Source organism: Paenibacillus jiangxiensis (genome assembly GCF_046098255.1).
Taxonomy (GTDB): domain Bacteria; phylum Bacillota; class Bacilli; order Paenibacillales; family Paenibacillaceae; genus Paenibacillus; species Paenibacillus jiagnxiensis.
The window spans coordinates 1-57,671 of the sequence record NZ_JBJURI010000010.1 but is presented as its reverse complement, the minus strand read 5'-3'; the positions used below and the strand labels follow the sequence as shown (position 1 = coordinate 57,671).

The window sequence follows — 57,671 nt, the reverse complement described above, 5'->3', positions numbered from 1 at the left end:
CCATTTCTTCAAGCACATAATCCAGTGTTTTAATCGCCCGCTTCAAATATGAGGTGTAGGCGACATCAAATACGAACTGTTCTTCCTTGAGCAGCCTGCCGGCGTGCAAAGCCTCTTGAATACCTTTATCCGACAACTCTACATCCATCCAGCCTGTAAATAAATTGGCTTTGTTCCACTCACTTTCTCCGTGTCTAATCAGGACCAACTTATACATCTCTCTACCGTCCCTTGCTGCGGAATTTTTCCCATTTAAAATGTCCAAAAAACTCATCATCTGCTTTTGTATCGAAATACCGATCGGATTCCGAGCATTAACGAATTGTCAGTTGCCGTAATATCTAATCTACCCGCTGCGTCTTTCTGCTAAACCCTGAAGAAACTATCCTATACTGCCTTCCATCTCCAGTTTGATGAGTCGGTTCATCTCAACCGCATATTCCATGGGCAGTTCTTTCGTGAACGGCTCGATGAAGCCCATCACGATCATCTGCGTCGCTTCGTCTTCGGACAGGCCGCGGCTCATCAAGTAGAAGAGCTGGTCCTCGGATACCTTGGAGACGGTCGCTTCGTGCTCGAGCGTGACATTGTCGTTCATGATCTCGTTATAGGGAATCGTATCAGACGTGGACTCATTATCGAGAATGAGCGTATCGCATTTGATGTTCGACTTGGCGCCAAAAGCTTTGCGTCCGAAGGAAGCCAGACCACGGTATGTGACTTTACCCCCGTGCTTGCTGATCGATTTCGATATGATGGTCGAAGTCGTATCCGGAGCCAGATGAATCATTTTAGCCCCGGCATCCTGGTGCTGCCCTTTGCCGGCAACCGCAATCGAGAGCACCGAGCCCTTGGCTCCACGGCCTTTTAACACTACGGAAGGGTATTTCATCGTCAGTTTGGAGCCAATATTGCCGTCCACCCATTCCATCGTTGCGTTTTCTTCCGCTATCGCCCGTTTTGTCACCATATTATAAATGTTGGGAGCCCAGTTTTGAATGGTTGTATATCGCGCTCGTGAATTTTTCTTACAGATGATTTCCACAACAGCGCTATGAAGCGAGTTCGTGCTGTATATCGGTGCCGTGCAGCCTTCTACATAATGCACAAAGCTGTCTTCTTCCGTAATAATGAGCGTCCTTTCGAATTGTCCCATGTTCTCGGAATTGATACGGAAGTAAGCCTGCAAAGGCACCTCGCATTTTATCCCCTTCGGAACGTAGACAAAGCTTCCTCCTGACCATACCGCGCTGTTAAGTGCGGCAAATTTGTTGTCACTCGGCGGAATAATGGTTCCAAAATATTGGCGCAGCAGCTCCGGATGCTCTCGCAGCGCCGTATCCGTGTCTGTGAAGATGACCCCTTGTTCTTCCAACTCTTTTTGAATACTGTGATAGACAACTTCGGACTCATACTGGGCCGACACACCGGCAAGAAACTTCTGTTCCGCTTCCGGTATGCCAAGCTTGTCAAAGGTTTGCTTAATCTCAATCGGCACTTCCTCCCAGGTTTTCCCCTGTTTCTCGGAAGGCTTGACATAATATTGGATATCATTGAAATCCAGTGCTTGCAGATCGCCTCCCCATGCGGGCATCGACATACTTTGGAACAACTCCAGCGACTTCAGACGAAAGTCGAGCATCCAGGCGGGTTCACCCTTCATCTCCGATATGGTGGCAACAATCTCACGAGTCAGCCCCTTGCCGGACTGAAACACTGCTTGATGCGCATCTCTGAAGCCATACTGATATTCTCCCAGCTCTACTAATTCCTTAGCCATATGTTGTCAGCCTCCTAATTCAGATATGCTTGCTTGATCTATTTCTTTGACTTGCCCCAGCTTTTGTTCCACGAGCGTTTGCATCTGCACAGCTGCTCCTTCCAGCGGCACCTCAGCTATGACGGGAGCGAGGAAACCATACACGATCAACCGCTCGGCCTCTGTGCGGCTAATACCTCTGGACATCATGTAGTATAGCTGCTCCGGGTTGACTTGTCCGACGCTGGCGGCGTGTCCGGCTTTCACATCGTCTTCATCGATCAACAGGATCGGATTCGCATCGCCCCGCGCCTTGGGATGCAGCATCAATATTTTCTCCGTCTGCTGACCGTTCGTCCCGCTTGCTCCCTTCTCGATTTTGGTGATTCCATTCAATATGGCGGTTGACTGCTCTCTCATCACCGCTCTGATCACCATATCGCTTGACGAGTTCTTGCCAAGATGCACCGTCCGGGCTGTAATATTCATCGTCTGACTGCCGGATCCCACCAAGATTGTCTTTATATCCGAACCGGCCCCTTCCTCCTTGAGAATGGATGCCGTATCACTCATCGTCTCGCCCTGATTCATTTCGCCAATCAACCAGTTCACCGTTCCGTCGTGTTCAACGATGGCGCGCCGATAAGTCAGGTCGATCAATTCTCTATCCAGTTGGTGCAATGACACGACATTGATTTTTGCACCTTTGCCTACGAATACTTCCATGATGGCTTGATTCATCCCCGCACTCTTTTGCAATGAGGACATTGTATTCTCCACCAGTGTTACGGAGCTACGCTCCTCGGCTACCACTAAAACATGCGGCATAAAGAGCGTATTGGATTCGTCTACAAAGAATAGCGTCTGCAGCGGGGTTTCAACATGAACCCCCTCAGGGATGTAAATAAAGGCTCCGCCGCTCCAGTATGCGGCATGCTGCGCGGTCAGCAAATTCTCTTCTGGCTGCACAGCTTGCATGAAATAAGGCTTTACAAGCTCCGGGTACAACCGTGCTGCTGTTTCCAAATCAGTGAGAATAACCCCTTGCTGCTGCAGCGCTTCTGTCAGATGGCCGATTAATGGACCCGAATTCCGCTGCACCAGCACATTGTCAGCGTGCACCCCTCCCCTGATCGAATCCGGCAATTCATCGAGAGAAGACACCGGCTCAGGCTTACGGCAAACACCTTGCTGCCGTAAAGGCCAGCGCCGCAGATTCGTCTTTTCCAGCTTGGGCAGCTGCAGGGTGCCTGCGGCGTCCAAGCCTCTCTTCCTCAATACGGTCAGCCAATCCGGTTCCGCACCTCTAAGCTGCTCCGATCCCCGGTTCTCTGCACTGTTCATTGTCATGTTATGGTTCCCCCTTCAGCTACGCGGTGCCTTGGTTTGCATCGGAATTTGAAACGACTCTTCTTCCTCTGGCATCACAGCTTCCTCTGTAATACCCAGTTCCTCTTTAATCCACTCATAGCCGTCTGCTTCCAACCGCTCTGCTAATTCTGGCCCCCCAGACTTTACGATTGTGCCTTGCATCATCACATGTACAAAGTCCGGCTTAATATAATTAAGCAGTCTCTGATAGTGCGTAATAATCAAAAATCCACGGTCTGCACTGCGCAAAGCGTTGACCCCTTCAGCAACGATGCGCAGCGCATCAATATCCAGACCGGAATCGATTTCATCCAGAATGACCATCGAAGGCTGGAGCATCATCATTTGCAAAATTTCATTCCGCTTTTTCTCCCCTCCGGAAAAACCCTCATTCAAGTAACGATGCATAAACTCCGGGTTCATCTCCAGCGTCTGCATGCTTGCTTCCATCATCCGCACAAACTTCATCAACGAGATTTCCTCGCCTTCTTCACGTCTGGCATTGATCGCACTTCGCATAAAATCGGCATTCGTGACCCCAGCGATCTCACTCGGATATTGCATGGCCAGAAACAAGCCCGCCCGTGCCCGTTCATCCACATCCATTTCCAGCAGGTCCTCTCCGTTCAGCGTTACAACTCCCTCCGTCACTTCATACTTCGGATGCCCCATTAAAGCTGAAGCCAACGTACTCTTCCCTGTTCCGTTCGGCCCCATAACCACATGGATTTCTCCGCCATTTACCGCAAGGCTCAGACCTTTCAGGATTTCTTTCCCTTCTACGGCTGCCTTCAATTGTTGAATACGCAGGCTCACTGTCATCTCATCGCCACTCCTTTTCATATGCGCTGTTCTAATTTCTTTTTTTGTTAACTAGTAAACATTTTATTTGATAATGATTCTCATTGTCAATAAATTTAGAGAAAATGCCATAAATACTCCGGTAATGGAAAGCAAATGTCCGAAAAATGCGCTTGCTTATCTTGCCTACAGCTGAAAAAGCTCCTGAATTGCCGCAAGGACAAACTCAGGAGCTCAATCATGGTTAAGTTGATGCGATACCGCAGCATCAGAATGTTATTTTTTCAACAGCAGATAAATATAATAAGGCACTCCGATCAGTGACACCATAATTCCTGCGGGAATTCCGTCCGGGTCCGCCAGGTTGCGTCCCAGCGTATCAGCAGTTAATAGCAGCCAACCGCCGATCAGAACAGCGAGCGGGATGAACAGCTGATTACGCGGTCCAACCAGCGCCTTCGCGATATGCGGGGCCATAAGTCCGATAAAAGCAATGCCGCCCGTCACGGATACGGCCGAAGCGGCGGCGGCCACTGCTATCAAGATCAATATTAGCCGTTCCCGCTCAATCCTCAGCCCTACACCTGTCGCTGTCTCTTCGTTGAGCCCCAGCAGATTTAGGGACCCTGCCTTCATTAAGGTCAGGGGCGCCAAGACAAGCAGCCACGGAAGCAGCGCCCAGATGAACGGCCAATCAGCCCCCCATATGGTCCCGGCAAGCCATTTGGCGATAAAATCCACCTTGGACCGGTCCGCCGAAGAAATAATCACCATCATCATTCCTGACAGCGCCAATGAAAAGCCAACTCCGACCAGCACCATACGGATCGGATCCAGTCCCCGCCTCCGGCTGAAGGCAAAACCGTAAATAAGGGCTGCTGTTACCAAAGCACCGAGAAACGCCGCCACAGGCAATATGTAGACAAACGAACCCACGTCAATGGGAAAGTACAAAAAATACACAGCAACCGCAACGCCGGCTCCCGAATTGATGCCAATGATGCCCGGATCAGCCAAATCATTACGGGTAATGCTCTGCAGAATAGAGCCGGACAAGGCCAGGCACATGCCGGACAAAATCGTAATGACTACCCTCGGCAGCCTCACAGAGAACAGAACAAACTCCTCCTTGAAGCTGCCATCCCCCAGCAATACCGGAACAAGCCTGTCCAGCGACAGGGAGGAATAACCCCAGCTCATGCCGGCAACCGCCGTAACCACCATAAGAATCAGACAACCCAGCAATAACAGCCGCTGTTTGCGGACAAGGGCGGAACCGATCATGAGAAGCTTCGACCTCCCTTATGCACAACGAACAGAAAGAAAGGCAGGCCCAGCATGGCCGTAATCGCTACAACCGGTGTCTCGTAAGGCGCGTTGATGGTTCGTCCCAAGGTCTCGGCAAGCAGCATAAAGGACGCGCCAAGAACAATGGACATCGGAATAATATGCCGGTAGTCTGTTCCGACAAATGTCCGCACCATATGGGGTACCATTAACCCGACAAAAGCCAGATTGCCCACAAGCGCTACGGATGCGCCGGTCAGCATAATGACCAGAACATACAGTATCGCTTTCATCCATACAAGTCGCTGCCCTAACCCGGCCGCCACTTCCTCGCCAAGACCCAGGATGTTCAAATGGTTCGACAGCAGCGGAACGGCGACAAGGCCGACCGCGATGAACGGAGCGATCGTTTGGAGCTGCACCCAGTTCGTTCCGATGAATCCGCCCGCAGTCCACATGGACACATCCTTGGATATTTTGAACATGATGCTGACCCCTTCCGCGATGGCGTACATAAATGCCGAAGCGGCGGCACCGGCCAGCACAATACGAAGAGGCGACAGTCCGCCTCCGTGTACAGACCCAAGCCCAATGACGAGAGCCGCACCCAGCGCGGCGCCCACAAAGCAGGCGGTCATAATGCCAAGCACGCTGGGCGAAGGCATGAACACAAAGGCCAGCGCAAGCATCATATTGGCTCCTGAAGTCAGGCCAAGCAACCCCGGATCGGCCAGCGGATTGCGTGTAATCCCCTGCATAACCGCTCCGGATACGGACAGGGCCGCACCGATCAGCATCGCAGCCAGCTCCCGGGGAAGCCGAAGCTCCCGCAAAATCAGGGTTTGGTCATTCTGTGCGCCCGCAGTCAGCGCAAGCCACACATTGCGGAATGTCGCCGCCTCCGCCCCCAGCTTCATTGAGGCGATAAAGCATAATACGAGCAGCAGCATGCCGCCAACGAGCTTCCAGACAAACGGGAGCCTGCGGCGTCCACTTTGATTATTATTCATCAGGCATCAACCCTTACTTGCCAAGAAAGCTGTTGATGAAAAATTGGAGCTGGTATTCCATGCTGAGCGGGTCATTAAAATAAAAGGCTTTGGCATTGGCTTCATATACATGATGATTCTTGACGGCAGGCAAATTTTTGTACGTTTCGGTATCCTGGAATGAATTGTCCTCGTCCGCATTTTTGCTGAAAATGACATAATCTCCGGCGTAGTCCTTCAGCACCTCTGTTGACAAGGCAAGGTAACCGTCCTTCTGCGTTGCTTCCTTGACTTTCTCCGGCATCTTGAGGCCGAATTGCTGATAAAGGATTTCCGTCCCACGGCCAAAGTTGTCCCCATAAACATACAGCTGTTTATTAAAAGTTTCGATCACCGATACCGTTGCATTCGCACCGATCTTGGCTTTGATCTCTTCCCCAGCCTTCTTGCTTCTTGCATCAAAATCATCAATCCAGGCCTGCGCTTCCTTTTCTTTGTTCAGCAGCTTGCCGATCTCCAATTGCTGCTCAAAGAAACCAACCTTGCCGTAGGTATATATAACTGTCGGCGCGATTTGCTTCAGCTTGTCGATATTTTTGACACCATCCGTCCCAATGATGAGATCCGGATTCAGCTCGATGATCTTTTCGAGGCTTTCGTCCGTCACCGCCTCAGCCCCAGCCAGCTTGTCCGCAAAATTCGGATTCTCCTTGGCCATCTCATCCACGCCAACCAGCGGTACGCCCAGCGCCATCACATTGCCAGTCAGAAAACGGGTGAGCACCACGACACGCTGCGGATGGCTGGGCACCTCCACCGGGCCATTCTCGGATTGATATATGAAGGTGCCTGAACCGGAGTCCGCCGAGGATGCGCCTTTATCCTGCGCGGCGGAAGAAGATTCGGCAGAGGACCCGCCCGTTGTGCCGGCCGAGTTTGTACCCCCTCCTGCTCCACAGGCGCTTAATATTAAAATGGCAATACATATCACGGGCAAAAACAGTTTTCTCATCTGGTGACTCTCTCCCCTTTTGGCTATGTTTCAACTGTACAGAAATGAGAATAATCTTTAATCCCGAATTGAAAATCATTCTCATTTACATCCTAATTATATGGACCCCTTCGTCGTTGAACCATGCCTATTTGTTCGAGAATCAGCTTGGACTATTGTTATCCGCCAATAATTCCGTGGCCCGCTGAAGCTGCAGACGAATCGAGACCGGATTATACGGAATCCATTCATCCACGTTCAGCATGTGCACGTTATTACGCTTTACCGCCTCAAGCCTGTTCCAGTACACCGATCTGAAAATGGATTCGGCGTGCAGTGATGCCCCTTTCTCATCCGGAAATATAATAACGAGCAGCCTGTCACATTCGTATTCCTCCAGTTCGCTTGCATCGATGGCAATGGAATGAAACCGGTCGCCAGACTGCTGAATTTCCCGTTCGATCCTGGCAGGGGCTTTCAGACCCAGCGAGCGGTAAATGACATATCCCGCGTTTCTGGTACCGTATACCTGCAGCATGTCGGGCTTGATGACCAGTATCGTTATGACTTCGGAAGCGGCCCGGCTTTTTTGAATCCGCAGACGCGCCTGTTCCTCTTCCTGCTCGAACCCGGCCAGCCACCGCTCCGCCTGCTCTCTCCTCCGTACGGCTTGTGCAACAAGCCGCAGATGCTCCTTCCACCCCAGCTCCATCCACGGAATCTCAATCACCGGCGCCACGGAGCGCAGCCGCTCAGAGCTCAAACCCATCTGATGCAAATGCTGACCGGCTGCGATGATCAATTCGATATCGGCATCCAGAAATGCGGATTTTACCTGTTCGAGAGACCTATCCGCATCAATGAATCGGGTATTCTGCGGCAGCGGCACTTCTTCGCTGCGGATGTATTCGCTGCTGTCCGATACCATCGCTGCAGGTTCAAGACCAAGCAGCAGCAAATGACTGGCGTACGGCGCAAGCCATACGGCAACCCGCTGAACGGGTCTTCGGTTATAAGCGGAGGGCGTTTCCCCTGTCTCCTGCTTGAAGCGCCGGCTTAAATAAAACTCATCTTTATACCCCACCTTCAGCGCAATCTCCCTGAGCGAGAAGACTCCTTCCATCATCATCTCCTTGGAGCGGTGGACGCGCAGACGGGACAGGTACTTATTGGGCGAGAATCCGGTTAACTGCTTGAACAAGATTGAATAATGAGAACGGCTCACGCCTGCGATCACGGACAATTTTTCAGACGTCAATTTTTCATGGAAATGATCTTCAAGATAGATGATGCTGCGCTCGATGGAAGGCTGCTCGTTTCCCCCGTATCTGGCCTCTATCCGCTCCAGCAGGTACAACAGTATTTGGTGAAAAAGGATCTGGTTTTGGATATGACGGGATTCGCTGTTCGGCAGGCGGTGGATATACAGCTCTTCCAGCTGCAGTGCAATCAGTGATGCTTCCGCAAAAAAATGAACTGCCGCGCCGGATGCCAGCCCACTTTCCCGTATGACGGTCCCAGAGGGCAACCCTGCTGCGGGCTCCCGAATACCGATCACTGCTATGTATGCATGGACCTGGCGCAACGGTTCGGCCGACAGTATAGCCTGATGACTCGCAGGTATAAGAAATACACTGCCCGCGTCAAATGTATAGCTGTTCCCCCCGGTTTCAAGAATCCCTTGGCCGCTGGAAATGGCAATCAGAACGGGACGATGCTCATTTATCGCAAGTGTAGGCATGTTTGAAGTGGTATATAGCGATTGAACGGCCTCGACAGAGTATAACTGGAAATAGGACTCTGCCCACTCCGATCCGAAATGATGGATCATGTGTCCCCTCCGTAAGTATCAGAATCATTGCATAGCTTATTTTATGGGAACGCGTCTATTGGCTGCAGCAAAATACATAGGCAGGAGGTATATTCCTTAATTCTTTTTTAATATTGACTTTATTAAAATAATGCCCAATGAAATCTTTCTTTAATAAAGTGTACTGAAAAGTTATAAACCTGCCTCCTTGTCTCAAATGCATTTGTGTCAGCCGTAGAATGTTTGTGGATACACTAAGCGGTAAACTTGCAAAGGGAAGTCCTGAAACAAAATAATCCACCCATGGAATCTCATATTTAATCATATATTTCTCTAGATGCTCTGCAGAATCATTAATAATATGAAGGTTAGGTTCATGTTCAAATTTCTCTGTTAAAAGGTTGCAAAACACTTTGTTACTTTCGAAAAGCAATACTATGGTGCTTTCTTTTCTGTTTTTTATTATTTTTTCCGTAAATATCCCCGTACCCGGACCGTACTCCACAATGTAGCTTGCTTGGTTAAAATCGATATTGTCAATCATCTTGCTTGCAAGATATTTCGAGCTTGGAAGCAGTGCTCCTACCGTTCTTGGCTTTGTGATATATTGTTTCAGAAATGATAATCCTCCCATTTCAATCCCTCCCTTTTTTAGCCTCATGGATTATATTTTTTTGAAATGAAACTTCGACACCATTAAAATGGAAAGTATCAGTAGTAAAACAACTGATACAAGCTCTGAAATTCTATTACTTGGTATAATCAAAGAGTATATGGAAAGAACAAAACCTGCAACTGTTATCGGTATTCCACGAAAAGTACCCTCAAATTTGCTGATGTTATACTTCGCCAATCTATAAGAACCACTAATGATATATAACAATAGTAAACCTGCACCCGCAAATTTGAGCAGGCCAGAGTCAAGAAAATTGAACTTATTGAATATCAACAAAGCTGGCGCAACTCCGAATGAGACTATATCGGCAAAGGAATCCAATTCTTTTCCGAATTCACTAGAAACATTTAAACTTCTGGCAATTTTCCCATCATATCTGTCTATAATAGCTGCAATAATGATATATACAGCACTTGTAGTGTAATTTAGTTTTATAATTTCGAGTATGGAAAGCACTCCAAATGACAAGTTCGCAAATGTAAGCAGATTGGGTATAAACTTTATAAACATAAACATCAACTCTCCCCTACCTTAAATAAAGCTCATGATGATTCATCCGTGCTTTTATTAAACTTAGTAAGCTTGTTGATAAGCTTATCTTTATATATCAATCCCAAAATAAAAGCCAGCACTGACACTCCTGATATGATTATGGTGGATACATAATTTTTTTGATAAATATTGGATCCAATACTCACGGATGCCAATAGCCACGGAAATCTGGCGACAAGTAAAATCATAAAAAACCTTAAAGGTTTTATAGGCGACAGTCCTGCGGCATATACGAATAAATCCTTGGGAAGTCCAGGAATAATGAACATAATGAATAAGAAGATAGAAAACTTTTTATTGTCCACCATGCCTGCCATCCATTGAGACCTTTTCTTTTTTAATAAATTCTCAATTAATGTACCGCCCAAAAACCTGGCAAAATAGAAAGCTATCACCGCGCCCAATAACATCCCTGCTGTTGTATAAAACGTTCCTAAAAGTACGCCATAAATATATCCTCCGGCTATTTGAATCACTTCACCCGGAATCGGCGCAATTACGGTTTGAAGTATCTGGAAAAGAATGAATATAATAGGTCCTAAATTCCCCGTTGAAAGGATATAATCTCGAAATCTATCAACGGATATTGTCAATTTAAGGATTTCAGGTAAGTATTGTATGGCTAAGATCATGACTAAAAGCCCTATGAAAGCAAGAAATATTTTACCGACTAATGGTTTCTTTGATTTTCCCATACATATCTATCCTCTCTCACTTGCTTTTCAATCGATATAAGCAGTTTAGGAGAAGGATCTTAAGATCGGGCTTCAAGAAATCTTAAGAATTCTTAAGTCGTGTAAAGATTGTAGTTTCAGGCCAAACTGCAATATATACTGATCACATGATGAAGGGAGCGGAGATTGTTGAACAATGCAAAGAATATATTAATAGCCGACGATAATGACGAGATTAGAGAGATTGTCCGTGTTTTATTGGAGAGCGAGCAATATAACGTGATAGAAGCGATAGACGGTGATGATGCTGTAAACAAAGTGAATGAACATATAGATTTAATCATCCTTGACATTATGATGCCTGGAAAATCCGGATTTAAGGCATGTGTGGAAATTCGTGAAAAAACGAGTGCTCCTATTTTATTTTTGACTGCCAAAACTCAAGACTCGGATAAATACATGGCATTTTCGGCAGGAAGTGATGATTATCTGTCAAAACCGTTTTCATATACAGAATTGGTCTCAAGAGTAAAAGCCTTGCTTAGAAGGTATTATGTTTATAAAGGAAAAGAGAATGCTGAGCCTCTCGATACGATCCATATCCATGAACTGACCATTAAAACCAATACAAATGAAGTTTATATGGATGAGAAAGAAATTACGCTGACTGAAATCGAGTATAAGATTCTGTTGTTGCTGGCACAGCACAGAAAAAAAATATTTTCAGCCCAAAATTTATATGAAAGTGTCTGGGAAGAACCTTATTTTTATACCTGTAATAATACAGTTATGGTTCATATCAGAAATTTAAGAAGCAAATTAGAGAAAGATCCGCAAAACCCCAAGTACATCAAAACCGTATGGGGAAAGGGGTATCGGATTGAGTAAAAACCTTTTATGGGGCAAACTGAAAATAAAATTAATACTGTGTCTGATCTTTTCATTTGCTCTTTCCGTAGGTTTGTTTTTGTTATTGCAAACAACAGGTGAGGACCTATTAGAAAACCATTTAAATAAAACCTCATTTATCGAAAATCAAGAGAAGCAAGCCATTTCTGAATTTAGAAGCTATGTATCCGCAAACGGTTTAACAATAAATGACCAGGATAAAATAACAGGATGGGTTCGTGAAGCGAAATATGTGAATATTTACATTTATAAAAACAATAAACTGGTGTACGCTACCGATGGCTATACATCCACTACCGAAAATAGAGAATTTCTCTTAAGTGCAATTTTAAAAGATAAACCATTTTATGATATTGAATTTTCCGATACAAGTGCCCAAATCTATATGGAGTGCTTCTTTGAATACAAGTATTTTTACATTGTCACCATTTTGGGTGTTGCAATTTCTTTTTTATTTTTTATCATCATTATGTTATTTTTTATCAACAGAAAAACATCTTATATTGGCATACTTGAGAATGAAATCAAAATATTAGAAGGAGGTAACTTAAACTATCCAATCACATTAAAAGGGAAAGATGAGCTTTCTTCATTGGCTCAAAGCATAAATGAAATGAGAAAATCATTTATTGAAAGATTGGAAAGTGAAGATAAGGCCAGAATTGCAAATAGCGAACTGGTCACAGCCATGTCCCATGATTTAAGAACACCTCTCACCGCATTGATCGGATATCTGGATATTATCGAATATAAGAAATATAAGACGGATGAAGCCTTTGTAAAGTATATCCATAACAGCAGAGAAAAGGCTTACCAAATTAAACATCTTTCTGACAAACTATTTGAGTACTTTACTGTGTTTAATACTGAGGATGACGATCTGGAGCTTGATCTGTTCGACGGAATTCAACTGATAGATCAGCTAATAGATGAGCAGCTAACCATCTTACAAAATAATGGGTTTCATTTTCAATTCAACTCATGTGACACCCCTTTTCAAATTGAAGTACATCTAATTTCTGTACGCAGAGTTTTTGATAATCTTTTTTCTAACATTACCAAGTATGCGGATAAATCCCGGCCAGTTAAAATTAATTGTTATCTTAAACATCAGTTGTTATTTATTGATATCGAAAACCATATAAATACTGAATTAGACAAAGTAAATAGTACGGGGATCGGTATGAAAACATGTGAAAAAATTATTGAAAGACATAAAGGGAAAATTGCAGTTACAAGAACCGAAGAAATTTATTCTGTCCACATTAGTCTTCCTGCCAAAACTTAGTGTGCAACATGCATCAGCCGTGAAGGGGCCGCCTCACGGTGAAGCGGCGCCTAGCTAAAATAGTATTCTATCGGATTACAATCACAGGCGGCTTCAAGAACCCGAAGGGAACGATCGAGTAGTCTTCCCGCCATAACCTTGCTTTACCGCTTTATCGCTTAACCGCAGATCATACCAATCATGCTGTCCATTTTCGTTGAGCCAACCGGCATCCCCCGTGAAACTGCTTGGTCCTACTCTCGTAAGCTCGCCTAGAGCATGGTGATGCGGGCCAAGTAAATTGCGCAGGGTGTTCACCAGTGTCAAACGGATCGTATTGGGACCTTCCTGTAATGCATTTTTCAGGTCCATCTCCCATGGATTCCAAGCGACGGTACCCAGTGGATGACCGTTCAGCTCACCAGTAATTACGGTTGCTTGAACCTCTGGAAAACTCAATATCACTTGACGCGCGTTCTCATGATCGCGATTGATGACGTATGAACCGCATCACGAATGCCTCAGCTTCAAATCCCTGTGTCCTTGACAGTTGGATGATCCACTTGCGCACTTTCCTGAAAATCCCTCCGATAGAACCACCCGATCAAGACAGCAATTGTCGTCATAGCCGCAGCCAGCAGATACACCTGTACCATTCCAAAGTGGTCTGCATACCAGCCTAGGAACAACAAAGATAAGCCAAAGCCAAGGTTCGTAAGCACGTCAATCCCTGCCATCACTTTTGGGAGTTGAGCCGCCGGAGCACTTGTTTGCAGCAAGGTACGGCGAATAATTCCAGCCATTTGCACCGGTAATCCTGAGACAGCAAAAAGAACAAGCGCAGCGACCGGGATCGTATTGAGGGCAAACACTACCGTAATCAGCACATACACGAACAATGCTCCCAGCATGTACAAATAACTGTTCTTTTGCAACCGTTTGACCAAACCAACAACAACCAGCCCGCCCAGAATCATACCGGAGAAAAAAGAGGCATTCATAAACCCCCACCAGCTTGTATCCTTATGCAGCACCTGAGTTACATATGCCAGAATAAATACACCAAGCCAGGAGGTTCCCCCAATGGTGTCTATACTGTCCACGATCATCAGGGAACGAATGCGGCGGTTATGCCAAATAATCCGCCACCCTTCCCCAAGTTCTTTCCAATGAGAGCCCTTTGATTCGGCTGCTGCTGCCGGTTGAGTAGCGGGTATTGGAGATTCGGAGCCTGATTCCTGATAAACCAGCGGATCACGAACGAACGAAGTGACAGTTGCAGCCAACAAATAACAGCAGGATGCGATCAAAAGCGTATTCAGTGAACCTAGCCAGGCTACAACAATCCCGCTGAGCGCCCATCCTGCACATTTAACTACTTGATCACTGACTGCTACCAATCCGTTTGCGCGCATGAGTCCCTTACCGATTGCCAAGCGGGGGACAAGCGCATTTCGTGCCGGGTTGGTCCAGCCGTCCAGAAATGACATGCCAAACACCATCACAAAAATGAACAGAAACGACCCTTGCCCAGGCACGGTCCGCAAGTAAAGAAGCAGCAGTGTAAAAATGAAAAACTGCCCAAGTTGGGAGAACAGCAAAATCCGCGTGAGCCTGAATCGACTGAGAATGATAGGTGCAACCAGACCGCTAACCACTTGGGCAGACAAACGGAACAACGGAATCAAAGTGGTCTGCATTAAAGAATTGCTTGAGCTGAACACCAATACCGTTATACTCAACATGTAGATAATATCTGCAACATTGGAGATCGTTTGAGACCCCCACAGATAATAAAAAGACCGCTTAATCAAAAAAATTCCCCTTTTCTTTTGCATAGCCTTGCCGATTTTTCAATTCCTTTATATGTAAAGTTTAATGTATTCTATTCTATACAAACCCTTAAATTCCCTTCTTTTATTTATAAAGGGAATCTTTTGACCGAACTACCAGAAATAACTGTGTAAGATAGAGCAATTAAGTTGTAAATCGAAAAGAGAATTGACAATCCTTGAATGAAGGAGTAAGATCAAATCAAAAATGTTAGTTATCTATAACTAACTATAAGGATGATTCGTTTGAGCGTTAAAACAGAAAACACTGCTGATAAAATACTCCTGTCTACTCTAGATCTAATGGCCGAGAAAGGATATAAGACCGTAACAATAAAGGAAATCGCCGCGGCTGCTTCCATCAGCGAGATGACCGTGTTTCGGACATTTGGCTCAAAAAAAGCGATATTGGACGCCATTGTCGATCACTATCTCTCCTCTGCGCCGATCGAACAGATCAATCCGAAGAACCTCACCTACGAGTTGGAACAAGATTTGAACATGATCAGCGAGCTGTACCATAATGTGTTGAACAGAAATAAAAAAATTTACTTAATTTCCATTATGGAACGTAAAACGATGCCCGAAATCCATCTGAGGTTGCACAATACTTCGACCAAGTTTCTTGCAATGGTCACCGAATATTTCCGTGTTATGCAGCAAAAAGGCAAAGTGATCAAAGGCAATCCTGAATCCCAAGCTTTGACGCTCATGCGATTTAATTACGGGAAATTTATTTCCGGCTTGCTTATGGAAGATATCGCGCCCCCTTTCCCTGACGATAACCTTCAGGTTTCGATATCCATTATTGCCAAGGGTTTAAAACCCTAATTTTTTTCTTCTAAATGTTAGTTATCGATAACTATCATAATCATTTAAGAGGAAGTGAATCGATGATACGCATATGGACCAAATCTTTTACGGGTTTAACGTTGACGATGTTCTTCTTGTGCTTCGGGTTTTATTTGCTTCTCCCGACACTGCCGCTGTACATCCAACAATTGGGCATCGGTGAATCGCAGCTTGGATTCATCATTGGTGGATTTACTTTGTCCGCAGTCGTTATTCGTCCGGTCATCGGCGGTCTTCTAGACCGATTCGGCAGGCGCTTCTTTATTCTTGCAGGTCTGATTCTCTTCGCAATGACTATGTTTCTGTACAACTGGGCAAGCAGTCTCCTCTTTTTGATTCTTTTGCGAATCTTCCATGGCTGTGGTTGGGCCGTTTCCACCACCTCCATCGGAACTTCCATTACCGATGTAATCCCTGCTCAGCGCCAAAGCGAAGGAATGGGATGGTACGGCATGTCCATGAGCGTATCCATGGCCATTGGCCCCATCATCGGGATGTGGATGGTCCAAAGCTACTCTTTCCACAGTTTATTTTTCCTAGCCGCCGGCTTGTCTGTCGTATCCGTCCTGATCGCCCTGGGAACCAAGGTGCCCGTCTTGCGACCGGACAACAAACGGAGAACGGTATTTTTCGACAGATCCGTTCTGACGATATCCGCAGCGATATTTTTCTTAGCCCTAACGTACGGGGGGATTACCACCTTCCTGCCGCTGTTCTCCAGAACCATCCAAGTTAACGCAGGTGCTTTCTTTCTGGTCTACGCCATTGCTTTAACGCTATCCCGTCCTGTCGCCGGGAAACTTGCAGATCGTTATAACAAAGCTTCCATCATTATTCTGTCTTTAATAATTACGATCATCGCGCTGCTTGTCTTGAGTTTCTCCAATGGATTGCCAGGAGTCATGGCATCTGCCGTTCTGTACGGAATCGGTTTCGGATCGGCGCAGCCCACGCTTCAAGCGGCAACGCTAAGCCTCGTTTCTTCTGACAAAAAAGGCGTGGCCACGGCTTCCTTCTTCACGGCCATGGATTTGGGGATCGGGCTCGGCTCCATCATACTTGGTTTGATTTCCCAATTCCTGGGCTACTCCTTCCTGTTTGTTTCATGTGCCATTTCCGGGTCGATTGCATTACTGATCTTCACTGTTTTTGTCAGGAAGACCTTACTACGCGGAAAGGAGGATAAAACAGGAATAGCCGTTTGATATCTTAGAGGGGAGGAACCCACAATGACAACCGCTCAACTGAACATCGGTATTATTTTGGGCAGCACGCGCCCAGCAAGAGTAAGCCCGCAGGTGGGAAAATGGATCAAGGAACTTGCAGACAAGCGCGGCGACGCCACCTACGAAATCGTGGATCTCGCTGACTACAATCTGCCGTTTCTCGGAGACCCTTCCGGCGAGCAGCAGGTTGCGGCATGGGCCAAGAAAATAGCCAGTCTGGATGGCTTCGTATTTGTTACTGCGGAATATAACCACAGCATTACCGGAGTATTGAAAAATGCACTGGATTCCGCACGTGCGGAATGGTACAACAAAGCTGCCGGTATCGTCAGCTACGGCTCTTCGGGAGGGACGCGCGCCGCCGAGCATTTGCGCGGAATTCTGGGGGAGCTGCAAGCCGAATTGCACATTGCACATGTGAACGATATGTTGAATCAGGTCATTCGTTGGTCTACCGCACTTCATTCCGTTCGCAGCTGATAAGAATTCAAATTCGTGACGAACAAGCTCATCCTTCAAGGGAAGAGCTTGTTCGCATTTTCTCCCGCGGTTGTTACTTACGTTTTCCCCAATTCCAGCTGCACCATCCCCCCTATCTTGGCCGATTCACTCGGGTTAAGGCTCGATCCCCCACACCAGAGCTCCGTCTTGGTACAGCGTCACTTTTTCCCAGTCGGCGAAGGAGGTTTTGGTCGCGTCGTACGAGTAATCGTCGGTCTCGTCAAAATTGCTCCAATCCGACTTGGCCATTCGCGTTTGGATTTCGCCGGTTTGACCGCCCGGAGCGAGCGTCCCCGCACCGCTGGTGAAACCGACCTCCATATAACTGTCCGTGAACGTGACCGTCACGTTAGAAGAGCCGATTTGCGCCCAGTCGACCCAAGATTGCATCGCTTCACTGCCGTCTTTGGTGAAATAGTAGCGCAGCTTCAAACCGCTTAGCTGGACGGCGTCCTGGCCGTTGTTCTTAATATTGAAGTGCGGCCGGATTTGGTTGTCGGTTGCGCTGGAATCGCCGTTGCGGTACTGCACCGCCAGATCGCCCTTAGGCGCTTCCTGCGGAGCCGCGCTGACGACGCCAGAGTCCGCGCTTTCGCCCGACGAATTGACGGCGCTGACGACATAGTAATACGTCGTGCCGTTCTCTACGGCGTTATCCGTATAAGCCGTTTCCGCGACGGATTCCGCGATCGTCTCAAACGGGCCGGACGCGCTCAGCGCGCGCTTGACGTTGTAGCTGTCCGCGCCGGACTCCGCGTTCCAGGTCAGTTTCACCTGCGCGTCCCCGGCCTCCGCCGCGAGGCCCACAGGCGCCGCCGGAGCCGGCAGGACGGCGGGAGTCGCGCTGGCGACGGCCGAATCCGGGCCTGTCCCAACAGCGTTGACGGCACTGATCACGTAAAAATAGGCCGTACCGTTCATGACGTTCGTATCCGTATAGGTGGTCGCAATCCCCGTCTCGGCAATAGCCACAAACGGGCCGGACGCACTTGCCGCGCGTTTGACGATATAGTTCTCCGCACCGCGGACCGCGTTCCAGTCCAGCTTCACTTGCTGGTCGCCCGCCGTTGCGGTCACCCGCGCCGGAGCAGCCGGAGGCGTGTTCCCACCGCCGTTATCGGTTAGCGGAATGGCCGGATAGGCGTTCTTCACGAGCTCGACAAACTGATCGTGGAACCAGTGACCTGAAATTGGGGCGTTCGGTAAAGCCCCGGTCAGCGTGCCATTGGACGTTGTGTAGGTCGGATCGCACATCCGGTCGAAGCCTTTGCCTTCGTTATTCGGAATTTGCGTGCTTGATCCGTCCGATTCTCCAGGCGGCTTCACCCAGACGAAAGCATCGACATGCGTATAACCCTGCGGATCCGCCTCAGGTCGCACACCCATCCCCGCGCCCGCAGCGTTGCACCAGTTGCCCCGATGCAGACGCTTGTCGATACGGCCGGAATTCACATAGGTATTGATATCCGAGCCGGACGCGCCGGTCGGCCGGTCGGGCCCGCCCCATCCGTTGCGCGAAGTGTCAATCAGGAAGCCGATGTCGGATGGCCAACCTTTGGCCACAAAGCCGGAGTAGAGCGCCGCCGTAAAGTCGGCCTCATCGAAATACGGGTTCCATTCATAGAACTTTGCCGAACGGATCGGCTGGCCGTTGATCGTCAGATTCGAATCCGGCAAATTTGGTTCAACGAGCGGCGTCGTATTGGCCGTATTGGTAATGAAGCCGTCAACGCTGTCCAACCCCGCCTCCGTTCCTTGAACTACGGATGTATACAGATCGACCGACGGCTGCAGGTTGGAATCCCATCCTAGCCAACCGGAGTGGCCGATGTCCAAATATTTGTAGACGTTCGGGATATCAGCCAGTTGATCCAGCGTATAGCGGACTGCATCCCGGTAGATATTAGTCGAATTCGCCGCCGCACAGGCCGGGGTGTTCAGGTTCGTCACCAGGTTCGGCAGCGAGTCCGGTTCGATCACCGCAATAATGCGGATATCTTCGTATTTCGGGTCGGCGAAAAGATTGGCGATCACATCGATATATTCCGTTTTGTATCTTTGCAGCGCTGCCTGCGTGAGCGGCAGTTCGCCGTTCGAAGCCAAGGCATGACAGTCGCGACCAGGCAAATTGTAGATAACGAAGCTGGCCGTGATCGGCGTGTCGCCCTGCTGTTGCGCCAGCGCATTGTCCAAATGCTCTTCCAGACTAAGGCGCCCGCCGGCGGCTTCGCCGCCATGAATCGCCGCAATCCGGTCCAGCCAAACCGCCGTCGGATACGACTTGACCGTCTCCATCTTGGCCGCCAGCTCATCGTCTCCTACGCTTGCAATCGACATATCGACGGATTTTGCGTAATCCGGATTCAGATACGCCGTAGCGCCGATAAACGGATTGTCCACGTGAGCGGGGGCCGCCTCCCCTGTCCCGGCCGGCAAAGACAACGGAATGGCTAATGTCGCGATCAGACAGGCCGCGAGGAAGGGTCTCATTTTAGAAAAAAACTTCCTTTTCATCTCGTTTCACTGCTCCCTTCATTGTTTTTTTCAAATTCCATCATGACTCCAAGCCCCTCTTACGGGTGATTGCGCCCGATCTCCGGAGATATCTACCGATAGCATCACTCTCCTTATCGATTGATAGAACTGTGAGTGGAAAAATAAGTACGTGCGATGTAAAATATACTAAGTATGCGCTTTCATTTCCAGTATCATCATAAGACAATAGGGATATTTTGTCAATCGAAATACGCCTTCTATCCCAATGTAATCCATAGAGTTCCAGAAAACAGCCCGGGATAGAAGTCACAGCCCCCCTGTTCAACGTTATGCTTCCACTCGCCAACTCAACGTTCTTGTACTCGCATAGCGTCCTCAGAATTTCTCCGACTTCCTTCCGGGTCTCTTTCTTCAGCTCAGGTGATGAGCAGTACTTACAGATTCCGAGTATGCAAAAAGCTCCTGAATCTCTGCTAGAGAAAATTCAGGAGCTCAATCATTGTTAAGATGATGCGGTCGAGAGGACTCGAACCTCCACGGGGGGTTAGCCCACACGGACCTGAACCGTGCGCGTCTGCCAATTCCGCCACGACCGCAAATGTACTTGTCAGCTTGAAATATTTTTCGCAGCGACAAGATAGATTGTATCATATACACCAATATACAGTCAACATAATAATATTTACTTTATGATAGTGCCATCGGATTTCACAATTTGACTCGTTTACTAAAGCCCAATCGTTCTGCTCATCCTCCTTTCCCGCTTATACTTTGCTTGCGCAAGACAGCAACAGCCAGCAATAACAATGGTATGAACAGATTCGTAGATAAAATGTGAAACGGGACTGCCACTCTTACCATAAACGCGAAGACCGGGAAATTGGGGATATCCCATATGCCTATGATCAGACCGAGCAGGCCAAGCGGAAATACAATCGGACGGTAGTCCGAAAGCTGAAAGCATTGAGCAAAAGAGAGCGTGGCAGCGTAAAGAAATACGCTGACCTGCAGGAAAGCTCCCACGACCCACATCGCCAGCAGCAATGATTCCAAATTTTCAAGGAAAGTGCCGATGCTGATATAACGAAATGCGATAAGAAGCGGGTACACTTTATCCCCCAGGGCCGGCCCCATTAATAATAGTGATATCAGATTGGAAAAAGTCAGAAACAAAACGATAATGCCGAGCGAAATGTACCCCCATTTCTTCCCCTTCTTCGGATCTGTCACGCTGGGCAGGAGAAAGGTCATCAGGAATAATTCGTTGCACCAGCCCATCATCGAGAAAGACCCTTTGATGACCGGGGTTATCCCACGGCTAAGGACAGGAAATATGGCTTTAACATCCAGATCGGGAATCAGAAGCAGCATAAAAAAGACAGGGAAAATAAATATAGGCAAAAAAATGACGGTGCTCCTAGCTAGTAACTCCACCCCACCGCGCACGGCGATAGCGCATAGCAACATCATGGATGCCATAATGACCAACATGGGCGTTTTATATAGAAAATTACCCGTGACAAATTCCGCATATTGCCGGGTAACTCCCCCTGTAGCATGCAGATTGGTGGTAATAAAGACGAGAGCGATCATTTTTGCAGGAATTTTGCCAACAATCTGCTCACTGTACTGGACGACCGTCTGCCCCGGATAAAGCTCATGCAAGCGGGTCACGGCAAATACGGTAATCAGGCCTACAAGAACGGCCAAAACTCCCGTAAGCCAAAGATCGTTTTGGGCGAATTGGGCCGTTACGGTCGGCAGTACAAGAAAACCGGAAGCCAGCACGGCCGGATACATCATGAGCCCCATTTGAAAAGCTGAAATTTTCCCTTTTTCCAGCATGATCCTTCACCTCACCTTGGAGAGTTCTATCTCCTTGTACAAAAATCGTTACGGTTCCACCAGTCCCCGGAAAGGCTTGAAGATGAATAGAAGCACCGTAGTTGGCCCTGGCGTACTGGGCAGATCCTGTATGGACAGGATCCAGACCAGGAGCAGCAGCGAGATGAATACGGCTTTGTCTCTTACCGGTTTTTTTTTCAGCTTTGGCCACTCGAAACGTGTGATCAGCAATGCGGAGATCGTAATCCCCCAGAAAAGGAACCAATTCATTTCTTTCTTACCTCTTCCTCAGGCAGCCCTTCCGGAGAGCCGATTAGTCCCGGTCTAATAATCTTTGCGTCAATTTTTGTGATAACTTGAACTTTAGGGAATTGTTCATCCCAGTGATGTTTCACTTTTTCCCATTGCTCGGGATACTTTCGATGAAATGCCTTCGCGAAATCAATAATGTCTGCCTTATGACGCCCCTGAATCTCATGCAGCGCCAAGTTGATTCGTCCCCTTACATCATCCTCAAATCCTTTTCTCATGAGAGCCAGCAATTTCGGATTCACGGGATCCATCACAGTGTCGTTCTGGATGATGTCACCTTCCGTCTTAACCCGGACCGTCATCTTCCACGTGTCGCCTTTAATCTCCGGAATCAGCTTTATGTTTGCCTTCAACGGTTTTAACGACACCCTGCCTTCTGCTCCCTCCGATTCGAACACCACCGTATATTCTCCAATTTCATTTCTGAGCCACATGACGCCCCTTGTGATCTTTTCCGATATTTCCCCAATCATTTTGTCATTTTTGAACACAGCGCTTCCCTCTAGGTAAGGAATCGTTTGAAACGGCTCGGCTGATTTACTTTTCGGAAGGATACGGATCATCGGCAGAACAGCCGCTCGGGAATCTCCTTTTAACATAAGGCTCAACTGAAGCGTTGTTACCCTCATCCCAACCCGCAAATCCGTCAGCTTATGCAACACCTGAGCCGAAGAATTTTCGATTAACGGAAATAGCTCAAGCGACTTCCCCGCATCTCCTTTGCTTACAAATACATAGGATCTTTCTCTTGTCTGGGGAAAACGGATTAAGAAATCAAGATGTTTCTGAATCCCCTTCCTGGCAACGGCTTCGCTGAAGACAAAGATTCTGCATTGCCCCCAAAACATTCTCCTGGGGATTTTCCGTTGCAGCTTGGATAGGGCATCAGAGATGTTAATGCCGGTTTCCGAGCGGGTGGCCGTCCGTTTCGCCGCTCCGCCTCCTGAAGGGCCGCCTCCCGCCGTTCCTGTGCCTCCACCCTGATTCTGTGGAATGATGACTTGCACGGTCGCTCGAACCCGATGATTCTCCGCCTTGTCGATAGCGAGCGCGGAAACCAGAGTCAAATCATTAAGCTCCGTGCGGTCCCAGCATCCTCCCAGCACAAGCAACAGCGGGATGGAGATAGTCGTCATCATCAATATTCTTATCCATGTCTTCATCCCTCCGACTCTCCTTTGCCAGGTGCTTGTTTCAACTACTCGCTCTTTCCGCGGGTTGGATCAGGATTTTGACCAGAGGGTTGCCGGTATTTGTCATACGTTCCCGTAAAGCGCGGGCGTGTGTTCATCTTCCACCAAGGGCTCCTAACCAGGACATCTTTCCATTCATTCATCTTGGGAGTGCCTGCTTCGGACATATAAGGAACGCCGAATGAGCGCAAGCTGCACATATGCAGAACAATAGCGATGACCCCCATCACGATGCCGACAAGCCCCAGGCTTCCGGCAAGAAAAATTAATGGAAAACGCAGCATCCGTACAGCAATCCCGGCGATGTAACGCGGTATCATGAACGAAGAAATCCCCGTAATGGCAACCACAATAACCATGGGCGCAGACACAAGCCCGGCCTGAACCGCCGCTTGCCCGATAACAAGCGCTCCCACAATGCTGACGGCGGCGCCAACCTGCTTGGGCAACCGCACGCCTGCTTCACGCAACGCTTCAAAGGTGACCTCCATCATCAATGCTTCGATTAACGCCGGAAAAGGCACCGCCTCCCGGGAACTCGCCATACTAATAAGCAAGGAGCCGGGCACCATCTCTTGATGAAAGGTAAGCACCGCAACATATAACGATGGGAACAAGAGAGACAGCAATATAAAGATATAGCGCAGCCAACGAATGACTGTGGAAATCAGGAACCGCTGATAATAATCTTCCTGTGACTGAATTAACGTAAAGAAAGTGACTGGGGCGATCAGGGCAAACGGCGTTCCCTCCGTAAAAATCGCCACCCTGCCTTCCAGCAGATTGGCGGCGACTACGTCGGGACGCTCCGTATTGAGCAATTGCGGAAAAGGAGTGTAAGGCTGATCCTCAATCATTTCCTCGATATAACCACTCTCCAGAATTCCGTCGATCCGAATGCGCAAAAGCCGGTTTCGTACCTCCTCCACCAGCGTCTTGTCCACAAGTCCTTCAATATAAGCCAGAATAATCTTCGTCCGGGTATATTCACCGATTTTTACGGATTCCATTTTAAGCAGCGGGGTCTTAATAATGCGCCGTATTTGCGAAGTATTGACACGCAAGGTTTCGGTAAATCCTTCACGCGGGCCCCTGATCCCCACTTCTGCCGTAGGTTCTTCGATGGGGCGTTCCTTCCATTTGGTCAAGCCAAAACCAAAACCCACGGCCTGGCTGTCAACCACCAGAATGGTATATCCGTTCGAAAGATATTCAATACACTCAGCATAGGTCGTGAATTCCTTCGCTTTCGTTACCGATATTTTTCGTTCGATAAGCTGCCGTATATCATCGATTTCTCCGGCTTCCTCCTGAATGAGAGGAGAAATGACATATTGCTCAATCCCCTCGGAATCCGCCAATCCTTCAATGTACATCAAAAAGGCTTTTGTCCTTCCTCCGATCGGAAATGACCGGTAAACGACATCCGCACAATTATCGTAAAGCAAACGAAGGCGGGTCTCGTTTTGCAGCAAATCCGGATAAAGCGGCAGCGGCTCTGAATTTAGCATGTTTTGCCTTCCGTCATCATTTTTGTTTTGGTTTGTTTCCGTCTCCTTTATATAAACCCCAAAACAATTCCAATTTATTCAAGTAACTGGAATATCATTTCCTGGCCAGGTGATGCAGCGTTGCAAATCCTGAATATGCAACAAAGCTCCTAAATCGCTATTCGTGCAATTTAGGAGCTTAGATATTTATGGCTTCAGCCGTTTGATTTCGTTATACGCCATAAGCAGCGGTGCAACGCCGTGTCCGTTGTTCTCGACGATCTTCTCGCCGAAAACGTAATACTCGTAAGTGCCATCGCGCAGCTCTCCCGTTTCCGGCTTCTTTCCGAGGCCGGCGCTGCGGCAGATGCCCCCTAGCAGCGCCTCTCCGCCCTCTTCATGCAGATAGCGGCTGATCGTTCCGTCGAACGCTTTTTGGCCATAGACGGCGTACGCTTGCGGCAGATAACCTAGCCGGGTTCCTTTCAGGATGGCATACGCAAGCATCAGCGTTCCGCTCGTTTCCAAATAATTTCCTTCCCGCGCTCCCTGATCCACCACCTGATACCACATGCCATCGCTGTGCTGATGCGGCAGCATGCCGTCCACAAGCTCCTGCAGGTACTGCTGCAAGAAGCAGCTATCGGCCGGCTCACCTTGCAAAATCTCCAGCATATCAACCAGCGCCATGGCGTACCAGCCAGCTCCCCGCCCCCATACATGCGGCGAATGACCTGTCGCCGGGTCGGACCAGAACATGTGACGGCTCTCGTCATACGCGTGCCGGTACAACTGCTTTGATTCGTCAAAGAGAAAACGGCGCGCATTACGGAACTGGGCGAGCGGATCGCTGTAGTCTTTCCCCTCCACAAATCGCTTGATATATTGAGCATAGAACGGCTGCCCCATGTACAGACCGTCAAGCCATACCTGATACGGGTAGTTCTGCTTATGCCAGAAGGAGCCTGCGCCCGTTCGCGGATAATCTGCCAGCTGCTTGTAAAGCAGGTCCAGGACCCGTTTGTATTTCGGATCTCGCTCTTTGTCGTATAAGGCGAACAGGACGGTCGCCATCCGAATCTGATCGATATTGTAATTTGCCGGGTCGATGGCGGAAATCTGTCCTTCCGCGTCGTACAGGTCGTCGACGAAAGCTTTGACGAAAGCGTATTCCGCCTCGTCGCCTGTCAGCATATAGCTGTCCAAATACGCCTTCAGAATGCATCCTTCGATATAATGCCATCTCAGCGAGTACCATTTGGGCTCCGCCATGTATTGAGCTTTGAGCCGTTCAACGACCGCATAAGACAAGATAACAAACACCTCCACAATGAGTCATGATCATTTCTATAGTTATGATGGGTTCCATAATCACAAAGATTTGGAATGTTCTTCACGATACTGCCCCGGGGTCATGCCTGTCATTTTACGAAACGTGCGGATAAAACCCGTAGCATTCGTGTAGCTCAGCCGTTCGGCGATTTCGTTGATCTTCAACGAGCTGTCCTTCAACCACAGCTTCGCCATGTTGATCCGGTATTCCATCAAATATTCGCTGAACGTCACGCCCATTTCCTTTTTGAACACCCGGCTTAGGTAGACCGGATGGAAATTCAGCTTTTCCGAGCACGCTTCCAGCGTGATGTCCTGATCGTACGCATCATGGATCATCTGCACCATTTGGCGGGCGATGCTCATATATTGCGAGTCGATCTGCTCCTTCAAGAAGGACAAAGTCGGAGGAAACAGCTTTGTCTTGAACCAGGACACGATGTCCGCCGCCGTGTTCAGCTTCAGGAATTGCTGAACCGCCGAGTTGGTGCCGAGCAGGCTGTCCAGAGCCCCTCCGTGCTGCTGAACAAGCCGATATATCCGCGTGATCAGCTCCAGCACCAAAATCTGAAAATCGTTGAAGGGAACGTTCTGTTCCATGATCGATTTCACGTACCTGTCGAAATGCTCGAGGGCCGAAGCCTCATCACCCGCCTGCAGCGCATGGATCAAACCGTTCTCCAGATAAGTCCAGGAAGCGTCCGGCTGAACACTGGCCGCGGAAGACGATTCGATATCGTCATAGCTCACAATCACATGATAGCCGAGGCTGATTCTCCGCTTCAACGCCTCCAGCGCTTCCGAATAAGCGTTCATGGCCCCTGCATACCGATGAAACGCCCGGCTGATGCCGATGCTGACCTGCAGCTGAAGCAGCTCTCGCACCTTGCTTTGAATTTGCCCGCCCAGCTGATGAAACAGCGCTTTCAGCTCATCAGGACGGTCCAAATCGCTTGTAATGAGCGACACCTGGGACTGGTCCAACAGCAGCGAGCCGATCAGGTTGTGAGGCGGAATCAGTTCCCCGACGATATTGTGTATCGCAAAGAGCAGCAGCTCCTTATCCTTCTCCGTATATCTCGTCTCCTGCAGCGTATCGATCTGAATGACGAGCACGCCGAGCGAGTCGCTATTATCCGTAATCCCGTACACGCCGCTTTTGTAGACAAACTCGCTCTCGGTCACCTGCCCCATGAACAGCTTATGCAGGAAAAACTCCTTGATCTGTCCGCGCTGCCCTTGCAGCTGCTGCTGAAGCTGCTTGCGCGAGCTGAACAGGATGTGCAGGCGCTCCTCAACATAGGCGAACTCGTCCTTCTTGCCGGCATCGTCCGCTTCTCCGCCAAACTGCTGCATGATCGCGAACATCCGCCGGATCGGCTCGTACATCCGCCGGCTTCCGAAATAAGCGAATACCGCAATCACGGAAAAAATAAGTACACAGGCGTTGACCGTAACGAGGGCGATTTTTCGTGATTCCTTGGTAATCTCCTGGATGGATACGACTGATACGTATGTCCAGTTATGATGGTCGGAGCCGAGAACATTGACGGCCAGGTCCTGCTCCTCAAAATACCCCGTCTCTGTTTTTGAATCCGCTTTCAATTTTGTTAAAACCGCCCCGTTGATTTTGGGCGAGCCCGGGCTGGACAAAAACGGCTCACGTTCGCTGTTCAGCACATAGATATTTCTCCATTCCGTATTTTGCCGCAAATCCTGTTCCAGTTCATTGTAAGACAAGTCGACAATCAGCATCGCTTTTGGCTGAGAAGAGGAGGCGATCATGGGGAGCTTGACGATCAGGCGGATCTTATAAGGATCGTCCACTTCGTCATCCGGTTGCTTCTCCCGGTTCGCAGCCTCCGCGCGCCAATACATCTTCTTCGCTTGCAGAGCGTACTCGCTCATCCGGTCGTGATCGGGGAATTTCCCGGAAGGAGTAAAGCCAAGCTCGCTGATCATCCAGTCGTGCTCAAGATTGATCAGAAAGGTGTCGGTCACGCCCGCAATGGAATGCAGATTGTATAAGCCTTTGGACAAAGACGTTATGCTCTGAAAATCGTCAGCCGTCAAGGCGCGGTCGTACAAGGTGGACGCCAGGGGAGAGTTGATGTACTGCACCGCGCCCATTTCCACATTTTTAAATATTTGCTCGATTCGCGTTTTGTTTTGCAGCAAAATCTGCTCATTGCTTTCGTTGACTTTTTTCTCAATATCCTGTTTGGCAATGAAGTACGAGATCGTCCCGGTGGAAACGACCGGAACGGCAACCAGCAGCAGGGTAAAGACGAACAAACGGACTAAATATCTGGGCATCGGGTATCCTCCCCCTTTGACTACAGTATCGGGCGTGCAAGGTTATACCGACACCCATTATACCAGTAATCCGTTTCCAACAGTGGATTTCCGGCTCGCCGTTTATTTATTCTGCTCGTTGTACGCTGCCGTGAACTCTTCCATGACTTTGTCGCCGCCGGCCTTTCGCCAATTGGCCACTTCCGCTTCCCAGCCTGCTTCGTCCAGTTTGCCCATGATGAATTTGGTTTGGGCATCGCGGATCATCGTATCCAGCTCGCTGCCTCTTTCCGTATAGGACGGCGACAGCAGGGTCAGCGCTACATTCGGAACGGCATTCTCAAGGTTCGCAGCAACGATTTCCCAGCCTTTAGCCTGCAGTTCGTTCATCTTGAGCGGAAGCCCTTGTCCCCCCACCTCGAACGACGGCAGGCTGTCGCGGTACGGCTTCACCTCGAGATTGAACAGTGTCAAATCGGTAATTTCCGCTTTTCCGTCCTCTGTTTTTTTGAAGTGCTTGCCTTCGATCCCACGGCTCAGCAGTGTGGACATTTCAGGCTCCAGCAGCTTGTCGAAGAAGGCGAGCAGCCTTTTCAATTCCGCTTCGGATTTCACGGACGATTTCGGGAATACGAAGAAACCGTTATTGCCCGGCTCCGCCGGCAATCGATGACCCGACGGCCCTTCGAACTGCACAACATCGACAACCGCATCAGGCACCGCCTTGGATATATTGTTGTACGAGGTAGCCGCTGCAGACGCCACCGTATTCCGAATGGCGGCTTGACCCGCATTCCATTTGTTGTCGGCATCGGCTGTCTGCACGACAGAGAAATCCTGATTGATCAATTTTTCCTCATATAATCTGCGGAACAGCTTCATGACGTCCATATAAGGCTCGGTCATGAATTCCGGAATGACTTTGCCGTCCACAACTCCCCACTTGTTCGGGGCCCCTTGCGATACGGCAAGCCGTGTCAGAAATGCGCTGCTGGCAGCTGGATCGTTGTACGATTTGTCAAGGAACAGCAGATACGAATCCCTCTGTCCGTTCTTATCCGGGTCCTTCTCGGCGACGGTCTTCGCCGCCTGGTACCAGTCGTCCAGCGTGACCGGAATTTTCAATCCCAGCTCGTCGAACCAGTCCTTGCGGTAAACGATGCCTGCACGGCCGATATCACGGTACAGCGGCAGTCCGTACAGCTTGCCATCCACTTTGATATTGTCGTAATGCATGGGGTTGATTTCCGCTAAGTTTTTGTAGTCCTGCAGATACGGACCGATCTCCCAAAACAGACCGGACTGAATCGCGTTCAGCGTTGAAGCGTTATACGTTATCTTGAAGGCTTTCGGCATTTCATCGGAGGCGATCATGATGTTTTTCTTGTCTTCAAACGCGGCGGCCGGAATCCATTGAAAATCGATTTCCGTATCCGTGTATTTTTCGATAGCCTGCTCGACCTCCGTGTCTTTGCCCGGAGCTTCCCCGACCTGCGGTGTGGCGATGGTCACTGCCAGAGGCCCGTTCTCCGCCTGCGCACCGTCCTGTCCTTCTTGACCGTTTTTCCCTCCACAAGCGGCGAGAATACTAGCTGCGGCGACCATGACGCAGAGTGCGGATATGGCATGCTTTTTTTTCATTTGCGAAACCTCCTGTATGATGGATGTTGGATGAAGACGCCTAACCTTTAACCGAGCCCAGCATGACGCCTTTTGCAAAATATTTTTGCAGGAAAGGATATACGATGATGATCGGAATCGTCGCAATCACGATCGACGCCATGCGAATCGTCTGCGGCAAATACTCCATCGGCTCCGCCTGTGCGGTGGAATCGCCGATCATATCCTGGGACAGCAGCACAATTTGTCTTAACACGATCTGCACCGGCCATTTCTCGGAATCATTGATATACATCACCGCATTGAAATACGAATTCCAATGAGCGACCGCGTAAAAGAGACCAAACGTCGCCATCGCAGGCATCGACAAGGGCAGCACGATCCGGAACAGAATGCCCAGGTCATGACAGCCATCGATTTTCGCCGCTTCCTCCAGCCCTTCCGGAATCTGTTGGAAAAAGTTTTTGAGCACAATCAGGTTAAAAGCGCTGATTGCGCCGGGGATGATCAGGGACCAGTAGGTGTCGATCATGCCGAACGCTTTGACAACGAAATAGGTCGGGATAATCCCGCCGCTGAACAGCATCGTAAACAGCACCATGAACAGCACAACGCCCCTTCCCCGCAATGTCGGTCTGGCCAGGGGATAAGCCATAAATGAGGTGAGCAGCAGATTGATCAGTGTGCCGAGCACGGTCACATAGATCGATACCAGGATGCTGCGGACCAGCGTTTCGGTGGAAAAGATGTACTCGTACGCGCCGAGAGTAAACTTCGTTGGAAACAGCATAAGTCCTCCCTTCGCCACTTCCTCGGGGGTCGCGAACGATACAGCCACGATGTAAAGAAAAGGAATGATGGTAATGATAGCACTGAGAGTCAGCAGCGAATAGTTGATGACTGTGAAAAAACGGCTGCCGATCGATTTGTCCGCCAAAGGCATTGCTTGATCGCCTCCTTCCGCTTAGTAAACGCCTTCTTCGCCCATTTTTTTGGCCAGCCGGTTCGCCCCGATGACGAGCACCAGACCAACCAGCGATTTGAACATGCCGACGGCCGCGCTGTAGCTGTATTGCGCCTGCGTTAAGCCCTTCATGTACACGTAGGTATCGAACACCTCGCCGACTTCCCGGTTCATGGAATTCAGCATCAGGAAAATATGCTCGAAGCCCGTATCCAGGAAGCTGCCCAGCCTTAAAATAAACAGGATTACTATCGTGCTGCGGATGGCCGGCAGCGTAATATGCCACAGCTGGCGCCAGCGTCCGGCTCCGTCGATGCGGGCAGCTTCATAGAGCTGAAGATCAACACCGGACAAGGCTGCCAGGAAAATGATTGTCCCCCAGCCCGCTTCCTTCCAGATTGACTGGCTGACGATCATCGTCCTGAACCATTCCTCGCTTAACAGGAACGGGATTTTCTCCATGCCCAATCTGGCGATGAATTCATTAACAACTCCCCCTTCGGTCGTAAACAGCACGTAAAAGATGCCGACAGCGACAACCCATGATACGAAGTGCGGCAAATATACGACCGTTTGTACGAACCGCTGGAACATCTTCACGCGCACTTCATTAAGCATTAGCGCCAGAATGATGGGCAGCGGGAAAAAGAAAACAAGGTTATACACGGCAAGCAGGAACGTATTGCGGAACAGCATCCAAAATTGCGGCTCCGTAAAAAAACGTTCAAAATGCTTCAGACCAACCCAAGGGCTTTCCCAAAAACCCAAATGCGGTTTATAGTCCTGAAAGGCCATGACCAGACCGGCCATCGGAAAGTATTTGAATATAACGAAATACAAGACGCCCGGAAGAAGCAGAACGTACATCCAACGGTCTCTTACGATGTCTTTGACAAACTGCGATCGGATCCGTTTCTTCTTCATTTCTAGCGACGCCTGGGCAGTGTATTGCTGGTCCATCTCCTGATCCTCCCAACCTGATGATATCATTTTTGAAGCGCTTACATTTCACATCTTAGGTTCATGCGGGATTACAGGCAATCATACGCTGCCAACCATTTTGAATTTTAAGCTCTTCTGCACGCTTTTAGCGCATATTTTGCGTGAATCATCTTCTCTTTCAGCTGAATCGTACTGATTTAACCTACTTGCAAGTCGAGTTCTTTATGGTACGCCCCTTATAGGTTCGTTCGTGTCTTGGTGTCCCTGCGTACTGCCTTTGCACGATTATCCCTTTCGTTCAGGAGGCAGGGTTGAGGGCTGGGAGCCGGTAAGGGTGAAGAAATAAAAAGAGAGAAGAAAAAGAGATGGTTCAAATGAGATGTTCGGCTTGAAACGAAAACGCCTGCTTCTCCACAAAATATTTCCTTCTCCCGAGCTTGTCTATTTTCTTCGCTACCAGCCTGATCAAACGGGATAATCATGTAAGGCGTCCGGCAACGAGTATTGATCTTCGAAATGAAATAGATTCGATTTTGCAGTTACTTTTCGTCAATCCAGCCTGAACTGCCATTTTGACAGTATAATACTGTACATCTGCATCTATTTCACTCCAAACCGTTTACTTGGACCGAGTAGCTGCACATTTACAATTGTTTCTGCCGTTAAGATACGTGCGGATTACAATGTCTTGATTGTGATTGCCGAATCCGGAACCATAGAGTGTCAATCCCCCTACATTAACTGCCTGCTCATCAACCGCGAATCGAAGCGTCCAGAACGGTTCTCGCAGCTTTATATCCGCGAGAGTCACCTCCGACATCCGCTCACCATCTATAAATGTACCCGATGCGTCGATGCGGATCGTCTTTAATAACCCGTATTGATTCACATTTCGATGCCACCATTCGGGTGTAAATCTCCCCCGCGCAGCTCTTCCGAAGTCAGCCGGGCTTGTCCATGTGCCAAGAGAGATGCCGTTGAATGTGAACTCAATATCCGAAGGCCAATAATCTCTTAAGCCAGGAGCTTCCGAAGCAATCTCCATTGAGATTTCGAGAGCGTTCGCGGTTTGATCGGCAAACAAATAGTTAGGCATTTTATATTCAACATAACCCCACCCAAACCATAGAATGGCGGCGTGAACCCGCTCGGGATCGAGAAAGTAGCGCGGGTCGTCCCAAACTCCGATTTCTTTCTCGCGCGTACCGAGTCCGCAAGTAGGATGGACTTCAAAAGCAGTGTAGTGACCGACCGAAATACTCTGCTCGCTGATCTTCGCGGTGTGGCTGGCAGACGGCAACTCAATCTCGACGTTTTTTTGCTTGAGGAAACACATTTTGTGCGTTCCCCCGCCCAGCCGTACCCTGTGGCTTCCGATGAGCCCGGCTTGTTCGAGTTTGCGGATGTGCATGGTGACGATAGAGGGGCTTAGCTCCAACCGATCCGCAATATCCTTCACATTCATCTCGTTATCGGCAATAAGACTCATAATTTTCCATCTAACCTCGCTCGCCAACGCTTCGTATAACGGCATAAATTTGGGTTCTCCATTCGCTTTGATGATCATCATCATCTCCTGACCGCATCTATTGAAATCACATATATATTAATTTAAAAGATTTAACATGAACCATCAAGTCTAATCCATTGCAAGACCTTAGACAATAGTGTTTAATTTCCTTAGCTGCTGATCACATTGGATTTATATTATTGTGAATTTACAAAAGAGGTGGAACTATGAAATACAATAACCCGGTCATCAAAGGATTTTATCCTGATCCCAGTGTATGCAAAGTAAAAGATACCTATTATCTGGTTTGCAGTTCCTTTCAGTACTTCCCCGGCGTTCCGATTTTTGAGAGCAAAGACCTGATTAACTGGAAGCAGATCGGCCATTGTCTAACCAGAGAGAGCCAGATTCAGCTCGGCAAGGTAGGCAGTTCCGGCGGAGTTTTCGCTCCCACGATCCGGCACAACGACGGCAGATTCTACATGACCACGACCAACGACACCACTCGTCAAAATTTCTATGTATGGACTGACGATATTTATGGTGAATGGTCTGAACCGATCTATGTGGATCAGGGAGGAATCGATCCTGATTTGTATTTTGAAGACGGAAAGACCTTCTTTATGAGCAACGGGAAAGACGATTACGGGATTGGCGGGATTGCTCAGTGTGAAATTGACATTGAAACAGGTGGCAAGCTATCGCCAAGCCGTTCGATTTGGCGCGGAACAGGCGGACGATATTTGGAAAGCCCGCATATGTATAAAATAAATGGTCGTTATTACCTGATGGTGTCTGAAGGCGGGACGGAATATGGCCATATGGTCACTTATGCACGGGCAGATTCGATCTCCGGTCCGTTCGAAGCCTATCAGAACAATCCGGTACTGACCAATCGAAATCTGGGCGGTTATGAGGTGCAGGGGGCTGGCCATGGCGATCTGATTCAAGATCACGATGGAAATTGGTGGATGCTGCATCTGGGCTTCCGTCAAATCGGCCGCTGGCTTACCTATCATCACCTTGGCCGCGAAGTTTTCCTGGCACCGGTTACTTTCGGTGAGGATGGCTGGTTTACGGCAGGACATAACGGCACCACCCTTACCAGCTTTGAGACCGACCGCATCCCAAGTCATGTCGTCCAACAGGAGAAAAAGATATTTACTTTCGAGAATATGGAATGGAATCTGGACTGGTGCTATCTCCGTCATCCTGTTGCGGAGAATTATATGTTAGAGTTCGATAAGGTAAAGCTTAAAGGGACCGGAGTGACTCTGGATATGCCGGAATCCCCGACATTTATAGGCATTCGCCAAAGGGACTTCAATGCGGAAATCTCGTGCGATGTACAGCTTGCAAGCGGAGAAGCCGGCATCACGCTCTATATGGATGAAAATCATCATTATGATTTAGCAGTACGTAAAAATGAGAATGGGTATAAAGTGATTGAGCGCCTGAATATCGGTGATATTAAATCCGTTGAATATGAAGTAGACTTGGGAAGTGAGGACCATGCTGCTCTGATGATACGGGCAAGTCATGAGCGCTACAGTTTCCTCGTTCACGCAAACGGGAAAGACATCCTCTTAGGCACGGCTCAAACCAGATACCTTTCCTCTGAAGTTGCAGGAGGATTTACAGGCGTACTCATCGGTTTATATGCCTACGGGGAAGGCTCTATGGCTGAGTTTTCAAAATTTAAGTGCGAATATCTTTAAACCTCTTCATAAACGAATTACCTGGAAAAATGTAAAGCCGGTTACTCAGGATTAACCTGGGAATCGGCTTTTTGATGAGCAATATATACCGTGATAGAGTCTACAGTAAAGTATATTTTTTGAGCTGAAGAATTTTTAAAGCCGATTTCGGGAAATTTTTTTGCGAAAAGCGTTGTTTTTTCCATATTTGTATTGATTACCGCTCATACGTTCGGTTATAATGAGAACAAATAAGAACATAGGTTCTTGTCGATCTGATTATGCTGCAAACAAAAAATCGAAGGCGGTGACTGATATGATTACTGCAGTCGTTACGAAAGAAGATTTTGCTTTAATTAAAAATTACTTGCTCCTGCTGTTTATTCAGAAGGTTTTCGAGCGGGACAGTCATATATTGGAAGACAGCGGTGTGCTGAAAACACCGGATTTATATGTAGAACTCGTTAACTCCGGAGCGGACCGAACCGGTATTCTAATGTCCGAGGTCAAGCATGAGTTCAGGAAACGCGGTATCGCTGTTCATCATATCCGGCAGAACGAATCCGCTGTGCAAGCGTCATACATTTGCGGTGATTCCGAAGGTGAAATCAGTATCCCGATGCCTGAATTCCGTCAGGAAATGTATGAACGAATGCGGGCCTACCTGGGATTGTCAACCTCCTTGCCGGTCACTTCGGTGTCCACAGGAGTTGAACCATACAGACGCATCGAGCCATCCCGCTATATCGGGCGCCGTTCCAGACCTGCTGCAGCGGCGTTCACCTCCGCGCAGCGCAGGCCGCTGCGCCGCCCTGCCGCTACAGCAACAAGAGGTTAATATTATAATAGGACAGGAAACCCGAAGACTTCCTGTCCTATTATTTGGCCCTGCCTTTGTTAGTGCAATGCGCTATGTCCCTTTGGATTTGGATTCCTGTACATTCGTTGTATCATAAGCTCGCTTTAGATTGCCTGGTGATGAGAGGAATCATGCTTCTACAAGGAGGCATCATTCTGTTCCAGGTCCAGGGTATCCTGTCGGGGTTCCTTGAACGGCTGCACCTTATAACTTCTGCTGAGCTTCACGATTCTCCGATTCGGTCTGCGAATCAGCAAATGCTCGTCATCCCAAGCAAGCACGATACCCACTACATCATTTTCCTTCAGGGCATCCCGCATCACACGAACCTTCTCACCGGAAACCCGGTAGGTATCCAGAACTTCATCGCTGATCATTGACTCACCTTCTCTCTCTTTGCTACATCAAGCCCTACGAAAAAGAGACCTAAATGTGCAATCATTTAGGTCTCACTTTTGTCATATATGGAATGCCGACTAAGCAACAATTGTCCTGAATGATTAACGCTGTGCGTGCTCTTTGCTGTCGTTCTTCTCAAACCAGAAATCAAGCACTTTTGCAGACAACACACGTTGTTCTACATACGCTACCTGGTGAGAAGTAAACTGTTCCTTCCAAGGAAATGATAGATCCTCGCACAAATTAACGAGCGTCAGTAATTCAGACCAGGCTACATAACGCTTATACCAGAAAAACTGAGGATGCTCGATCATATAGGGATACAGATCATCAAACTCTGTATGCTTACAATCCAGGGCACGTTCAAAATGAGTTTTTGCCGCCGCCAACTTTTCCAGAAAGTATTGCTCCGTCAACTGCTCTTTCCCCATGTTGCTGCCTCCTCTCCCTAAAACCTTAACTACATTATAAGCGATATCCCCCTCGTTGCAAAGGTATTGCCATAAATTAGGTCGAAGAATCAGAGAATTGTTACTATTCGGCAAACTGGACAGTTCCATCAGATAATGATGCAATCCGTACAAGCGATTCAAGCCGGATTCCCTGCTCGCGAATGGTGCGTGCCCCTGCCTGGAAGCATTTCTCGACAACCACGCCGAAGCCGGCCAAATGCGCTCCGGAACGCTGAATAATTTTCACCATGCCCCTGGCCGCATCGCCGTTGGCTATAATATCGTCAATAAACAGGACCCGGTCGTTCTCATGAATAAATTGCCGGGACAGCATGATGTCTGTTACGATCCCTTTCGTAAACGAAGGCACCCGCTCGGAGAGCGCATCAGGATCCGCCAGCAGCGTCTTCTTGCGCCGGGCAAATACAAGCGGAACCCCCAGCTCATACGCCGTGGCGAATGCTACAGCGATGCCCGAGGATTCCACCGTAACTACTCTCGTAATATGTTCATCGCGAAACCGTTCGGCAAATTCTTTGCCCATCTGCATCGTCAGCACAGGATCCACCTGATGATTCAACAAAGCGTCCAGCTTAAGCACCTGATCCGAAGCCACTATGCCTTCTTCCAGTATACGTCTTTTTAAAGCTTCCATAATATTAACCTCCCATGCCGATCCTACTGCCGTAAAATTACCACAGAGGGCTTCGGCTTTCAAGCTAAAGTGCTCAATCTGTTGAATTGCGCCGCTTTTTCCAGAACCATGTCGCGCATACGGAGAGCGCCAGCGCCGTTAAAATTAAAATACCCAATTTATGGCTAAAATGCTCCATGCGGCGGACTCCCTCCTCCCAGTGCATGCCGAGCGCATGCCCAACGGCCAAAAAAGTAACACACCAGATGATAGCTCCTATGGACGAAAATAATAAATATCTCCCTACATGAAGCCTCGCCGTTCCTGCCAGGTAAGAAAGGAGTTGACGCAGCCCTGGGACAAAATACCCGAATATAATCCCCCATGTTCCATATTTCTCGAACCATTGTTCCGAACGGGCAATCCGGGGAGGTGTCAGCCGCATCCATTTGCCGTACCGTTCAAGGAGAGGTTTGCCCATCCATCTCCCGATAGAATAGCTAAACAGCATCCCCGTCATACTTCCAAAGTAAGAAACAGCCAAAGCGATCGGGAATTGATAATGTCCCTGCGCCACAAGGCTGCCGAAGAAGAAGAGCAGCACCTCATCCGGAACCGGGAGTCCCGCCACACCCAGCGCCAGCAGGCTGAAAAGCGCCATATATCCGTATTTTAAAATAATTGCAGCCATATGAGCCATATGCTAAAACGCTCCTGTCCGACGATAGTGTTGGTAATACTTTTAAGCTCTGAAGTCATGTCCATCACCGGCAGGACATACCCTGTATTATATGTAGTTCTTATTGGTACAAGGACGGGGGAGAAGAACATGGGACGCAATATTCACGTACTTCAGATCGCTTTTACATACATAGGGACCATTGTTGGGGCCGGCTTTGCTACAGGACAGGAAATTTTGCAGTTTTTCACCCGCTTTGGCAGCCTGGCGACAGCTACAATCATGCTGGCCACCGTTATTTTTATTTGGCTGGGAACACGGCTCATGCTTATCGCTCATGAAATCTCCGCACATTCCTACGAGGATGTGAACCTGCACCTGTTCGGTCCGAAAGCTGGGAAATGGATCAGCTGGATTACACTGGTCATTCTGCTCGGTGTGAACAGCGTCATGCTGGCTGGCTCCGGCTCGGTATTTATGGAGCATCTACATTTAAACTACCAAACCGGCCTGCTTCTCACCCTGCTCTGTACGTTTTTGCTGCTCAGAAAAGGGATGCATGCCATCCTGCAAATGAATTCCATCCTGGTGCCTGTAATGATGCTCCTGTCTCTTTTAATGATCATAAGCACACTGAACACGCCCAATTATGACAATTTTATCGTAATCAAAACAGACCATCATCCCTTACTCGTATGGATGGCTCCCATTCTGTACACTTCCTTTAATCTCAGCATGGCACAGGCCGTGCTTGTCCCGCTTGGAAGCCAGACGGACTCCAAAAGCACCATTCGCTGGGGGGGGATACTCGGCGGAGTCGGGGTCGGAATTATGCTGATGGCGGCCCACTTCGCCATGTCGGCCCAGATGCCTGGCATTCAGCAGTTTGAAATTCCCATGGGAAATGTCGCAATCCAGCTTGGAATGGCCGTGCAAACCGTCTATATGATTATGATTTTCCTGGAGATTTTCAGCACCTTCGTAGCCGATATCTATGGCTTGACCCTGCAGCTGCAGCAGTATGTGTCCGTTTCGCCACGCATCATTACACTGTTCATCATGCTCGTCTGCTTTTTGATCAGCCAATTCGGGTTCAGCTCGCTGCTGTCCCTGTTATATCCCATCTTCGGCCTGGCCAGTCTGTTCTGGGCAGGGATGCTCATTTATTCCGGGCATAAAGGGCATCCCCTCACTCCGTTCAACCGTAGAAATCGTATGATTCCAAATAGGCTCAAACAAACTACATACAAAAGGTGAACATCACTTATTGGCGTATTCCAGATACATCTTCTTCATCTCATGGACTGCTCTGCTGAGTGAATAATTGGCTTTCGCGCGATCACAGGCGGAACGCGCAAGCTCATACCTGTACATCGGATCGGCGATCACCGCACTAAGCGCCTCCGCCAGGGCCACAGGGTCTTCCGGCGGAACAAGCAGGCCGTTAACTCCGTTCTCAATCTGCTCGGCAATACCCCCAACCTCCGTCCCGACCAAAGCAAGGCAGCTGAGCGCCGCTTCCGCAAATACTGAACCAAATGCCTCCGCCCGGGAAGGCAACACGAAAATATCGAAAAAGGGCATGAATTCTTCCGGATGGAGCGTATAACCGTAAAAGATCGTTTCATTATAAATACCGAGCTGCCGTGCCATCTCCTCAAGGTCAGGGCGAATCGGACCATCCCCGATAATGTGCAGCACGTATTCAACCCCTTGCTTCTTCAATTCCGCACAAGCCCGCAGCAGCACGTCGAGCCCCTTGGCAGGAACGAGACGGCATACCGTAATCAGCTGAGCGACCTCGTTTTCATGCGGGATCGGTTTAAATCTCCGTTCATCGTAGCCGTTCGGAAGAACTCTAATATCCTCATGCCGGTCCACATAGGGAGCCATATACCTGCGGAATGATTCGGAGACCGTCATCAGCCGGTCCGTACAGTATTCAAGCTCCCGGTACATGGATGCCAAAAACCGATGCTCTGGCCCTCCTTCTGCGATTTTGCCATTGAGGATCAATTCGCGTTCATAGGAAGAGTGAATCGTCTGAATCAACGGGGTATCGGGAAAGACGGTTTTCATAGCCAGACCGGCAATGGGATGATGAGCATGAATGAGATCAAACGGTTTATGAATGCGCAGCCTGGTCCACCATAGGTAGTCACGGTAGGTCTGAATATATTTCTGTACGACCGGGCTGTCCCCGTATTGGGTCCAGTCAAAGGTGTGGAACTTAACCTCTTCTTTTCCCTTGTTGCGGATTCGTTTGGGCAGGGAGAACAATTCCATCTCCCAGCGCGGCGAGGTGAACCGTTCCTGCAAATAAGGAATCATTGACGATACGCCCCCCGGCTGTTCCGGAGGGAAAAACAAAGCCTGCAGCAGTCTCATATATGTTGCTTCCCCTTTCAAGCAAGGCCGTATTGCTACTTGTCAATCATCAGAATGCAGTTGAATGATTTGTATGATATATTAAATTTCTGATGAACTGTTGCTATGACATCCGAACGATGCAAATACAATATATTGTAGCGGATTAAGAGGCCTCATTCAACAGATAGTAATGGAATGGATTTCCATGTGCAGCGCGAGCATCTCTGTTTATTATATTCCTTGCGTCTCGCGGGTGTCAGAAGCGCGGCGGGCGAAAAAAAATATGGTCTTCTCATATTATCGCATGTGGCGCTGCAAGCAGCAAAGCGTTACTGTAATGTAATTTTAGCATTAAAGGAGCTTCATCAATATGGACAAACCAACACTGCCAGCTACATACACCGATCAAATTGCCGACCTGCTAGGACCAGAAGCGGGGGCATTCCTGGATTCCTACAACCAGCACAGAGTACAGGGACTGCGTATCAATCCGATGAAAGCCGCTCCGGAGCTGCGGGAAACGATCATCAGCGAATGGAACCTGAAAGCTGTTCCGTGGTGCTCCGAAGGCTATTATTATGAAGAACCTCACCGTCCTGGCAAGCATCCCTATCATGCAACCGGACTATATTACATCCAGGAGCCATCGGCCATGTCGGCTGTGGAGCTCCTGGATCCCCGTCCCGGTGAAACGGTTCTGGATATGGCTGCCGCCCCGGGCGGCAAAACAACGCATATCGCCTCCAAATTAAGAGGACAGGGGCTGCTCGTATCCAATGAAATTCATGCCGGAAGAGCGAAGATACTGGCTGAAAACGTAGAACGTATGGGTCTGAGTAATGTAATTGTGACTAACAGCACGCCCGCAGGACTGTCAGAGCGTTTTCCCGCTTGCTTCGACAGAATCATGCTTGACGCCCCCTGCTCGGGCGAAGGCATGTTCCGTAAGGACCCTGAGGCAGTCCGCGAATGGAGCCCCGAGCTTGTAGCGATGTGCGCTTCAAGACAGCAGGATATTCTCAGGGATGTATATAAGCTGCTGAAGCCAGGCGGCTGGCTGGCCTATTCGACGTGTACGTTTAATAAAACAGAAAACGAAGAGGTTATGGAATGGTTTACATCCGAATTCCCGGATATGAACCTGGTTTCTATCGAACGCATATGGCCCCATTTGCAGCGGGGAGAGGGGCATTTCGTCGCTCTGCTGCGCAAAGAAGGAGCTGCAACAAACGAGACAGCCCGGGGTAAAGATACCAGCAAAGGTAAGAACAGCCGCAAGCGCCCATCCAGAGAGCTGGACAATGCCTGGGAAGGATTTAGTGCCTGGCGAAAAACCGACCTTCCGGGATTTGCTCCGGGACCCGGGCGGCCGCTTCTATTCGGCGAATCCCTCTACTGGCTGCCTGAAAACGGCGGATTCGCCATTCTGGACGAACATATGGCTGGATTAAAGCTGCCCCGGGCAGGGCTTCATCTTGGGGAATGGAAGAAAAACCGCTTCGAGCCTGCCCATGCGCTGGCCATGGCTGCAAAGCCCGATGAGGCGCGTGGTGTATTCAACGCTCCTGCGGAATCGGAGGAAATCCGGTCATTTCTGCGCGGGGAGACGCTGGCGGTGAATGCGGCGCTTAAAGGCTGGGTCCTTGTTGCGGCGGACGGACTTCCTGTGGGCTGGGGCAAGGCAAGCTCTGGCCAGTTAAAAAACCATCTTCCCAAAGGGCTGCGCCAGCTCCAATAAAACATCAGCCTCCATGCTGCGACTGCCGCAGATGGAGGCTGTTGAACTTTGAAGGACTCTCTCTTCAGTTTAAGCAGTATTTGATGAGGGCGTGTCTCACACCTTGCTCATTGTTGGACAAAGTGACCTCGTCAGCCGCAAGCTTCACCTCTTCAGGAGAGTTGGCCATGGCAATGCCTTTGCCTGCATAAGTCAGCATGCTGAGATCATTGTAATAGTTGCCGATCGCCATAATGGCATCTGGTGCTATTCCCCGCCGCTGCGCCAGCTGATGCAGCGCTTCCCCTTTGGACGCCTGCTTGTGCATCAGATCGATAAAAAAGTCCCCGCTGCGCAGCATATTAAATGGCTGCTCCCATCTGCTCCAATCCCGGTATACTTCGTCCAGGCGTTCCATGGAGCCAAACACCGTAAACTTGACGAGCGGCTCCGACCAATCAACCCACTGCGGCAGCTGCAGCGGCTCCATCAGAAATGCCTCATACATGCTCCGCACCTCCAGCTTCAGTCCCTCAAGCTGATCCACATACAGTTCAAATGCCGTATTGACGTCAAAATGAACTCCGTTTTCCCTGCAGTAGCTTATGTACGGTTCCAGGCTGCGTTTATCCATCTGGTATTGGAGCACGATCTCCCGGGTTGTCGCGTCCACTGTAGCCGCCCCGTTATGGGAAATAACGTACCCCGTCAGTTCCATCTGCTCCATCAGCGGGATCGTGCTGAGCGGGGCGCGCCCCGTACAGAGCACAATTTCGGCGCCTCGGGCAGCAACCTCCCGGATCGTGTCCACCGTTTGAGGAACAAGCTCGTGCTGATCATTCAGCAGCGTGCCGTCCACGTCAAGCGCAATTAGTCGGTACCTCATCCATATCCCATCCTTATCTTTTATCTATGTCAGCAGTCCCTCTTTTACTCCTCCTGCATGCCCCGGTTCAGCATCGCAAGCTCCTCTTCATTCAGCTCTCGGTAGGCTCCGAGCGGAAGCTCCGGATCAAGGTGCAAGGGACCCATCTCCGTTCTTTTTAAATACAGCACCTTTTTGCCGACAGCCTCAAACATCCGCTTCACCTGATGAAACTTGCCCTCATGGATGACAAGCGATATATAGGAGAGCGGTCCGTCCTCCGTTTGTTCTTTGGACAAAAGCGTGAGCTGCGCGGGCAGCGTCACATACCCGTCATCCAGCTCAACCCCCTCAGCGAAACGCGCTGCATCCTCCTCGCCTACATCTCCCGCTACCGTCGCTTCATAGGTTTTGGGAACGTGGCGGCGCGGAGAAAGCAGCTCATGGGCGAGTTTGCCGTCATTCGTCAGCAGCAGCAGGCCCTCGGTATCCTTGTCCAGCCTGCCGACCGGAAAAGGCTCAAAATGGCGGTCTTCTTCATCCAAAAGATCAATCACCGTCCGCTCACGCAGATCCTCCGTCGCGGATATTACTCCTGGAGGCTTGTGCAGCATGAGATAAATGAACTCCTTGTAGCTTACGCTTTCCCCATCTACTTCAATTCGGTCCTGATAGGGATGAACCTGCATGCCGCTGTCTTTGGCAATCGTACCGTTAATGCTAATGCTGCCCTGCTTAACCTGCCTTTTGATATCGCTGCGGGAACCAAATCCCATATGGGTGAGCAGCTTGTCCAGCCGCTGTGTCTGCCTGCCTTGTCCCTTCATGCGGAAGTCCACCTCCATCCTGCCGGATATTCGTTTTTCAGCATGCCGTCCTGCCATTTCCCCCATCCGGCCGCATATCCGTCAATACAGATCAAAGCGTAACCCTTCGTGGAGGCTCCTTCGGCAAGCAGGACTCTGCCCTCCTCAACCGGCAGTGTTTCGCCTTTAAGGTAGCGGACAGCCTCCGGGTTGCTCCCGTCCAGCACAATGGACCTGACAGAGTCATTCCTGTGCAACGCCGTTGCCAGCGGATGGGAGGGCGTGAAGCGCCCGTTTTTGACCGTTCCCACGAACCAGCCCGGCCGGACCACCTTCAGGCCGTTCAGCATGTCCGGGTCCAGTGGCGACTGGTAGATACGGTCACCGTATGCAACGGTGCGGCCCGGAAGCTGCAGCGTGAGCTGCTCTGCGGCGAAGGAAGCCCAAACCTCTGCAGCTGTGTGCTCTTCCCCCGCTCTGCTGCTGCGGCGGCCCTCTCCGCCGGACCGCCCGCGGCCGCTCTTATGCCGCTGCGCCTTGACCCGTCCGCGTGCACCCGCCTCTTCCCCCGCTGATCGCTCAGATATAGGCAGCGTTCTGTCGGAAGCCGTCTCATCCCCGGCATTCCCTTCCCATTGCAGCACGGCTGCGAAATGGCCTTCTCCCTCAATCCGATGCGGCCACAGTCTGCCGGTCCCTGTTAACTGCTCAATGCCGGCATAACGCTCCTTGGACGGAATCCATTCCGGCCGTCCCGGGGAAAATCCGGGCCGTCCCGTTAACGGCACTACACGGAATCCCGGATTTGCCTCCAGAAACTCCGCGATCATCTCTTCGTTCTCCTCCGGAGCAAACGTACATGTCGAATAGACGATGACACCGCCCGGAGCGAGCAGACGTGAGGCGATACGCAAGATATCCCTTTGCATCACCGTACATTTTTCGACTGAATGGGTCCCCCACTGTCTGGCCATGTCCTCGTCCTTTCTGAACATGCCTTCACCTGAGCAGGGAGCGTCAATTAGCACCTTGTTAAAATAATGCGGAAATGCTTCCGCTATCCGATCCGGAGACTCATTCAGCACCACCGCGTTGCGCACCCCGTAGAGCTCGATATTTTTGGCTAAGGCTTTGGTGCGCTCCCCATGAATATCATTGGTGACCAGGACACCGCTGCCCTGGAGCTTGGCCGCGATTTGCGTGGATTTTCCTCCAGGTGCGGCGCACAGGTCCAGGACCCGGTCCCCGGGCTGAATATCAAGCAGCTCCACGGGAGCCATGGCGCTTGGTTCCTGAATGTAATACAGACCCGCATGATAATAAGGATGCAGCCCGGGCTTGGACCCGTAAGGAACGTAGAAGCCGATTGGGCACCAGGGAACAGGCCGCAGCTCAAAAGGCGATATTTTCACAAAATCCTCTACTGATATTTTCAGCGTATTCACGCGTATTCCCGTATGAGGCACCGCATCATAGGCCGCCAAAAATGCATCAAACTCCGACCCAAGCAGCCTGCGCATTCTCTCTATAAAAAGTGCCGGTAATTGTACAGCCATGTCATCTGATCATCCTGTTCTGTCGAAAAATCATTCATTCGCTCTTCATTATAACAGCCGCTCTATATTTTAACACAAATGCCACACGGGTTATCCCGCATGCTTAAGAAAGCATGTTAGGTTTATGCGTTTCCCGTTGTTTCACTACACGCTGTAATGCTGTATAATGATAGGCAGCCGCCATACTATTTATACTTTGATAGGAGAGATTATTTTGAAAGCAAAGAACAAAAAGCTTATTCCGATTATCGGCTTTTTTGTGGTGCTTGCCGTGCTGATCGGCGTTCTGATTGCCATCAATGCTGGCAACCGGAGCGAGCTGTACAACAAATCCGTTTCCTCTCTCAATCCTGCTACCCGAGAGCTGCTGAATGATCCTAACTATCAGCAAATCATTCTGCCGGATGACCTCCAGCAAAAGATTAGCAATAAGGAAAGCTTCTTCGTCTACTTTTTCGCTTCCGATTGCCCTCACTGCCGGGCTACCACTCCTCAGCTTATGCCGCTTGCGGACCAGGAAGGCTTCACCCTGCACCAATTCAATCTGCGGGAATTTGAAGAAGGCTGGAACCAATACAACATCGAATTTACGCCTACACTGGTGTACTATGAAAATGGCGTGGAAAAGGAAAGACTCGTCGGCGGTCTGAGCGAAACGGCCGGAGACAACGGCAACACGCTGGACCAGTACAAGACCTTGTTTGAAAAATACAAAACAAACGCCTCCTGATTTCTGGCGGAATCCATATTAAAGATAGAACAAAAAAACCTTCAATCGCACGGATTCCTGCATTGAAGGTTCTTTTGCTTATTCATTCCGTTCAGCATCCTCTTTCCGGCGGCCCGCAAGGATGTTCTCCCTTTCCATATGCTTGGCCCCTCTCTGCGGTTTAACCTGCTGCGGGATATTGGGGCTGATCAGAGCCGATGCCTGATCCACTTCCCGCTGCAGCTCCGGATCGGTGATGAGAATCGTAAGATCATAAAAGTCGAAGGGAGCCTGGTCATAGTCTGCCAGCCGCTCCGTGTACTGAGCCATCTCGCTTACCAAACGGCCCATATCCATGCCGAGCGCCTCTTTCTGTGCAGCCTTGAGCTTCTGTAGTGCGCTTTCCAGCATCATCCTCGACCCGCGCACGTTGCCGTTGCGGAAATGAAACAGGCCGACCGCAAGCTGGAGCAAGCCTTTATACAGCGGATTCCGTCCGGTTTCCAGCCATAGCTCCTCCAATACCTCATGACACTCGAAGTAATCCCGGTCCCGGTTAAAATATACGAGATACGATATATACAGCGGTGGATAGTTAGCCGCCATGCTTAAACTTCATCCCTGTCCTCATCCGTTTTGGAGCTGTCCAGCATTCTCTTGATCTCGTCAAACAGTTCCTTGATGCCTTCCATATCATGTTGCTCCCACAGCTCATTAAACCGGTGCTGGGCTTCGATCGCTTCACTCACCTTATGGTAGAAATAAAGTTTGTGCATCGCTGTTAACGTCTTGGATACGATGTTGGACTGATCCTCAAATGTTTTTTGCGCATCCAAGATTTCCAGACGGATCGCGGACATTTCATTATCGAGCACAGAAGCCGCTTCCGCCGCTTTTTTAAGCCGTTCTTTGATTTCCTCCGGCAGGCTCTCCCGGTATTTGTAGCTCAGGGAATGCTCAATGGTTGCCCAGAAATTCATCGCCAGGGTCCGGATTTGAATCTCGGCCAGCACGATTTTCTGGCCGAGGGCCGTTTGCACCGGGTACTCCACGATCATATGGAAGCTGCGGTACCCGCTTTCTTTAAAATTGGTGATATAGTCCTTCTCGTATAAAACGGTTAAATCCTTCCGTCTCCGGATATACTCGGCCACACGGCGGATATCTTCAACAAACTGGCACATAATGCGAATGCCGGCGATATCTTCAATCCCCGTTTCCAATTGATCCATCGGAACTGAAAGCCGTTTTGCTTTATCCAGAATGCTGGATATTTTTTTGATACGGCCGGTAACAAATTCGATCGGCGCGTATTCCTCGCGTTTTTTCAGTTCCGAACGCATCGTTTTGAATTTGACCTTCAGTTCTTCAACCGTCTGTTCGTATGGAAGCAAAAATGTTCCCCAATCTCTTCCGTCCATATCTCGTGCCCCCTGTCCGTTCGTCTGCTTATCGGTGGTCAGCGCCCACCGCCTCGCTGATGTGTTTAAAGCCGTCCCGCCGCAGCAGCTCGCGCAAGCCGGCATGAATTTTTCCGTTTATCTCCGGTCCCTCATAGATCAAGGCCGTATATATTTCAACCAGGCTGGCTCCAGCCTTGATTTTGTCATAAGCATCACGGCTGTTGAAGATGCCGCCTACCCCGATAATGGGCAGTTTGCCACCCGTTTGGCGGTAAACGCTGCGGATGACCTCCGTAGACCGCTCACGCAGAGGCCTCCCGCTGAGGCCTCCGGTTTCTCCGGCATTTTCATGTGTCAGCCCGTCGCGCGAAATCGTCGTATTGGTGGCGATGATGCCATCTACGCCGCTAGCCGCAATGGCCTCCGTCATATATTCAAGCTCCGCGTCCGTTACATCAGGCGCAATTTTGACGAGAACCGCTTTGGACTGCCCTGATTTCGCCGCTTGAGCCCCCATTTCCGCCTTGACCGCAGCAAGCAGTTCCTTCAGCTCGCTCCCGTGCTGGAGCTTGCGGAGATCCGGCGTATTCGGGGAACTGATATTTACCACAAACAAATCCGCATGCGGATATAAAGCGGCTATGCACTTCTCGTAATCCGTATAAGCCTGCTCATTGGGTGTTATCTTATTCTTGCCTATATTCACGGCGATCGGAATCGCTCTGTTCTTCAAGGAAGCCAGTCGCTTCACTATTTCCGCTGTTCCTTTATTGTTAAAGCCCATCCGGTTGACCAGCGCTTGATCGGGCGGAAGCCTGAACAGGCGGGGCTGATCATTCCCCGACTGGGCCAGCGGTGTAACAGTTCCGACCTCTATAAATCCGAAGCCGATGGCTGAGAAGCCTTCCACCGCTTCCGCATTTTTATCTAGTCCCGCAGCCAGCCCGACGGGGGTGGGAAAATGCAGTCCAAATAAATCCACAGCCAGATCGGCTGTTTCCCGCACACCGTACATGCCACGCAGCAAGCCGGTCCCTCCGGGTATTCCGGCCGCCTGCCTCATGCCGTCAATGACAAGATGATGCGCTTTTTCAGGGTCCATTTTAAAAAAAACAGGTTTGGCAAAATTGCGGTATATCACTCAATCCACTCCGTTCTCTACCGTCTCCGCTGCAGCGAAGTCTCTACTGACCACTCTGAAATAGTTTAGCTTTTTCTTCCCGAAAAAGAAAGTAATAAGCATCACTATTATGGGACAGGCAGGAGAGTGAAAGCGCCTCAGCGAATCCATTGAATAGGAAGTGCAAATGATATCACAAGAAGGAGTGATTTCCATGTCAGTCAAACGTAAACCTCCGGTCCTGCAGCAGAAAAAGGAAGAGGTAAATAAAAAAGCAATTACCTGGACTGCCGCCAGTCTGGTTGTTCTGATTCTGATTATCGTCGCCGTAATTGTGCTGGCCAATGCCGGCAATCAATAAAGCCAGTGGTAGATTTTGCGCGGATTGGTCTGATCGCTGATCTGCTCGCTTGTGAACCGGACCTCAGGGACAAGCAGCCGATCAGGCAGGCCGCCTGTCTGAATCGTGACCCGGGTACCTGAAGGTACGAGAGCGAACAGTTCTTCAACGTCCTCCTTGCTCATACGGACACATCCCAGGGACTCATCCTTGCCGATGCTGTCCGGTTCATTCGTTCCGTGGATGGCATAGTTGGTATCGGACAGTTGCATGCCGCGACTGCCGAAATCTCCATCCGATCTGCCGTTCGGGTTCACAACCTTATCCGAAATCTCATAGTTGCCTTCGGGGGTTTTGTTCCCGCCAAGCCCCACTTCATAGTTGCGGATCATGACGTTCCCACTGACAACAGCAAGCCGGTAATTGGATTTGTCTACAATAATCTGCAGCGGCTCGGTGAAGAAGGGGGCTGCGTCCAATGAAGAGGCCAGCACGGTCCCCTCGGCTGCCGGCATCTTCTCTGCTGAAGCCTCTCCACCCTTTGAGCCTGCCAGGCGTTTTTTCAACAACGGAAAGGCCGGCTTCATGCCCTCCGATATACCGTCCATTACATTGTCGGGAAATGCCCCGGTCAGGCCATTCAGGCTGTCCGGAAGCTTGTCGTAACGTTTGCGGTAGGCAGCGAGCGAGCTGTTAAGCACAGCCAGTTCAACCTGTCCGGAAGTCCATGCTGCCGCCTGAGCTTTAATGGCTGAGGCGCCTGCAGGCTCGCAATGGCATTGTTCCGGATCAAGGGATTGAACCAGTACCTTCCCGCTGCCTTCTTTGTCCAGCCGGTATACAGCTTTAAGCTGCTCGTTCCACAAGAGCCATTCCCCTTCCTTCTCCATTCCGAGAATGGTAGTGCTCGCAGGAAGAGTGTCTTGGCGGGCGAGGAGAGAGCCCACCTTCACAGATATCTGTTCAGGGCTTCCATCCCCTGCTGAAAATTTTATATCCGGTTTGGAGCCGCCCGCTGCCGGGCTTGCCTCTCCCCGCAATCCCTGCTCTCGGGTCTTATCCATGCCAGTCAAAGCCTGCTCGCTTTCCGGCTCCTCGCTTGCCGTTTCGCTTCCCTGCGCAACTTTCCCAGGCGCATGAGCCGGCGGCATCAAGATGAGCAGCAGAAAAAGACAGCCGACCAACAGCCTACGGATGCGGGCGTTCCTTTTCTCCTTCGCACGGGCGATCTCAACGAGCTTGTTCTGATATTCCTCCCATACATCCTGGGGAATCTGTTTTTTCTCAAACGCTTCGAACACTTCGCCGGCTTTATTGAAGCAGTAGTTTGCTTTTCCCTGTTGTCCGCTATTTTGATATTCCTTGCCGAGCAAATACCAGCCCATTTTATTATCAGGATGCTGTTTTACATATGTTTTAAGATGTGACGTATCGCTCACGGAAACCCCCAGTTGTATTCGTCATACAAACCCATCTATGTATATTTTTCGGCTTGAACTGTTATGCTTTATATAGATCAGTAAGAAAAAATGGCATCTCCCACCGCCATTACGGTAAAAGATGCCATTTTCAATGCTACGGCAGTGCTAATATAAGTTAATTTTTGTTAAAAGGCTCGTCGGCAATCTTAATGGAATCCGTCGGGCATCCGTCACAGGCATCCTGCATATCATCAAACAGGTCTTCACTGATCGCTATAACACCGCGGTTGTTATCCCCTTCATAGATGACTTCAGCAAGGCCTTCATCATCATAATCATAAATATCAGGTGCTGTTGCGCCGCAAGCGCCGCAAGCGATGCACGTATCTTTCTCAACCCAAGTATATTTAGCCATAGTATTCTCTTCCTCCTATACGATAAAACCAACCTGTCTTTCCGTCATAGAAACATATTAATACAAAAATATTGTGAATACAAATGATTTTAAGCACATTGAACTCCAATTTTCAGTCCAAGCCCGGCAAATTATCCTTTTGCAGCGAAGTTCCCCGCAGCTTGTTGTTGCGAAGCAGGACGGATGGATCATCACCCAGCATGCCTGCCGTCAGCACCGCATTTTCGCCAAATTTATCGCGCAGCGCATCCATCGCCTTGATCAGGCTTTCTTTTTTGGGCTGCTTCTCATAATCAAACAGGTCCAGCTGTACGGCTGCTTCCTCCTTCGGAACGAGCTGCTGTAATGTAATGCCGAGCAATCGCACCGGTTTCTCCTCACTCCAGTGCCGCCGGTAAAGCTCACAGGCTTCCTTATATATTAATTCGGCATCCTCCGTCGGATTCTTTAGCATTTGTGAACGGGTAAATGTCTTCATCTCGGGTGTTCTGATCGTGATCTGCACTCCACCTGCCAGCATTTTCTGCCGGCGCAGCCTCCGCGCCACCTGGTCGCTGATATTAAGCAGTATTCGCCGAACGTCCTCTGCCTTATTCACGTCCTGCGGAAGAGTCGTGGTGTGTCCGATGGACTTGTTCGGCTCTCTTTCCGTCTGGACAGGAGAATGGCTAATCCCGTTGGCCGCAAGCTTCATCCATGAGCCGTTCACCCCAAAATGCTCAATAAGATGCTGCTCGTTTGCCTGAGCCAGCTGGCCTATTGTCCGGATGTTAAGCTGCTGCAGCCTGGCGGCCGTTTTGCGGCCGATCCCGAACAGTTGGGCACAAGGCAGCGGCCATAACACCTTCGGCACGTCACGCAGCCGGAGAATGGAGATCCCGTTCGGCTTTTTCATGTCAGAGCCCATCTTTGCCAGCAATTTATTGGGCGCGATGCCGACTGAGCATGGCAGGGACAGCTCCTCGGCAATGCGCCGCTGGATGTCTTCGGCGATTTCCACCGGAGTCCCAAACTGCTTGGAGCCGGTAATGTCCAGATAACATTCATCAATGGATGTAGCCTCAAGCATGGGCGTATAGGAATAAGCGATCTGCATAAAGGCTTTGGAATAGCGCCTGTACAGATGAAAGTTTGGCTGAATGATGATCAGGGACGGACAGATGCGGAGCGCCTGATTTACGACCATGCCTGTCGATATGCCCAGCTTGCGGGCTTCGTAAGAACAGGTGACGATAACTCCTTTGCGCAGCTCGCTGCTTCCCGCAACAGCGGTGGGGCGTCCTTTATATTTATGCGGCTCTTCGGCGGCATGTACCGAGCAGTAAAATGCGTTCATATCAACATGAAGGATGACTCGTCCATCCGCCGGATAATAGTCACTGACTTCTTTCACTTGCAGCCCTTCTATCTGTTTAATTTGCAATTGCCGGGGTGATCCGCAAAAATCTCAGTAGTTTCAATTTTACATCAGCCCATTGCAAAATTCATGCCCCTGATTTGTCTTTCCGGCGCAAAATCTGTTATTGAGGTTACACTTCGTGCAATAAATTGCTATAATCATATAAATTATAGATTCTTCAACACACAAACGCTTTACTGTAAATTTTCCAATCCAAAATTTGCTTACGAGACGCCATTCCAAAGGAGGATCTACATGTCAAAGACCATCTCCATCTTTGATACTACCTTGCGAGACGGAACACAGGGAGAGGGCATCAGCCTGTCTGCGGACGATAAATTGAAAATTGCCAAAAAGCTGGATGATCTTGGTGTTCATTATATTGAAGGCGGCATTCCCGGCAGCAACAGCAAAGATATTGAATTTTTCAAAAGAGTTCAGCAGCTCGGCCTGAGGGCCAAAATCACGGCATTCGGCAGCACCCGCCGTAAAGACAGCGTTACGGAGCAGGATGCCAATTTGCAGCGGATTCTCCAGTCCGGTGCGCAAGCGGCTACGCTGGTTGGCAAGTCATGGGATTTTCACGTGCATACCGCGCTGCAGACTACGCTTGAAGAAAATCTTGCCATGATTTATGACTCTATTGCCTTCCTGAAGCGGAGCGGCATGGAGGTGATATTCGACGCCGAGCACTTTTTCGACGGTTACAAGAATAATCCCGAGTACGCGGTTGCGGTTATGAAAAAAGCCCAGGAAGCCGGTGCGGATTGGCTTGTTATGTGCGATACGAACGGCGGGTCCATGCCTCATGAAATTTATGAAATTGTAACGAGCCTCGGCCAAACCGTTGAATCGGCCCGTCTCGGCATCCACACTCATAATGACTGCGAATTGGCGGTTGCCAATGCGCTCACTGCCGTTCAGGCCGGTGCGAGACAGGTGCAGGGCACCATGAACGGGTACGGTGAACGGTGCGGCAATGCCAACCTCTGCTCCGTCATCCCGAACCTGCAGTTGAAGCTGGGTTATGAGTGTATTAGCGGGGAGCAGATGAAGCAGCTTACTAATTCCGCCCGCTATATCAGCGAGGTTGCCAATGTCAACATGCCTGTAAACCAGCCTTATGTCGGCAACGCCGCTTTTGCCCACAAGGGAGGCATTCACGTTTCCGCTATTATGCGCGACTCCCGCACGTATGAGCATATTGTGCCGGAGGAGGTCGGCAACAAGCAGCGTGTTCTCGTATCCGAGCTGGCCGGACAGAGCAACGTGCTGTCCAAGGCGAAGGATATCGGCATCCATCTCGATCCAAGCAGCGAGGAAGCCCGTTCCGTCATCGAGAAAATCAAGGATCTTGAGCACCAGGGCTACCAATTTGAAGGGGCTGACGCATCGCTGGAGCTGCTGATCCGTGAGGCCAACGGGGAAATAAAAGAGCTGTTTACCTTTGAATCCTTCAAGGTGCTGGTGGAAAAATCCGCCGGCAGACCCGTCGTATCGGAAGCATTCGTTAAGCTGAACGTGGCGGGCAGCAGCGTATATACCGCCGCAGAGGGGAACGGTCCGGTCAATGCGCTCGACAATGCTCTTCGTAAAGCGCTGGCTCAATACTTCCCTGCTCTGCGGGATATGCATTTGTCAGACTATAAAGTACGTGTGTTGGACGAAAAAGACGCTACTGCGGCGAAGGTCCGGGTATTGATTGAATCAAGAAATTATGAAAATACGTGGAATACGGTGGGCGTATCCGGCAACGTGATCGAAGCAAGCTGGGAAGCGCTGGTTGACAGCTTCCGCCATGCCCTGCTCTCGGAGAACATCGAGCTTCCTTCTTCCGGAACTGCCGCTTCTTCCAACGGAATTGTCAATCATTAGTCTATATTTCAGCCATAGCTCCGGGTTCACTATTACGTGGTCCCGGAGCTATTTCACTTCGTAACCGATTCCTCTGTCAGCTTGCGGATTTTTTCCTCCAATTCTTCTTTGCTGTACACCCCCAGCAGCATTTCACGCACCGTTCCATTACCATCAATGAGCACGCTGGTAGGAAAAGCTGCTCCGCGATAAACATCAAATACTTCTCCTGATTTATCCAGCAGGATCGGATATGCTAATCCCAGCGATTTTGCAAATTTCCTTACATCTTCCTGGCGGTCATATTTCGTGACATTGATGCCGTATACATCAAGCTTTGTCCTGTATTTGGCTGCCAGCTCATTAAGAAGCGGAGCCTCGATCCTGCATGGATCACACCATGAAGCCCAGAAGCTGAGCAGCTGTATTTTGCCGTTGCCCTGTCCTACCGTGTAGGTTTTGCCATCCAGCCCCTTCAGCTTGCTCACAGGTGCTGTCGCCCCCTCCTGTGCCATAGATGACGCTGCAGGAGCTGCCACGGCCGCTGCCGGTTCATCAGCGAAGGCAGTTGCCGGGTGTATTGCTGTGATTCCCATGAAAGCTGCCCCAATGCTCAAACCTGCCGTCAAAATAATCTTGATTTTTATATACATAATTACCTCCATGTTTTTAATAACAGTCTCCCCTTCTGCCACATTTTTATAGCCAGGTTCCGATCTGTCTATTTCTGCATGATCTCATGCCGGACGGGTTACATTACTGACGACAGAGAGCGAAAGGACTGGGACCATGAACGGAACACGAGGCAGAAGCAGATGGATGCCAGAAGCAAGACAACATCGAAACCGGCACATCAGCCACACCGGGCACAAAGAGCAAAATGAAAAGAAACCATCGAAAGGCGGAGGCAAGTGGGGGGAATATACGGCTCTGGCCAGCGTTCCTCTCGTTCTGGTGCTGGGCAACTCGATGATCGTACCGATTTTGCCGGAGCTGCAAAGCAAGCTGGGGATCAGCCAATTTCAAAGCAGTCTTGTCATCAGCCTGTTTTCCATAGCCGCTGGAGTTATTATTCCTGTTTCCGGTTATTTATCCGACCGTTTTTCCCGTAAAGCCGTTCTCATTCCAAGTCTTATTTTGTATGGCAGCGCAGGCATTCTCGCAGGGATGGGAGCCGTTTGGAACTCCTACACGGTTCTTATTATCGGACGGATTTTGCAGGGCATGGGGGCGGCAGGCACTTCCGCCATTGCTATGGCGCTGGTGGGGGATATGTACAAAGAAGGGACTGAATCCCAGGCTCTCGGTTTAATCGAAGCCTCTAATGCAGCCGGTAAAGTATTAAGTCCAATATTGGGATCACTGCTGGCATTAATCGTCTGGTATGCCTCTTTTTTTGCATTTCCGGTTTTTTGCGTGCTCTCCCTTCTGGCTGTCCTTTTTCTCATACACGAGCCTAAGAACAAGCGTGAACCGGTTCCCATCGGCAAATATATCCATAATATAACCAACGTGATCAAGGAAAAAGGCAGATGGCTGCTGAGTTCTTTTTTTACAGGCGCTGTAGGACTGTTCATTTTATTCGGCATTCTGTTTTATTTATCCGATACGCTTGAAGAGCCTCCCTATAATATCGACGGTGTAGTCAAGGGTCTGATATTGGCCATTCCGCTGCTTGGCATGGTAACCACCTCGGTAATAACAGGGTCAAAAATCAAGAAAAACGGTACCGTCATCCGCAGGTTGATTATTATCGGACTGCTGCTAATGACCGCATCACAGACTGTCGCCATTTTTACAGATCAGAACATTTATTTGTTAATCGGGCTGTTGACGTTAAGCAGCATCGGAACCGGTCTGCTTTTGCCATGTCTGAATACGATGATCACCGGTTCGGTCGAAAAAAGCCAACGCGGGATGATTACCTCCCTGTATAACAGCCTGCGCTTTTTCGGCGTGGCATTTGGTCCCCCACTCTTCGGCTGGCTGATGGGGATATCCCATGCGGCCGTATTCGGCAGCGTGGCGGTGCTGTCTCTGCTTACCTTTTTTCTCGCCTTCAAGCTGATCAAACCTTCGGAAACGGTTCAGTAGCCCGCTTGCACGGCCCACACTTCCGCATTAGTATTAGACATGTAATTACAAAATGAAAGTGGGTGTCCCAAAAGTAAACTTTGGAACACCCTCATCAGTAAAATAGGATGGTATTCGAAAGAAATTAAGGGGCTAAGCGGTCGGTTCTCGCTTAGCTCCTTGGTTTTTAGCGTCTACTGCAGCTTTTTTAAGTAGATTGTGGGCAAGGGAAAGCCACCCGACCTCCATGCTTACTTTTGGTAAGCCTCGAAGCAGGAACCTTTTAAAGCCCCGGTTGTTCTTTATATCGCCAAACACAGGCTCCGGCTCGATCATGCGCCTTACGGCCAGGGCATAACCTTCTTCACTGCGAAGCTTCTGCCTGGCTTGGTTTTTTAGCCGTATATACTTTATGCTCACTTTGATCTCGCGATCGCCTTTGGCTTTTGTACACTGCGGCTTTAGTGGACAATCCTCACAGCCGGCGCTTCGGTAATGTCGATACTCGATCTCATACCCGCTTTCTGTTTTCTCCTTACTTCCTCTTCGGAAATGGAGCGTTTGTCCAGCCGCGCATGTCCATGTATCTTGTTCGCTGTTATAGGTCCAGTTGTCCATCTTGCTGATGTCCTTTTTCCATGCCTTACTTTTTTCGCGGTGATACGTGCTGTACTTCACAATGGCTTCGACTTCATTCTGCTCCAAGTAGTCATAATTTTCTTCACCGCCATAGCCCGCATCAGCGATGACGGTGCCCGGGAGCTTTCCTAACTGCGATTTTACTTTTTCAAGATGCGGGATGAGGCAACGGGTATCAGTCGGACGCTGGTGCAAACTGTAACCGACAATGAATTGGTTTTCTGTACCGATCTGTACGTTGTAACCCGGCTTGAGCTGGCCATTTCGCATGTGGTCTTCTTTCATTCGCATAAATGTAGCGTCATGGTCCGTTTTGCTGTAGCTGTTTCTAGTCCCTAAAATCATTTGTTGTGTTTCGTACTTTTGAAGACACGGAAGTAAGTCCTTGCGGAGCGTACGCACCGCCTTCTTGAGCGGCTTGTCCTTTGGTTTCTCCTGTAGACGCTCCTCCAATTGTTTGACGGCTTGCTCCAGCTTTTCACTGGTGATGGAAGAGGACTCGCCCAGTTCGAGAAGATCCTGGCCGCCGTGCGTCCCTTCTTCTTGTTTCTCGGCTTCCTCTATAGCGGCGAATAAGGTCTGCACTTTCTCCTGGAGCTTGGCTTTATACTTCACCACAGCCTTCCCCCATACAAACGTATACCGGTTGGCATTCGCTTCGATCTTCGTACCGTCCACAAAGTAATGCTCAAGCTGCACGTAGTTCTCCTCGGCCAGAAACTGAAGAACGGCGGTAAACACCGTCTCCAGTACGCTTTTCATTCGTTC

General features: G+C 49.6%; 54 protein-coding genes and 1 tRNA gene (1 of these 55 running past the window's edge). 13 read left to right on the top strand and 42 right to left on the bottom strand.

Annotated features, from left to right (window positions below; translation table 11 throughout):
• The 11 genes from gpmA to ACI1P2_RS11705 form a co-directional block, all read right to left on the bottom strand.
• Positions 1–217, bottom strand: partial view of a 2,3-diphosphoglycerate-dependent phosphoglycerate mutase gene (gpmA, locus tag ACI1P2_RS11755; protein WP_355320121.1) — the 5' portion only. 533 nt of this gene lie to the left of the window's left edge; 217 of the gene's 750 nt are visible here — the first part of the coding sequence; its start codon is at positions 215–217; its stop codon lies off the left edge, out of view.
• A 165-nt stretch (positions 218–382) separates the two neighbouring features.
• Complete coding sequence (sufB, locus tag ACI1P2_RS11750; protein WP_355319931.1) at positions 383–1,780, bottom strand: Fe-S cluster assembly protein SufB; 1,398 nt, start codon at positions 1,778–1,780, stop codon at positions 383–385.
• Between the two features lie 6 nt (positions 1,781–1,786).
• Positions 1,787–3,109: a Fe-S cluster assembly protein SufD gene (gene sufD / locus ACI1P2_RS11745; RefSeq protein ID WP_355319929.1), complete on the bottom strand. Its 1,323-nt coding sequence runs from the start codon at positions 3,107–3,109 to the stop codon at positions 1,787–1,789.
• A gap of 15 nt (positions 3,110–3,124) precedes the next feature.
• Positions 3,125–3,952, bottom strand: a complete 828-nt coding sequence (gene sufC / locus ACI1P2_RS11740) for a Fe-S cluster assembly ATPase SufC (RefSeq protein ID WP_355319927.1) — start codon at positions 3,950–3,952, stop codon at positions 3,125–3,127.
• A gap of 255 nt (positions 3,953–4,207) precedes the next feature.
• On the bottom strand, positions 4,208–5,215 hold the full coding sequence (locus ACI1P2_RS11735) for a FecCD family ABC transporter permease (RefSeq protein WP_355319925.1): 1,008 nt from the start codon (positions 5,213–5,215) through the stop codon (positions 4,208–4,210).
• A complete protein-coding gene (locus ACI1P2_RS11730; protein ID WP_355319923.1) occupies positions 5,212–6,228 on the bottom strand; it encodes a FecCD family ABC transporter permease in 1,017 nt (338 codons plus the stop codon). Before ACI1P2_RS11730 ends, ACI1P2_RS11735 begins: the two co-directional genes overlap by 4 nt.
• A 13-nt stretch (positions 6,229–6,241) precedes the next feature.
• Complete coding sequence (locus tag ACI1P2_RS11725; RefSeq protein WP_355319921.1) at positions 6,242–7,219, bottom strand: iron-hydroxamate ABC transporter substrate-binding protein; 978 nt, start codon at positions 7,217–7,219, stop codon at positions 6,242–6,244.
• 142 nt (positions 7,220–7,361) lie between these two features.
• On the bottom strand, positions 7,362–9,029 hold the full coding sequence (locus ACI1P2_RS11720; RefSeq protein ID WP_355319919.1) for a helix-turn-helix domain-containing protein: 1,668 nt from the start codon (positions 9,027–9,029) through the stop codon (positions 7,362–7,364).
• 55 nt (positions 9,030–9,084) lie between these two features.
• Positions 9,085–9,642, bottom strand: a complete 558-nt coding sequence (locus ACI1P2_RS11715; protein ID WP_355319917.1) for a class I SAM-dependent methyltransferase — start codon at positions 9,640–9,642, stop codon at positions 9,085–9,087.
• A gap of 30 nt (positions 9,643–9,672) precedes the next feature.
• A complete protein-coding gene (gene pssA, locus ACI1P2_RS11710; protein ID WP_355319916.1) occupies positions 9,673–10,194 on the bottom strand; it encodes a CDP-diacylglycerol--serine O-phosphatidyltransferase in 522 nt (173 codons plus the stop codon).
• Positions 10,195–10,226: 32 nt separating this feature from the next.
• A complete protein-coding gene (locus ACI1P2_RS11705; protein ID WP_355319914.1) occupies positions 10,227–10,931 on the bottom strand; it encodes a TVP38/TMEM64 family protein in 705 nt (234 codons plus the stop codon).
• Between the two features lie 168 nt (positions 10,932–11,099).
• Between ACI1P2_RS11705 and ACI1P2_RS11700 the strand changes: the two genes are divergently transcribed.
• Positions 11,100–11,798: a response regulator transcription factor gene (locus tag ACI1P2_RS11700; RefSeq protein WP_355319913.1), complete on the top strand. Its 699-nt coding sequence runs from the start codon at positions 11,100–11,102 to the stop codon at positions 11,796–11,798.
• Positions 11,791–13,107: a HAMP domain-containing sensor histidine kinase gene (locus tag ACI1P2_RS11695; protein WP_355319911.1), complete on the top strand. Its 1,317-nt coding sequence runs from the start codon at positions 11,791–11,793 to the stop codon at positions 13,105–13,107. Before ACI1P2_RS11700 ends, ACI1P2_RS11695 begins: the two co-directional genes overlap by 8 nt.
• Positions 13,108–13,200: 93 nt before the next feature.
• On the opposite strand, the gene ACI1P2_RS11690 is transcribed toward ACI1P2_RS11695, so the two are convergent.
• Both ACI1P2_RS11690 and ACI1P2_RS11685 read right to left on the bottom strand, forming a co-directional pair.
• Entirely contained in the window at positions 13,201–13,545 is a 345-nt protein-coding gene (locus ACI1P2_RS11690) for a hypothetical protein (RefSeq protein ID WP_408976206.1), read from the bottom strand.
• Between the two features lie 68 nt (positions 13,546–13,613).
• Positions 13,614–14,900 carry an MFS transporter gene (locus ACI1P2_RS11685; protein ID WP_355319907.1) on the bottom strand — a complete coding sequence of 429 codons (1,287 nt, stop codon included), beginning with the start codon at positions 14,898–14,900 and terminating at the stop codon, positions 13,614–13,616.
• A 255-nt stretch (positions 14,901–15,155) separates the two neighbouring features.
• Here ACI1P2_RS11685 and ACI1P2_RS11680 point away from each other — a divergent pair, with 255 nt between their 5' ends.
• The 3 genes from ACI1P2_RS11680 to ACI1P2_RS11670 all read left to right on the top strand — a co-directional run bounded on the left by ACI1P2_RS11680 (position 15,156) and on the right by ACI1P2_RS11670 (position 17,476).
• Entirely contained in the window at positions 15,156–15,749 is a 594-nt protein-coding gene (locus tag ACI1P2_RS11680) for a TetR/AcrR family transcriptional regulator (protein WP_355319905.1), read from the top strand.
• Positions 15,750–15,811: 62 nt separating this feature from the next.
• Positions 15,812–16,975 carry an MFS transporter gene (locus ACI1P2_RS11675; RefSeq protein WP_355319903.1) on the top strand — a complete coding sequence of 388 codons (1,164 nt, stop codon included), beginning with the start codon at positions 15,812–15,814 and terminating at the stop codon, positions 16,973–16,975.
• Positions 16,976–16,999: 24 nt separating this feature from the next.
• On the top strand, positions 17,000–17,476 hold the full coding sequence (locus tag ACI1P2_RS11670) for an NADPH-dependent FMN reductase (RefSeq protein WP_355319901.1): 477 nt from the start codon (positions 17,000–17,002) through the stop codon (positions 17,474–17,476).
• A 135-nt stretch (positions 17,477–17,611) separates the two neighbouring features.
• Here ACI1P2_RS11670 and ACI1P2_RS11665 read toward each other — a convergent pair whose 3' ends face one another.
• From ACI1P2_RS11665 to ACI1P2_RS11610, 12 genes are all read right to left on the bottom strand, one after another.
• Positions 17,612–20,011, bottom strand: coding sequence for a glycoside hydrolase family 6 protein (locus ACI1P2_RS11665; RefSeq protein ID WP_355319899.1), 2,400 nt, complete (start codon positions 20,009–20,011; stop codon positions 17,612–17,614).
• 493 nt (positions 20,012–20,504) lie between these two features.
• A tRNA-Leu gene (locus ACI1P2_RS11660) sits at positions 20,505–20,589 on the bottom strand.
• Positions 20,590–20,740: 151 nt separating this feature from the next.
• Positions 20,741–21,838 (bottom strand): GerAB/ArcD/ProY family transporter, encoded by a 1,098-nt coding sequence (locus tag ACI1P2_RS11655; protein ID WP_355319897.1) that lies wholly within the window; start codon positions 21,836–21,838, stop codon positions 20,741–20,743.
• Between the two features lie 48 nt (positions 21,839–21,886).
• On the bottom strand, positions 21,887–22,108 hold the full coding sequence (locus ACI1P2_RS11650; RefSeq protein WP_355319895.1) for a hypothetical protein: 222 nt from the start codon (positions 22,106–22,108) through the stop codon (positions 21,887–21,889).
• Entirely contained in the window at positions 22,105–23,313 is a 1,209-nt protein-coding gene (locus tag ACI1P2_RS11645; protein ID WP_355319893.1) for a Ger(x)C family spore germination protein, read from the bottom strand. The genes ACI1P2_RS11650 and ACI1P2_RS11645 overlap by 4 nt, the downstream gene beginning before the upstream one ends.
• A gap of 35 nt (positions 23,314–23,348) precedes the next feature.
• Positions 23,349–24,854 (bottom strand): spore germination protein, encoded by a 1,506-nt coding sequence (locus ACI1P2_RS11640; protein WP_355319891.1) that lies wholly within the window; start codon positions 24,852–24,854, stop codon positions 23,349–23,351.
• Between the two features lie 186 nt (positions 24,855–25,040).
• Complete coding sequence (locus ACI1P2_RS11635) at positions 25,041–26,144, bottom strand: glycoside hydrolase family 88/105 protein (protein ID WP_355319890.1); 1,104 nt, start codon at positions 26,142–26,144, stop codon at positions 25,041–25,043.
• A gap of 60 nt (positions 26,145–26,204) precedes the next feature.
• Positions 26,205–28,481 (bottom strand): helix-turn-helix domain-containing protein, encoded by a 2,277-nt coding sequence (locus tag ACI1P2_RS11630; protein WP_355319888.1) that lies wholly within the window; start codon positions 28,479–28,481, stop codon positions 26,205–26,207.
• 102 nt (positions 28,482–28,583) lie between these two features.
• The gene (locus ACI1P2_RS11625; RefSeq protein ID WP_355319886.1) at positions 28,584–30,101 is read right to left on the bottom strand and encodes an extracellular solute-binding protein; all 1,518 of its coding nucleotides are present in this window, start codon (positions 30,099–30,101) and stop codon (positions 28,584–28,586) included.
• A gap of 40 nt (positions 30,102–30,141) precedes the next feature.
• The gene (locus ACI1P2_RS11620) at positions 30,142–31,023 is read right to left on the bottom strand and encodes a carbohydrate ABC transporter permease (protein WP_355319884.1); all 882 of its coding nucleotides are present in this window, start codon (positions 31,021–31,023) and stop codon (positions 30,142–30,144) included.
• A gap of 21 nt (positions 31,024–31,044) precedes the next feature.
• A complete protein-coding gene (locus tag ACI1P2_RS11615) occupies positions 31,045–31,968 on the bottom strand; it encodes an ABC transporter permease (RefSeq protein ID WP_355320119.1) in 924 nt (307 codons plus the stop codon).
• Positions 31,969–32,605: 637 nt separating this feature from the next.
• Positions 32,606–33,550, bottom strand: coding sequence for an ArsR/SmtB family transcription factor (locus tag ACI1P2_RS11610; protein WP_355320117.1), 945 nt, complete (start codon positions 33,548–33,550; stop codon positions 32,606–32,608).
• 173 nt (positions 33,551–33,723) lie between these two features.
• On the opposite strand from ACI1P2_RS11610, the gene ACI1P2_RS11605 reads away from it, so the two are divergent.
• Positions 33,724–35,214, top strand: a complete 1,491-nt coding sequence (locus ACI1P2_RS11605) for a glycoside hydrolase family 43 protein (RefSeq protein WP_355319883.1) — start codon at positions 33,724–33,726, stop codon at positions 35,212–35,214.
• 41 nt (positions 35,215–35,255) lie between these two features.
• On the opposite strand, the gene ACI1P2_RS11600 is transcribed toward ACI1P2_RS11605, so the two are convergent.
• Complete coding sequence (locus ACI1P2_RS11600) at positions 35,256–35,399, bottom strand: hypothetical protein (RefSeq protein ID WP_355319881.1); 144 nt, start codon at positions 35,397–35,399, stop codon at positions 35,256–35,258.
• 110 nt (positions 35,400–35,509) lie between these two features.
• On the opposite strand from ACI1P2_RS11600, the gene ACI1P2_RS11595 reads away from it, so the two are divergent.
• Positions 35,510–36,031 carry a hypothetical protein gene (locus ACI1P2_RS11595; protein ID WP_355319879.1) on the top strand — a complete coding sequence of 174 codons (522 nt, stop codon included), beginning with the start codon at positions 35,510–35,512 and terminating at the stop codon, positions 36,029–36,031.
• 158 nt (positions 36,032–36,189) lie between these two features.
• Here the strand turns inward: ACI1P2_RS11595 and ACI1P2_RS11590 are convergent, their stop codons facing one another.
• The 4 genes from ACI1P2_RS11590 to ACI1P2_RS11575 form a co-directional block, all read right to left on the bottom strand.
• Entirely contained in the window at positions 36,190–36,429 is a 240-nt protein-coding gene (locus ACI1P2_RS11590) for a hypothetical protein (protein WP_355319878.1), read from the bottom strand.
• Positions 36,430–36,552: 123 nt separating this feature from the next.
• Positions 36,553–36,882 (bottom strand): hypothetical protein, encoded by a 330-nt coding sequence (locus ACI1P2_RS11585; protein ID WP_355319876.1) that lies wholly within the window; start codon positions 36,880–36,882, stop codon positions 36,553–36,555.
• A 103-nt stretch (positions 36,883–36,985) separates the two neighbouring features.
• Positions 36,986–37,558, bottom strand: a complete 573-nt coding sequence (locus tag ACI1P2_RS11580) for a xanthine phosphoribosyltransferase (RefSeq protein WP_355319874.1) — start codon at positions 37,556–37,558, stop codon at positions 36,986–36,988.
• Between the two features lie 73 nt (positions 37,559–37,631).
• Positions 37,632–38,228, bottom strand: a complete 597-nt coding sequence (locus ACI1P2_RS11575; protein WP_355319872.1) for a DedA family protein — start codon at positions 38,226–38,228, stop codon at positions 37,632–37,634.
• 138 nt (positions 38,229–38,366) lie between these two features.
• Here ACI1P2_RS11575 and ACI1P2_RS11570 point away from each other — a divergent pair, with 138 nt between their 5' ends.
• On the top strand, positions 38,367–39,473 hold the full coding sequence (locus ACI1P2_RS11570; protein WP_355319870.1) for a YkvI family membrane protein: 1,107 nt from the start codon (positions 38,367–38,369) through the stop codon (positions 39,471–39,473).
• Between the two features lie 3 nt (positions 39,474–39,476).
• On the opposite strand, the gene ACI1P2_RS11565 is transcribed toward ACI1P2_RS11570, so the two are convergent.
• Positions 39,477–40,604, bottom strand: coding sequence for a glycosyltransferase family 4 protein (locus tag ACI1P2_RS11565; protein WP_355319869.1), 1,128 nt, complete (start codon positions 40,602–40,604; stop codon positions 39,477–39,479).
• A 352-nt stretch (positions 40,605–40,956) separates the two neighbouring features.
• Between ACI1P2_RS11565 and ACI1P2_RS11560 the strand changes: the two genes are divergently transcribed.
• The gene (locus ACI1P2_RS11560; RefSeq protein ID WP_355319867.1) at positions 40,957–42,324 is read left to right on the top strand and encodes an RsmB/NOP family class I SAM-dependent RNA methyltransferase; all 1,368 of its coding nucleotides are present in this window, start codon (positions 40,957–40,959) and stop codon (positions 42,322–42,324) included.
• A gap of 64 nt (positions 42,325–42,388) precedes the next feature.
• Here the strand turns inward: ACI1P2_RS11560 and ACI1P2_RS11555 are convergent, their stop codons facing one another.
• From ACI1P2_RS11555 to ACI1P2_RS11545, 3 genes are read right to left on the bottom strand one after another with little or no spacing between them, the layout of a single operon-like run.
• Positions 42,389–43,189, bottom strand: a complete 801-nt coding sequence (locus tag ACI1P2_RS11555; RefSeq protein ID WP_355319865.1) for a Cof-type HAD-IIB family hydrolase — start codon at positions 43,187–43,189, stop codon at positions 42,389–42,391.
• A 44-nt stretch (positions 43,190–43,233) separates the two neighbouring features.
• Positions 43,234–43,995, bottom strand: coding sequence for a pseudouridine synthase (locus ACI1P2_RS11550; protein WP_355319863.1), 762 nt, complete (start codon positions 43,993–43,995; stop codon positions 43,234–43,236).
• On the bottom strand, positions 43,992–45,530 hold the full coding sequence (locus tag ACI1P2_RS11545) for an RsmB/NOP family class I SAM-dependent RNA methyltransferase (protein WP_355319861.1): 1,539 nt from the start codon (positions 45,528–45,530) through the stop codon (positions 43,992–43,994). Before ACI1P2_RS11545 ends, ACI1P2_RS11550 begins: the two co-directional genes overlap by 4 nt.
• A 166-nt stretch (positions 45,531–45,696) precedes the next feature.
• Between ACI1P2_RS11545 and ACI1P2_RS11540 the strand changes: the two genes are divergently transcribed.
• Positions 45,697–46,260, top strand: coding sequence for a thioredoxin family protein (locus ACI1P2_RS11540; protein WP_408976205.1), 564 nt, complete (start codon positions 45,697–45,699; stop codon positions 46,258–46,260).
• Between the two features lie 78 nt (positions 46,261–46,338).
• Here ACI1P2_RS11540 and ACI1P2_RS11535 read toward each other — a convergent pair whose 3' ends face one another.
• Genes ACI1P2_RS11535 through ACI1P2_RS11525 form a run of 3 tightly spaced genes read right to left on the bottom strand, consistent with a single transcriptional unit; the run spans position 46,339 to position 48,783 of the window.
• Complete coding sequence (locus tag ACI1P2_RS11535) at positions 46,339–46,845, bottom strand: DUF309 domain-containing protein (protein WP_355319857.1); 507 nt, start codon at positions 46,843–46,845, stop codon at positions 46,339–46,341.
• Positions 46,846–46,847: 2 nt separating this feature from the next.
• The gene (locus ACI1P2_RS11530) at positions 46,848–47,660 is read right to left on the bottom strand and encodes a GTP pyrophosphokinase (protein WP_355319855.1); all 813 of its coding nucleotides are present in this window, start codon (positions 47,658–47,660) and stop codon (positions 46,848–46,850) included.
• Positions 47,661–47,688: 28 nt separating this feature from the next.
• Positions 47,689–48,783, bottom strand: coding sequence for a quinone-dependent dihydroorotate dehydrogenase (locus tag ACI1P2_RS11525; protein ID WP_355319853.1), 1,095 nt, complete (start codon positions 48,781–48,783; stop codon positions 47,689–47,691).
• 193 nt (positions 48,784–48,976) lie between these two features.
• On the opposite strand from ACI1P2_RS11525, the gene ACI1P2_RS11520 reads away from it, so the two are divergent.
• Complete coding sequence (locus ACI1P2_RS11520; protein WP_355319851.1) at positions 48,977–49,123, top strand: hypothetical protein; 147 nt, start codon at positions 48,977–48,979, stop codon at positions 49,121–49,123.
• Here ACI1P2_RS11520 and ACI1P2_RS11515 read toward each other — a convergent pair.
• The 3 genes from ACI1P2_RS11515 to ACI1P2_RS11505 all read right to left on the bottom strand — a co-directional run bounded on the left by ACI1P2_RS11515 (position 49,117) and on the right by ACI1P2_RS11505 (position 52,331).
• On the bottom strand, positions 49,117–50,541 hold the full coding sequence (locus tag ACI1P2_RS11515) for a L,D-transpeptidase (protein ID WP_355319849.1): 1,425 nt from the start codon (positions 50,539–50,541) through the stop codon (positions 49,117–49,119). The genes ACI1P2_RS11520 and ACI1P2_RS11515 overlap by 7 nt on opposite strands.
• Before the next feature lie 157 nt (positions 50,542–50,698).
• Positions 50,699–50,938 carry a ferredoxin gene (locus tag ACI1P2_RS11510; RefSeq protein ID WP_355319847.1) on the bottom strand — a complete coding sequence of 80 codons (240 nt, stop codon included), beginning with the start codon at positions 50,936–50,938 and terminating at the stop codon, positions 50,699–50,701.
• Between the two features lie 112 nt (positions 50,939–51,050).
• Entirely contained in the window at positions 51,051–52,331 is a 1,281-nt protein-coding gene (locus tag ACI1P2_RS11505) for a DNA polymerase IV (protein ID WP_355319845.1), read from the bottom strand.
• 261 nt (positions 52,332–52,592) lie between these two features.
• Between ACI1P2_RS11505 and cimA the strand changes: the two genes are divergently transcribed.
• The gene (gene cimA, locus ACI1P2_RS11500) at positions 52,593–54,212 is read left to right on the top strand and encodes a citramalate synthase (protein ID WP_355319843.1); all 1,620 of its coding nucleotides are present in this window, start codon (positions 52,593–52,595) and stop codon (positions 54,210–54,212) included.
• A gap of 53 nt (positions 54,213–54,265) precedes the next feature.
• On the opposite strand, the gene ACI1P2_RS11495 is transcribed toward cimA, so the two are convergent.
• A complete protein-coding gene (locus tag ACI1P2_RS11495) occupies positions 54,266–54,856 on the bottom strand; it encodes a TlpA family protein disulfide reductase (RefSeq protein ID WP_355319841.1) in 591 nt (196 codons plus the stop codon).
• Positions 54,857–55,010: 154 nt separating this feature from the next.
• Here ACI1P2_RS11495 and ACI1P2_RS11490 point away from each other — a divergent pair, with 154 nt between their 5' ends.
• Positions 55,011–56,285, top strand: a complete 1,275-nt coding sequence (locus ACI1P2_RS11490; RefSeq protein WP_355319839.1) for an MFS transporter — start codon at positions 55,011–55,013, stop codon at positions 56,283–56,285.
• A 132-nt stretch (positions 56,286–56,417) separates the two neighbouring features.
• Here ACI1P2_RS11490 and ACI1P2_RS11485 read toward each other — a convergent pair.
• On the bottom strand, positions 56,418–57,671 hold a 1,254-nt coding region (locus tag ACI1P2_RS11485; RefSeq protein WP_355319837.1), incomplete at its 5' end, for an IS1182 family transposase.

Coding starts and splice junctions, on each gene's coding strand:
- pssA (WP_355319916.1), bottom strand. CDS start 10,194: ATGTTTATAAAGTTTATACCCAATCTGCTTACATTTGCGAACTTGTCA.
- ACI1P2_RS11545 (WP_355319861.1), bottom strand. CDS start 45,530: ATGGCTGTACAATTACCGGCACTTTTTATAGAGAGAATGCGCAGGCTG.
- ACI1P2_RS11615 (WP_355320119.1), bottom strand. CDS start 31,968: ATGAAGAAGAAACGGATCCGATCGCAGTTTGTCAAAGACATCGTAAGA.
- ACI1P2_RS11605 (WP_355319883.1), top strand. CDS start 33,724: ATGAAATACAATAACCCGGTCATCAAAGGATTTTATCCTGATCCCAGT.
- ACI1P2_RS11715 (WP_355319917.1), bottom strand. CDS start 9,642: ATGGGAGGATTATCATTTCTGAAACAATATATCACAAAGCCAAGAACG.
- ACI1P2_RS11570 (WP_355319870.1), top strand. CDS start 38,367: ATGGGACGCAATATTCACGTACTTCAGATCGCTTTTACATACATAGGG.
- ACI1P2_RS11730 (WP_355319923.1), bottom strand. CDS start 6,228: ATGAATAATAATCAAAGTGGACGCCGCAGGCTCCCGTTTGTCTGGAAG.
- ACI1P2_RS11630 (WP_355319888.1), bottom strand. CDS start 28,481: ATGCCCAGATATTTAGTCCGTTTGTTCGTCTTTACCCTGCTGCTGGTT.
- ACI1P2_RS11625 (WP_355319886.1), bottom strand. CDS start 30,101: ATGAAAAAAAAGCATGCCATATCCGCACTCTGCGTCATGGTCGCCGCA.
- ACI1P2_RS11705 (WP_355319914.1), bottom strand. CDS start 10,931: ATGGGAAAATCAAAGAAACCATTAGTCGGTAAAATATTTCTTGCTTTC.
- ACI1P2_RS11670 (WP_355319901.1), top strand. CDS start 17,000: ATGACAACCGCTCAACTGAACATCGGTATTATTTTGGGCAGCACGCGC.
- ACI1P2_RS11555 (WP_355319865.1), bottom strand. CDS start 43,189: ATGAGGTACCGACTAATTGCGCTTGACGTGGACGGCACGCTGCTGAAT.
- ACI1P2_RS11535 (WP_355319857.1), bottom strand. CDS start 46,845: ATGGCGGCTAACTATCCACCGCTGTATATATCGTATCTCGTATATTTT.
- ACI1P2_RS11645 (WP_355319893.1), bottom strand. CDS start 23,313: ATGAAGACATGGATAAGAATATTGATGATGACGACTATCTCCATCCCG.
- ACI1P2_RS11720 (WP_355319919.1), bottom strand. CDS start 9,029: ATGATCCATCATTTCGGATCGGAGTGGGCAGAGTCCTATTTCCAGTTA.
- ACI1P2_RS11510 (WP_355319847.1), bottom strand. CDS start 50,938: ATGGCTAAATATACTTGGGTTGAGAAAGATACGTGCATCGCTTGCGGC.
- ACI1P2_RS11665 (WP_355319899.1), bottom strand. CDS start 20,011: ATGAAAAGGAAGTTTTTTTCTAAAATGAGACCCTTCCTCGCGGCCTGT.
- ACI1P2_RS11650 (WP_355319895.1), bottom strand. CDS start 22,108: ATGAATTGGTTCCTTTTCTGGGGGATTACGATCTCCGCATTGCTGATC.
- ACI1P2_RS11550 (WP_355319863.1), bottom strand. CDS start 43,995: ATGAAGGGACAAGGCAGGCAGACACAGCGGCTGGACAAGCTGCTCACC.
- ACI1P2_RS11595 (WP_355319879.1), top strand. CDS start 35,510: ATGATTACTGCAGTCGTTACGAAAGAAGATTTTGCTTTAATTAAAAAT.
- ACI1P2_RS11640 (WP_355319891.1), bottom strand. CDS start 24,854: ATGCTAAATTCAGAGCCGCTGCCGCTTTATCCGGATTTGCTGCAAAAC.
- ACI1P2_RS11675 (WP_355319903.1), top strand. CDS start 15,812: ATGATACGCATATGGACCAAATCTTTTACGGGTTTAACGTTGACGATG.
- ACI1P2_RS11495 (WP_355319841.1), bottom strand. CDS start 54,856: ATGGAGGTAATTATGTATATAAAAATCAAGATTATTTTGACGGCAGGT.
- ACI1P2_RS11620 (WP_355319884.1), bottom strand. CDS start 31,023: ATGCCTTTGGCGGACAAATCGATCGGCAGCCGTTTTTTCACAGTCATC.
- ACI1P2_RS11735 (WP_355319925.1), bottom strand. CDS start 5,215: ATGATCGGTTCCGCCCTTGTCCGCAAACAGCGGCTGTTATTGCTGGGT.
- ACI1P2_RS11560 (WP_355319867.1), top strand. CDS start 40,957: ATGGACAAACCAACACTGCCAGCTACATACACCGATCAAATTGCCGAC.
- ACI1P2_RS11680 (WP_355319905.1), top strand. CDS start 15,156: ATGATTCGTTTGAGCGTTAAAACAGAAAACACTGCTGATAAAATACTC.
- ACI1P2_RS11530 (WP_355319855.1), bottom strand. CDS start 47,660: ATGGACGGAAGAGATTGGGGAACATTTTTGCTTCCATACGAACAGACG.
- ACI1P2_RS11585 (WP_355319876.1), bottom strand. CDS start 36,882: ATGGGGAAAGAGCAGTTGACGGAGCAATACTTTCTGGAAAAGTTGGCG.
- ACI1P2_RS11725 (WP_355319921.1), bottom strand. CDS start 7,219: ATGAGAAAACTGTTTTTGCCCGTGATATGTATTGCCATTTTAATATTA.
- ACI1P2_RS11540 (WP_408976205.1), top strand. CDS start 45,697: ATGATAGGCAGCCGCCATACTATTTATACTTTGATAGGAGAGATTATT.
- sufB (WP_355319931.1), bottom strand. CDS start 1,780: ATGGCTAAGGAATTAGTAGAGCTGGGAGAATATCAGTATGGCTTCAGA.
- ACI1P2_RS11575 (WP_355319872.1), bottom strand. CDS start 38,228: ATGGCTGCAATTATTTTAAAATACGGATATATGGCGCTTTTCAGCCTG.
- sufD (WP_355319929.1), bottom strand. CDS start 3,109: ATGACAATGAACAGTGCAGAGAACCGGGGATCGGAGCAGCTTAGAGGT.
- ACI1P2_RS11565 (WP_355319869.1), bottom strand. CDS start 40,604: ATGAGACTGCTGCAGGCTTTGTTTTTCCCTCCGGAACAGCCGGGGGGC.
- ACI1P2_RS11600 (WP_355319881.1), bottom strand. CDS start 35,399: ATGGAAAAAACAACGCTTTTCGCAAAAAAATTTCCCGAAATCGGCTTT.
- ACI1P2_RS11520 (WP_355319851.1), top strand. CDS start 48,977: ATGTCAGTCAAACGTAAACCTCCGGTCCTGCAGCAGAAAAAGGAAGAG.
- ACI1P2_RS11655 (WP_355319897.1), bottom strand. CDS start 21,838: ATGCTGGAAAAAGGGAAAATTTCAGCTTTTCAAATGGGGCTCATGATG.
- cimA (WP_355319843.1), top strand. CDS start 52,593: ATGTCAAAGACCATCTCCATCTTTGATACTACCTTGCGAGACGGAACA.
- sufC (WP_355319927.1), bottom strand. CDS start 3,952: ATGACAGTGAGCCTGCGTATTCAACAATTGAAGGCAGCCGTAGAAGGG.
- ACI1P2_RS11580 (WP_355319874.1), bottom strand. CDS start 37,558: ATGGAAGCTTTAAAAAGACGTATACTGGAAGAAGGCATAGTGGCTTCG.
- ACI1P2_RS11590 (WP_355319878.1), bottom strand. CDS start 36,429: ATGATCAGCGATGAAGTTCTGGATACCTACCGGGTTTCCGGTGAGAAG.
- ACI1P2_RS11490 (WP_355319839.1), top strand. CDS start 55,011: ATGCCAGAAGCAAGACAACATCGAAACCGGCACATCAGCCACACCGGG.